General features: G+C 61.8%; 50 protein-coding genes (1 of these 50 cut by a window edge). 23 read left to right on the top strand and 27 right to left on the bottom strand.

What is annotated here, in order from left to right; all coding sequences use genetic code 11:
- From I8746_RS24625 to rpsU, 4 genes are all read right to left on the bottom strand, one after another.
- Nucleotides 1–3,239: the 5' portion of a bifunctional diguanylate cyclase/phosphodiesterase gene (locus I8746_RS24625; protein WP_011953300.1), read on the bottom strand. Its footprint begins 505 nt before the window's first position; the window shows 3,239 of its 3,744 coding nt (coding positions 1–3,239); it begins with the start codon at nt 3,237–3,239; its stop codon lies beyond the left edge, outside the window.
- Between the two features lie 127 nt (nt 3,240–3,366).
- Nucleotides 3,367–5,217, bottom strand: coding sequence for an RNA polymerase sigma factor RpoD (rpoD, locus tag I8746_RS24620; RefSeq protein ID WP_014755125.1), 1,851 nt, complete (start codon nt 5,215–5,217; stop codon nt 3,367–3,369).
- Nucleotides 5,218–5,284: 67 nt separating this feature from the next.
- Nucleotides 5,285–7,267, bottom strand: coding sequence for a DNA primase (gene dnaG / locus I8746_RS24615; RefSeq protein ID WP_014755126.1), 1,983 nt, complete (start codon nt 7,265–7,267; stop codon nt 5,285–5,287).
- A 303-nt stretch (nt 7,268–7,570) separates the two neighbouring features.
- Nucleotides 7,571–7,786, bottom strand: a complete 216-nt coding sequence (gene rpsU, locus I8746_RS24610; RefSeq protein WP_003255575.1) for a 30S ribosomal protein S21 — start codon at nt 7,784–7,786, stop codon at nt 7,571–7,573.
- A 204-nt stretch (nt 7,787–7,990) separates the two neighbouring features.
- Between rpsU and tsaD the strand changes: the two genes are divergently transcribed.
- On the top strand, nt 7,991–9,016 hold the full coding sequence (gene tsaD, locus I8746_RS24605; protein WP_011953302.1) for a tRNA (adenosine(37)-N6)-threonylcarbamoyltransferase complex transferase subunit TsaD: 1,026 nt from the start codon (nt 7,991–7,993) through the stop codon (nt 9,014–9,016).
- A 17-nt stretch (nt 9,017–9,033) separates the two neighbouring features.
- Here the strand turns inward: tsaD and plsY are convergent, their stop codons facing one another.
- On the bottom strand, nt 9,034–9,603 hold the full coding sequence (plsY, locus tag I8746_RS24600) for a glycerol-3-phosphate 1-O-acyltransferase PlsY (RefSeq protein ID WP_004576187.1): 570 nt from the start codon (nt 9,601–9,603) through the stop codon (nt 9,034–9,036).
- Nucleotides 9,604–9,677: 74 nt separating this feature from the next.
- On the opposite strand from plsY, the gene folB reads away from it, so the two are divergent.
- A complete protein-coding gene (folB, locus tag I8746_RS24595) occupies nt 9,678–10,034 on the top strand; it encodes a dihydroneopterin aldolase (RefSeq protein WP_004576188.1) in 357 nt (118 codons plus the stop codon).
- The gene (gene folK / locus I8746_RS24590) at nt 10,025–10,534 is read left to right on the top strand and encodes a 2-amino-4-hydroxy-6-hydroxymethyldihydropteridine diphosphokinase (protein ID WP_003255569.1); all 510 of its coding nucleotides are present in this window, start codon (nt 10,025–10,027) and stop codon (nt 10,532–10,534) included. Before folB ends, folK begins: the two co-directional genes overlap by 10 nt.
- A gap of 221 nt (nt 10,535–10,755) precedes the next feature.
- Here folK and I8746_RS24585 read toward each other — a convergent pair whose 3' ends face one another.
- The 11 genes from I8746_RS24585 to I8746_RS24535 form a co-directional block, all read right to left on the bottom strand.
- Entirely contained in the window at nt 10,756–11,862 is a 1,107-nt protein-coding gene (locus I8746_RS24585) for a multifunctional CCA addition/repair protein (RefSeq protein WP_014755127.1), read from the bottom strand.
- 55 nt (nt 11,863–11,917) lie between these two features.
- Nucleotides 11,918–13,486 carry a SpoVR family protein gene (locus I8746_RS24580; protein ID WP_003255566.1) on the bottom strand — a complete coding sequence of 523 codons (1,569 nt, stop codon included), beginning with the start codon at nt 13,484–13,486 and terminating at the stop codon, nt 11,918–11,920.
- Nucleotides 13,483–14,754, bottom strand: a complete 1,272-nt coding sequence (locus I8746_RS24575; protein ID WP_003255564.1) for a YeaH/YhbH family protein — start codon at nt 14,752–14,754, stop codon at nt 13,483–13,485. Before I8746_RS24575 ends, I8746_RS24580 begins: the two co-directional genes overlap by 4 nt.
- A gap of 155 nt (nt 14,755–14,909) precedes the next feature.
- Nucleotides 14,910–16,832: a PrkA family serine protein kinase gene (locus I8746_RS24570; RefSeq protein ID WP_003255563.1), complete on the bottom strand. Its 1,923-nt coding sequence runs from the start codon at nt 16,830–16,832 to the stop codon at nt 14,910–14,912.
- Nucleotides 16,833–17,114: 282 nt separating this feature from the next.
- The gene (gene glpE, locus I8746_RS24565) at nt 17,115–17,447 is read right to left on the bottom strand and encodes a thiosulfate sulfurtransferase GlpE (RefSeq protein ID WP_010951742.1); all 333 of its coding nucleotides are present in this window, start codon (nt 17,445–17,447) and stop codon (nt 17,115–17,117) included.
- 14 nt (nt 17,448–17,461) lie between these two features.
- Nucleotides 17,462–18,328 carry a symmetrical bis(5'-nucleosyl)-tetraphosphatase gene (locus tag I8746_RS24560; RefSeq protein WP_004576191.1) on the bottom strand — a complete coding sequence of 289 codons (867 nt, stop codon included), beginning with the start codon at nt 18,326–18,328 and terminating at the stop codon, nt 17,462–17,464.
- Nucleotides 18,328–18,708: a Co2+/Mg2+ efflux protein ApaG gene (apaG, locus tag I8746_RS24555; protein ID WP_003255559.1), complete on the bottom strand. Its 381-nt coding sequence runs from the start codon at nt 18,706–18,708 to the stop codon at nt 18,328–18,330. The genes I8746_RS24560 and apaG overlap by 1 nt, the downstream gene beginning before the upstream one ends.
- 198 nt (nt 18,709–18,906) lie before the next feature.
- On the bottom strand, nt 18,907–19,710 hold the full coding sequence (rsmA, locus tag I8746_RS24550; RefSeq protein WP_003255558.1) for a 16S rRNA (adenine(1518)-N(6)/adenine(1519)-N(6))-dimethyltransferase RsmA: 804 nt from the start codon (nt 19,708–19,710) through the stop codon (nt 18,907–18,909).
- Nucleotides 19,707–20,696, bottom strand: a complete 990-nt coding sequence (pdxA, locus tag I8746_RS24545; RefSeq protein ID WP_003255557.1) for a 4-hydroxythreonine-4-phosphate dehydrogenase PdxA — start codon at nt 20,694–20,696, stop codon at nt 19,707–19,709. The genes rsmA and pdxA overlap by 4 nt, the downstream gene beginning before the upstream one ends.
- Nucleotides 20,693–22,012, bottom strand: a complete 1,320-nt coding sequence (gene surA, locus I8746_RS24540; protein WP_011953306.1) for a peptidylprolyl isomerase SurA — start codon at nt 22,010–22,012, stop codon at nt 20,693–20,695. The genes pdxA and surA overlap by 4 nt, the downstream gene beginning before the upstream one ends.
- Nucleotides 21,993–24,800 carry an LPS-assembly protein LptD gene (locus I8746_RS24535; RefSeq protein ID WP_014755128.1) on the bottom strand — a complete coding sequence of 936 codons (2,808 nt, stop codon included), beginning with the start codon at nt 24,798–24,800 and terminating at the stop codon, nt 21,993–21,995. The genes surA and I8746_RS24535 overlap by 20 nt, the downstream gene beginning before the upstream one ends.
- Nucleotides 24,801–24,930: 130 nt before the next feature.
- Between I8746_RS24535 and I8746_RS24530 the strand changes: the two genes are divergently transcribed.
- The 3 genes from I8746_RS24530 to I8746_RS24520 are packed head-to-tail and all read left to right on the top strand — an operon-like array spanning nt 24,931 to nt 27,387.
- Nucleotides 24,931–25,950: an aminoglycoside phosphotransferase family protein gene (locus I8746_RS24530; protein WP_014755129.1), complete on the top strand. Its 1,020-nt coding sequence runs from the start codon at nt 24,931–24,933 to the stop codon at nt 25,948–25,950.
- Nucleotides 25,947–26,618, top strand: coding sequence for an N-acetylmuramate alpha-1-phosphate uridylyltransferase MurU (gene murU, locus I8746_RS24525; RefSeq protein WP_014755130.1), 672 nt, complete (start codon nt 25,947–25,949; stop codon nt 26,616–26,618). The genes I8746_RS24530 and murU overlap by 4 nt, the downstream gene beginning before the upstream one ends.
- Before the next feature lies 1 nt (nt 26,619).
- Nucleotides 26,620–27,387: a TerB family tellurite resistance protein gene (locus I8746_RS24520; protein WP_003255552.1), complete on the top strand. Its 768-nt coding sequence runs from the start codon at nt 26,620–26,622 to the stop codon at nt 27,385–27,387.
- Between the two features lie 27 nt (nt 27,388–27,414).
- Here the strand turns inward: I8746_RS24520 and I8746_RS24515 are convergent, their stop codons facing one another.
- Entirely contained in the window at nt 27,415–28,413 is a 999-nt protein-coding gene (locus I8746_RS24515; RefSeq protein WP_011953310.1) for an alpha/beta hydrolase family protein, read from the bottom strand.
- A 95-nt stretch (nt 28,414–28,508) separates the two neighbouring features.
- Here I8746_RS24515 and I8746_RS24510 point away from each other — a divergent pair, with 95 nt between their 5' ends.
- The 9 genes from I8746_RS24510 (at nt 28,509) to trpE (ending at nt 39,367) form a co-directional block, all read left to right on the top strand.
- Nucleotides 28,509–30,896 carry a PAS domain S-box protein gene (locus I8746_RS24510; protein WP_221101127.1) on the top strand — a complete coding sequence of 796 codons (2,388 nt, stop codon included), beginning with the start codon at nt 28,509–28,511 and terminating at the stop codon, nt 30,894–30,896.
- 7 nt (nt 30,897–30,903) lie between these two features.
- The gene (locus tag I8746_RS24505) at nt 30,904–31,536 is read left to right on the top strand and encodes a response regulator transcription factor (protein ID WP_173401663.1); all 633 of its coding nucleotides are present in this window, start codon (nt 30,904–30,906) and stop codon (nt 31,534–31,536) included.
- Between the two features lie 295 nt (nt 31,537–31,831).
- Nucleotides 31,832–32,956 carry an ABC transporter ATP-binding protein gene (locus tag I8746_RS24500; RefSeq protein ID WP_003255547.1) on the top strand — a complete coding sequence of 375 codons (1,125 nt, stop codon included), beginning with the start codon at nt 31,832–31,834 and terminating at the stop codon, nt 32,954–32,956.
- A gap of 40 nt (nt 32,957–32,996) precedes the next feature.
- Nucleotides 32,997–34,031 (top strand): ABC transporter substrate-binding protein, encoded by a 1,035-nt coding sequence (locus tag I8746_RS24495; protein WP_010951750.1) that lies wholly within the window; start codon nt 32,997–32,999, stop codon nt 34,029–34,031.
- A gap of 60 nt (nt 34,032–34,091) precedes the next feature.
- Nucleotides 34,092–35,339, top strand: a complete 1,248-nt coding sequence (locus I8746_RS24490) for an ABC transporter permease (RefSeq protein WP_011953311.1) — start codon at nt 34,092–34,094, stop codon at nt 35,337–35,339.
- A 10-nt stretch (nt 35,340–35,349) separates the two neighbouring features.
- Entirely contained in the window at nt 35,350–36,177 is an 828-nt protein-coding gene (locus I8746_RS24485) for an ABC transporter permease (protein ID WP_003255542.1), read from the top strand.
- Between the two features lie 149 nt (nt 36,178–36,326).
- On the top strand, nt 36,327–37,001 hold the full coding sequence (gene rpe, locus I8746_RS24480) for a ribulose-phosphate 3-epimerase (RefSeq protein WP_003255539.1): 675 nt from the start codon (nt 36,327–36,329) through the stop codon (nt 36,999–37,001).
- Nucleotides 36,998–37,816, top strand: coding sequence for a phosphoglycolate phosphatase (locus I8746_RS24475; protein ID WP_221101126.1), 819 nt, complete (start codon nt 36,998–37,000; stop codon nt 37,814–37,816). The genes rpe and I8746_RS24475 overlap by 4 nt, the downstream gene beginning before the upstream one ends.
- 69 nt (nt 37,817–37,885) lie before the next feature.
- On the top strand, nt 37,886–39,367 hold the full coding sequence (gene trpE / locus I8746_RS24470; RefSeq protein ID WP_221101125.1) for an anthranilate synthase component I: 1,482 nt from the start codon (nt 37,886–37,888) through the stop codon (nt 39,365–39,367).
- 246 nt (nt 39,368–39,613) lie between these two features.
- On the opposite strand, the gene estP is transcribed toward trpE, so the two are convergent.
- Nucleotides 39,614–41,503 carry an esterase EstP gene (estP, locus tag I8746_RS24465; RefSeq protein WP_011953313.1) on the bottom strand — a complete coding sequence of 630 codons (1,890 nt, stop codon included), beginning with the start codon at nt 41,501–41,503 and terminating at the stop codon, nt 39,614–39,616.
- A 367-nt stretch (nt 41,504–41,870) separates the two neighbouring features.
- Between estP and I8746_RS24460 the strand changes: the two genes are divergently transcribed.
- The 4 genes from I8746_RS24460 (at nt 41,871) to I8746_RS24445 (ending at nt 45,204) form a co-directional block, all read left to right on the top strand.
- Nucleotides 41,871–42,464 (top strand): aminodeoxychorismate/anthranilate synthase component II, encoded by a 594-nt coding sequence (locus tag I8746_RS24460; RefSeq protein WP_004574924.1) that lies wholly within the window; start codon nt 41,871–41,873, stop codon nt 42,462–42,464.
- Nucleotides 42,465–42,473: 9 nt separating this feature from the next.
- Complete coding sequence (trpD, locus tag I8746_RS24455; RefSeq protein WP_011953314.1) at nt 42,474–43,523, top strand: anthranilate phosphoribosyltransferase; 1,050 nt, start codon at nt 42,474–42,476, stop codon at nt 43,521–43,523.
- The gene (gene trpC / locus I8746_RS24450; RefSeq protein WP_003255528.1) at nt 43,520–44,353 is read left to right on the top strand and encodes an indole-3-glycerol phosphate synthase TrpC; all 834 of its coding nucleotides are present in this window, start codon (nt 43,520–43,522) and stop codon (nt 44,351–44,353) included. Before trpD ends, trpC begins: the two co-directional genes overlap by 4 nt.
- A gap of 146 nt (nt 44,354–44,499) precedes the next feature.
- Entirely contained in the window at nt 44,500–45,204 is a 705-nt protein-coding gene (locus I8746_RS24445; RefSeq protein WP_003255526.1) for a lipoyl protein ligase domain-containing protein, read from the top strand.
- Here I8746_RS24445 and crp read toward each other — a convergent pair.
- Nucleotides 45,201–45,845, bottom strand: coding sequence for a cAMP-activated global transcriptional regulator CRP (crp, locus tag I8746_RS24440; protein ID WP_017148058.1), 645 nt, complete (start codon nt 45,843–45,845; stop codon nt 45,201–45,203). The genes I8746_RS24445 and crp overlap by 4 nt on opposite strands.
- A 191-nt stretch (nt 45,846–46,036) precedes the next feature.
- Between crp and I8746_RS24435 the strand changes: the two genes are divergently transcribed.
- A complete protein-coding gene (locus I8746_RS24435) occupies nt 46,037–46,459 on the top strand; it encodes an OsmC family protein (RefSeq protein WP_004376171.1) in 423 nt (140 codons plus the stop codon).
- A gap of 76 nt (nt 46,460–46,535) precedes the next feature.
- Here I8746_RS24435 and I8746_RS24430 read toward each other — a convergent pair whose 3' ends face one another.
- The 6 genes from I8746_RS24430 to hemJ all read right to left on the bottom strand — a co-directional run bounded on the left by I8746_RS24430 (nt 46,536) and on the right by hemJ (nt 50,962).
- Nucleotides 46,536–47,576 (bottom strand): hypothetical protein, encoded by a 1,041-nt coding sequence (locus I8746_RS24430; RefSeq protein WP_014755140.1) that lies wholly within the window; start codon nt 47,574–47,576, stop codon nt 46,536–46,538.
- Nucleotides 47,577–47,586: 10 nt separating this feature from the next.
- On the bottom strand, nt 47,587–48,234 hold the full coding sequence (coq7, locus tag I8746_RS24425; protein ID WP_003255520.1) for a 2-polyprenyl-3-methyl-6-methoxy-1,4-benzoquinone monooxygenase: 648 nt from the start codon (nt 48,232–48,234) through the stop codon (nt 47,587–47,589).
- Between the two features lie 65 nt (nt 48,235–48,299).
- Nucleotides 48,300–48,638, bottom strand: a complete 339-nt coding sequence (locus tag I8746_RS24420; RefSeq protein WP_003255518.1) for a histidine triad nucleotide-binding protein — start codon at nt 48,636–48,638, stop codon at nt 48,300–48,302.
- 63 nt (nt 48,639–48,701) lie between these two features.
- Nucleotides 48,702–49,484, bottom strand: a complete 783-nt coding sequence (locus I8746_RS24415; RefSeq protein WP_003255516.1) for an SDR family oxidoreductase — start codon at nt 49,482–49,484, stop codon at nt 48,702–48,704.
- A 67-nt stretch (nt 49,485–49,551) separates the two neighbouring features.
- Nucleotides 49,552–50,508, bottom strand: a complete 957-nt coding sequence (locus I8746_RS24410) for a nitronate monooxygenase family protein (protein WP_011953318.1) — start codon at nt 50,506–50,508, stop codon at nt 49,552–49,554.
- 28 nt (nt 50,509–50,536) lie between these two features.
- A complete protein-coding gene (gene hemJ / locus I8746_RS24405) occupies nt 50,537–50,962 on the bottom strand; it encodes a protoporphyrinogen oxidase HemJ (RefSeq protein WP_003255513.1) in 426 nt (141 codons plus the stop codon).
- 142 nt (nt 50,963–51,104) lie between these two features.
- On the opposite strand from hemJ, the gene argC reads away from it, so the two are divergent.
- Together argC and erpA are read left to right on the top strand one after the other, a co-directional pair.
- Nucleotides 51,105–52,139, top strand: a complete 1,035-nt coding sequence (gene argC / locus I8746_RS24400) for an N-acetyl-gamma-glutamyl-phosphate reductase (protein ID WP_003255512.1) — start codon at nt 51,105–51,107, stop codon at nt 52,137–52,139.
- 147 nt (nt 52,140–52,286) lie between these two features.
- Nucleotides 52,287–52,637: an iron-sulfur cluster insertion protein ErpA gene (erpA, locus tag I8746_RS24395; protein WP_221101124.1), complete on the top strand. Its 351-nt coding sequence runs from the start codon at nt 52,287–52,289 to the stop codon at nt 52,635–52,637.
- A 59-nt stretch (nt 52,638–52,696) separates the two neighbouring features.
- On the opposite strand, the gene I8746_RS24390 is transcribed toward erpA, so the two are convergent.
- Together I8746_RS24390 and I8746_RS24385 are read right to left on the bottom strand one after the other, a co-directional pair.
- Nucleotides 52,697–53,788: an anhydro-N-acetylmuramic acid kinase gene (locus I8746_RS24390; protein WP_011953320.1), complete on the bottom strand. Its 1,092-nt coding sequence runs from the start codon at nt 53,786–53,788 to the stop codon at nt 52,697–52,699.
- A 3-nt stretch (nt 53,789–53,791) separates the two neighbouring features.
- On the bottom strand, nt 53,792–55,213 hold the full coding sequence (locus I8746_RS24385) for a peptidoglycan DD-metalloendopeptidase family protein (protein ID WP_003255509.1): 1,422 nt from the start codon (nt 55,211–55,213) through the stop codon (nt 53,792–53,794).
- A gap of 213 nt (nt 55,214–55,426) precedes the next feature.
- Between I8746_RS24385 and tyrS the strand changes: the two genes are divergently transcribed.
- Nucleotides 55,427–56,626 carry a tyrosine--tRNA ligase gene (tyrS, locus tag I8746_RS24380; RefSeq protein ID WP_004574941.1) on the top strand — a complete coding sequence of 400 codons (1,200 nt, stop codon included), beginning with the start codon at nt 55,427–55,429 and terminating at the stop codon, nt 56,624–56,626.
- Nucleotides 56,627–56,737 lie beyond the last annotated feature (111 nt).

The raw sequence follows: 56,737 nt of genomic DNA, 5'->3' as shown, positions 1-56,737 counted from the left end.
CGCAGCTGGGCGCCGGCAAGGTTGATCGACAGCGGGCCGAAGGGTTCGTAGTGCTGCTTCCAGGCCTGCATCTGCCGGCAGGCTTGCTCCAGTACCCAGTCGCCGAGCTGCAGGATAGTGCCGTTCTCTTCCGCCAAGTGGATGAAGTGTTCCGGCGGTACCTCACCAAAGGTCGGGTGGCTCCAGCGGATCAGCGCTTCGGCACCCACCAGGCTCTGGGTCTTCAGGCTGAGCTTGGGCTGGAAGCACAGGCTCATTTCGTTGCGTTCGACGGCCCGGCGCAGCTCATGCTCCAGGGCGATGCGCTCGCTGGCCTGGGCGGTGAGGTCGCGGGTGTAGGCTTCGACGCGGTTACGGCCTTTGGCCTTGGAGCGGTACATGGCGGCGTCGGCGTTGCGGATCAGTGTGGAGACGTCGGTGCCATCCTGTGGGTAGAGGCTGATGCCGATGCTGGCGCTGGTGAAAAACTCATGCTCGCCGGCCTGGAACGGTGCGTTGAAGCAGGCCAGTAGTTTGTTGGCGATAGTGCTGGCGTCACTGGGCTTGTGCAAGCCGGGCAGCAGAATGATGAATTCGTCGCCACCCAGGCGGGCTACGGTGTCAACGTCGCGTACCTGCTCTTTCAGGCGCTGGGCGATGCCCTTGAGCAGCAGGTCGCCGACCGGGTGGCCAAGGCTGTCGTTGATGTGCTTGAAGCGGTCGAGGTCCAGGAACAGCACTGCGCCCTGGCGGTTGGACACCTGCGCGCAGGTGAGTACGCCCTGCAGCCGGTTTTCGAACAAGGTGCGATTGGGCAAGCCGGTCAGCGGGTCGTGGTGGGCCTGATAGTCGAGTTTGGCCTGGGCGTGCTTGATGCTGGAGATGTCTGCAAAAACCGCCACGAAGTGCGTGATCTCGCGGTCGCTGTTGCGCACGGCGCTGATGGTCAGCCAGCTTGGGTAAAGTTCGCCGTTCTTGCGCTTGTTGTAGATTTCGCCCTGCCAGTGGCCCTCGGCGGTAAGCTGGTGCCACATGGCCAGATAGAAAGCGCTGTCGTGCTGGCCAGAGGCGAGCAGGCGCGGGGTCTGGCCGAGGGCCTCGATCTCGCTGTAGCCGGTGATTTCGCTGAAGGCGCGGTTGACGGCACTGATGCGCTGGTCAATGTCGGTAATCAGCACCCCTTCGGCAGTGTTCTCGAACACAGTGGCGGCCAGCTGCAGTTTTTCTTGCATCAGGTGACGCTCGGTGATGTCGCGAGCGATGGTCAGCATGCAGTCGACGCCGGTAATCGGCAGGGGCCGGGCGGACAGCTCGCACAGTCGGATCTGCCCGTCGCTGCGGCGGATATGGCAGGTGAAGTCGCGCACGAAGCCGTCACGGTTGAGCTGGTCGACCAGGCGTTTGCGCTCGTTGAGGTCGACCCAGATACCCAGGTCCAGCGAGGTCTGGTCGATGGTTGGGTTGAGGTCGTAGCCGGTGAGGCGGCAGAAGCCTTCGTTCACCTCCAGCAGCAAACCGTCGCTCTGGCGCGACAGCAGCAGGCCGTCGGGCGAAGCGTGGAAGGCCTTTGCGAACTTTTCTTCAGAAGTTTGAAGCTGCTGCTGGGTCTCCTTGAGCTGGCTGATGTCGCGTACCGCCACTACCAGCGCGGGTGTGCCGTCCAGTTCGAAGGTTTCAGCCGAAGTCAGGCCGGTGAACAGTTGGCCGTTGCTGCGGCGGAAGCTCATTTCCAGGTTACGGATACCCCCTTGGTGCAACCTTTGAAGCAGGAGCGGGCCACTGCCCTCTACGCCCCACAGGTCAAGGTCGGTGGCAGTGCGGCCTATGACCTGGTCTGGGGGCAGTCCGATCTGCTCTTCGAAAGCCTCGTTCACCTCCAGCAGGCAGCCATCGCTGTGGCGAGCGATCAGCAAGATATCGGGGCACTGCTGGAATACCGAGGCGAACTTCTGTTCGGACAGACGCAGGGCATCCTCCGTGCGCTTGGTTTCGCTGATGTCGATCATCAGCCCGCGCATCACTGGCTGGTGGCCGTGCTCGATCATACTGACGATGTTGCGTATCCAGAGGGGCTGACCGTCAGCCCGGATCACCCGGTAGTCCAGGCTGTGGTCGCGCCCCGCTGCGGTCTCGCTGTCGCAGTAGGCCTGGGCCCAGAGCGCGTCCTCCGGGTGCAGGATACTGCGCCAGAAACCGGGCCTGAGCCAGTCACTCAATGGGTAGCCGAGCAGATCTTCGGCATGGGGTGAAACGTAGCTGTAGGTGAAGTCGTTGGCATCGGCTTCCCAGGCGATGGCTGACAGGCTCTCGACCAGGCCGCGGTAGTGGTACTCGCTGCTGCGCAGTTCTTGCTCAAGGGCGATGCGCCGGGAAATTTCCGAGCTGAGCCGGCGGTTGATGCGAATGACCACTGCCAGCACAGCCATCAGCAATAGCACCGTTGGCAGGCCATACACCAGCAGGTCGGACCAGAACATCCGCTGGTCGACCACATTGCCCACCCAGTGCTGCTGGATCTGGCTGATTTCGCTGCTGCTCATGTCGGCCATCACTTTGTCGAGAATGCCGACCAGCACGCTCTTGTCGCGGGGAACGGCCATCGCCAACTGGTAGCGGTAGGGCGTTTCGCCGCTGACGTAGAGGCCGTCGAGCTTGAGTTGGCGCAGGCTCCAGATACTGGAAGCGAGGTCGCCGACCACGGCATCCACTTGGTCGGTGGCCAGGGCTTGCAGCGTGGAGCTGACGTTTGGCAGGGCAACCAGGTTGAGGTCCGGGTGGTGGGTACGCAGCAACTCGTGCGGGGCGTAGTTCTCGACCACGGCAACTTTCAGGCCGTACAGGTCAGCCAGCTTGCGCGGTTGTGCGCCGCCTTTGTGCGCGAGGATGACAATGGGGAAGTCGAGGTACGGGCGAGTGAAAGCCAGGAAGCCTTGGCGTTCGGGGGTGGACATGATGCCGGGCAGCAGGTCGATACGGCTTTCCCGCGCCTGCGCCAGCACCTCGGTCCAGCTGCTGGGTTCGACCGGTTTGAACGTTACGCCCAGGCGCTGCTGGATCATGGCGATGTAGTCGGCGGCCAATCCCTGGTACCGGCCCTCCTGGTCGCGAAACTCGAACGGTGGCCAAGAGGCGTCTACACCCAGTTTCAGCTGCGGGTGGGCAGCCAGCCAGGCGTTCTCCTCATCTGTCAGGGTCAGGGCGCCGGCCGTTGTGTTCCACAAAATCAGGATCAGCAACAGAATGGCCGGCTTCAAGGACATGGCAGCCTCGCACTCAGGTGGTCTGCAGTCGAGTGTAGACGGGCATTGCTGCAGGTGTGCAACGGAAGGCGGGCTTTATGTCTCGGGCCACTAAAGAAAAACCCCGGCCTGGGCCGGGGTTTTGTCATCACTCGTCGAGGAAGGAGCGCAGGTGCTCGCTGCGAGTCGGGTGGCGTAGCTTGCGCAACGCCTTCGCTTCGATCTGACGGATCCGCTCACGCGTTACGTCAAACTGCTTGCCCACCTCTTCGAGGGTGTGGTCGGTGTTCATGTCGATACCGAAACGCATGCGCAGCACCTTGGCTTCACGTGCGGTCAGGCCCGAGAGCACGTCACGGGTGGCTTCCTTGAGGCTTTCGACCGTGGCTACGTCGATCGGGGACTGCATGGTCGAGTCCTCGATGAAGTCGCCCAGGTGCGAATCTTCGTCGTCACCGATCGGGGTTTCCATGGAGATCGGCTCTTTGGCGATCTTCAGTACCTTGCGGATTTTGTCCTCAGGCATTTCCATGCGCTCGCCCAGCTCTTCCGGAGTCGGTTCGCGACCCATTTCCTGCAGCATCTGGCGGGAAATACGGTTGAGCTTGTTGATCGTCTCGATCATGTGCACCGGAATCCGGATGGTGCGTGCCTGGTCGGCGATCGAACGGGTGATCGCCTGACGGATCCACCAGGTGGCATAGGTCGAGAACTTGTAGCCGCGACGGTATTCGAACTTGTCCACCGCTTTCATCAGGCCGATGTTGCCTTCCTGGATCAGGTCGAGGAACTGCAGGCCACGGTTGGTGTACTTCTTGGCGATGGAAATCACCAGACGCAGGTTCGCCTCGACCATTTCTTTCTTGGCGCGGCGGGCCTTGGCTTCACCGATCGACATGCGACGGTTGATTTCCTTGATCTCGGCAACGGTCAGGCCGGTTTCGATCTCAAGGTCGATCAGCTTCTGTTGGCAAGCGACGATGGCAGCGTTCTTTTCACCCAGGGCGGCAGCCCACTTGGTGTTGCGCTTGGCCAGGTCACCGCTCCAGGTCTGGTCGGTTTCGTTGCTTGGGAACATGCGCAGGAAGTCGGCTCGCGGCATGCGGGCGTCACGTACGCAGAGCTGCATGATGGCGCGTTCTTGCTGCCGCAGACGGTTCAGGGCATCACGTACACGCTCGACCAGTACCTCGAACTGCTTCGGTACCAGCTTGATCGGCATGAACAGGTCAGCCAGGGCCTGCAGGGCCTCGATGCTTTCCTTGTGGTTACGACCATTTTTCTTCAGGACCTTGGAGGTCGCCTGAAGCTGATCGGATACCGCACCGAAGCGTTGGGCTGCGACTACCGGGTCCGGGCCGCTCTCGGCCTCTTCCTCGTCGTCACCGCTTTCGGATTCTTCTTCGTCGTCGTCGGACTCTTCCTTCGCCGCAGCGGCCTTGGCGCCTGGGATCGGCACTTCTTCGGTTGGCGCGGCAATGTTGTCGTCAGGGTCGATGTAACCGCTGAGAACGTCCGACAGGCGGCCACCCTCGGTGGTGACGCGATCATATTCGCCGAGAATGTAGTCGACAGTGCCCGGGAAGTGGGCGATAGCGCCCATGACTTCACGAATGCCTTCCTCGATACGCTTGGCGATTTCGATCTCGCCTTCGCGGGTCAGCAGCTCGACAGTACCCATTTCGCGCATATACATGCGCACCGGGTCGGTCGTGCGGCCGATATCGGTTTCAACTGCCGCCAATGCAGCAGCGGCTTCTTCGGCCGCGGCTTCATCGGTGTCGGCTTCCGCCAACAGAAGGGCATCCGCATCCGGAGCACTCTCGAATACGTTGATCCCCATGTCGTTGATCATGCGGATGATGTCTTCCACCTGTTCCGGATCTGAAATATCCTCAGGCAGGTGGTCGTTGACCTCCGCGTAAGTCAGGTAGCCCTGCTCACGACCGCGGGTGATCAACTCTTTGATACGAGACTGCTGTTGCGCTTTTCCGGACATAACACCCTATCCACTGAAGGTCTTGGCGGGCAAAAAACAAGCCGAGGATTATACCCGAGCATGGGCCTCACGCGCCAGATGAGGTCGGCGTTTGTGCGGGAACATTTCGGCTCAGCAGGGCGAGGAGCTGGGTTTTTTCCTCGCTGGTCAATTCGCTTTGACGTGATTTCCTGAGCAGTTGTTCCAGGCTGCGCTCGCGTTGGCGGGCGGACAAGCTAGTTATAGTGTCGAAAAACTGTTGTTCAAGGTTGTCGGCCACGATAAGCCATTCCTTTTCCGCCAGGGCTCGCAGCAGGCGGCCCTGTTCGGTGCCATGCCAACGTGCGATCAACTGCATTGAGCTTAGCCCAGGATTTTTCTGCGCGGCTTCGATCAGCGCCACCAGCAGCTGGCTGTACAGGTGTTCTTCGTCGGCGAAGTGGCTGGCATCCTCCACCTTGCCTGCCAGCAGTGGGTGGTGCAGCAGGGTGCGCAGCGCGGCCAGGGTGGGCGGCTCGACCGGTGCTGGCACGCGGGGAGGTGCTTCGTCGCGTTGCTGCCAGGGCTTGCCGCTCTTGCGGTTCTTGTCCCAGGGTTTGTCACTCCACGGCTTCTTGCTACCACCCTTGTTGGGCTTCCATGCCTGCTCCTGATGAACGGGGGCATAGTCGTGCTGTGGCATGTCGCCGTAGTCGGGGGTGTAGCTGGCCATGGCGTCGTAGTCGTAGCCAGGGTCGTAGTCCGGCATGCTGCTGGTCGCCGGCGCTTGTTGCGCCAGCTGCTCGACCTGCTGCGGGTCGAGGCCGGTGATTTCCTTCAGGCGGTTGCGCATCAGCTGACGCAGGTTGGCGCCGGGGATCTTTTCGATCAACGGTGCGGCCAAGGTCGCCATATGCGCCTTGCCTTCCAGTGAGCGCGGGTCGGCTTCGACGCCAAGTTGCTCGAAGAAGTAGTCGGCCAGCGGTTGGGCGTGCTGGTTGATACGGGCCATGAAGGCGTCGGTACCTTCGGCACGCACCAGGCTGTCCGGGTCTTCGCCTTCGGGCAGGAACAGGAAGCGCGCGCGACGGCCGTCCTGCAGGTTCGACAATGTCGATTCCAGTGCGCGCCAGGCCGCCTTGCGCCCAGCCTGGTCGCCGTCAAAACAGAACAGCACGCTGGGCACCACGCGGAACAGGCGCTTGAGGTGCTCTTCGCTGGTGGCGGTGCCAAGGGTGGCCACGGCATTGCGCAGACCTTGCTGGGCCAGGGCAATGACGTCCATGTAGCCCTCGACGACGATGATCTCTTCGAGGTTGCGGTTGTGCTTGCGCGCCTCGTACAGCCCGTACAGCTCCTGTCCCTTGTGGAACACCGGGGTTTCCGGGGAGTTCAGGTACTTGGGCTTGTCGTCGCCGAGCACCCGGCCACCGAAGGCGATGATGCGCCCGCGGCTGTCACGTATCGGGAACATCACCCGGTCGCGGAAGCGGTCGTAGCGCTTGCCGCTCTCGGCGTTCTCGATCAGCAGGCCGGCATCGATCATCACCTTCTGCTGCAGGGTGTCGGCACCCAGGTGCTTGAGCAGGTTGTCCCAGCCGGGCGGGGCAAAGCCCAGGCCGAAGTCGCGGGCAATTTCCCCGGACAGGCCGCGGCCCTTGAGGTAGTCCACCGCTGCCTTGCGTGACGGGTGGCTGCGCAGGGCCTGGCGGTAAAACTCCGAGGCGGCGTCCAGTAGCGGGTACAGTGGCGAGTCAGTGGGCTGGCGCGGCTTCTGGTCACGGCGGCCTTGCTCGCGGGGGACTTCCATGCCAGCGGCGCGTGCCAGTTCCTCGACGGCCTGGGGGAAGTCCAGGTTGTCGTGGTCCATGACAAAGCCCAAGGCGTTGCCTCCGGCGCCACAGCCGAAGCAGTAGTAGAACTGCTTGTCTGGGCTGACCGTGAAGGACGGGGTTTTTTCTTTGTGGAACGGGCAGCATGCCGAGTAGTTCTTGCCGGTTTTTTTCAGCTGGACGCGCGAACTCACCACGTCGACGATGTCGAGGCGGTTGATCAGGTCGTCAATGAAACTCTGGGGAATCAGCCCGGCCATGGCAGTCTCGTTATCTGGCAACTGGCAAGTCTAATCGCTCACGCGCCGAAGGGGCGAGTGCTGCTTGGGGAAGTGCGAGGGAATGTGTGCTCGTCGCCAGCCCCTAAGGGCTCGTCAGTCGGACGTGCACGCCTGGTCATACAGCAAGGAGGACCAGCTCTGACGTTTCAGGCAGGTTGCCCATGATGCAGTTCGCATGAAGCTTGTGCAGGGCCTTGAGCTAGCTGCTCAAGTTTGAAACGACCACTGCCATCGCCCGGGGGTTAGCCGGGCAGGGCAGAAGCTTTGCGTTGAACGTCTGTATTAGTACAGACGAACGGCGCGGCGCTGTTCGCGCTGAACTTTCTTGGCGTGACGCTTAACAGCAGCAGCTGCTTTGCGCTTACGCTCTGCGGTCGGCTTCTCGTAAAACTCGCGGCTACGAACTTCAGCCAGTACACCGGCTTTTTCGCAGGAGCGCTTGAAACGACGCAGAGCTACGTCGAAGGGTTCGTTCTCTTTAACTTTGACGGCTGGCATCCAGGGCTACCTTAATTCATTACCGGGGTAGACGTGCTCCTGGCAAAACAAAGGTGTGCTGGAGAACGTCGGTTTTCAAGGGTTGCGGATGTTAACCCTTAGCAAGCCGGAATGCAAAGCCTCTGATCGAAAACCGCTGGTCGGCACCCGACACGGGGACTATCATGCGCGGCTTCGAATTCAGCCCCCACAAGGGACGAGCCCATGCTAGTACTGGGATTGGAAACATCCTGCGACGAAACCGGCGTCGCATTATACGACAGTGAACGCGGTTTGTTGGCCGACGCACTGTTCAGCCAGATCGACCTGCACCGCGTCTTCGGCGGCGTGGTGCCCGAGCTTGCCTCGCGTGATCACGTCAAGCGAATGCTGCCGCTCATCCGCCAGGTGCTGGACGAGGCAGGCTGCGTTGCCACCGAAATCGACGCCATCGCCTACACCGCGGGCCCCGGCCTGGTCGGCGCCTTGCTGGTGGGCGCTTCCTGCGCCCAGGCGCTGGCCTTTGCCTGGGACATCCCGGCGATCGGTGTGCACCACATGGAGGGTCACCTGCTGGCGCCCATGCTGGAAGAAAACCCGCCAGCGTTTCCGTTCGTCGCTTTGTTGGTTTCCGGTGGCCATACCCAGCTGGTTCGGGTCGATGGCATCGGTCAGTACGAACTGTTGGGTGAGAGCCTGGACGATGCTGCCGGTGAAGCGTTCGACAAGACTGCCAAGCTGATCGGCCTCAATTACCCAGGCGGTCCGGAAATTGCGCGTCTGGCCGAACAAGGTGTGGCCGGGCGCTTCGTCTTCCCGCGGCCAATGACCGATCGGCCAGGCCTGGAATTCAGCTTCAGTGGCCTCAAGACCTTCGCCCTGAACACTTGGCAGCAATGCAAGAATGCTGGCGACGACAGTGAGCAAACCCGTTGCGACCTGTCCCTGGCATTCCAGCAGGCGGTGGTGGAGACTTTGACCATCAAGTGCAAGCGGGCGCTCAAGCAGACCGGCCTCAAGCGGCTGGTCATCGCGGGTGGCGTGAGTGCCAACAAGGCCCTGCGCGCGTCCCTGGAGGACATGCTCGGTAGCATCAAGGGCAACGTGTACTACGCGCGCCCGCAATTCTGTACCGACAATGGTGCGATGATCGCCTACGCCGGTTGCCAACGCCTGCTGGCCGGGCAGCAGCAAGACCTGGCGATCAGCGTGCAGGCACGCTGGCCGATGGAACAGTTGCCGCCGCTGTAAGGCAGCGCGTCGAAGGTTCAGAAGTGCCGTTCGCGCCCTGCAAACAAGTCGCGCAGGTTGTTGCGGTGGCGCCACACGATCATCACAGTCAGTACGCTGATCGGCAGCAGGGCTTCGGGCTCGCGCCAGGCCAGCAATGGCAAGGTGAGTGGCGTGGCAATCAGTGCGGCCAGTGAGCTGGTACGCGTGAGGTAGAAGGTCAGCAGCCAGGCGCCGATGGCCAGCAGCGCGGCCGGGAAATACAGGCCCATGAGCATGCCGGCAGCCGTCGCCACGCCCTTGCCGCCCTTGAAACGGAAGTACAGGGGGAACAGGTGGCCCAGCACCGCGCATATGCCCACCCAGGCCTGCGCGTGCAGGTCCAGCCCGGCAACGCGGGCGAGCAATACCGGCAAAAGGCCCTTGCACAGGTCGCCAAGCAGGGTCAGGATCGCCAGTTTACGGCCTGCCAGGCGTAGCATGTTGGTGGCGCCGGCATTGCCTGAGCCGCTGGAACGCGGGTCCGGGCTGCCCGAGAGGCGGCTGAGAACAATGGCGAAGGACAGCGAGCCGAGCAGGTAGGCGAGCAACGCCAGTAACCAAAACATGCTAACTATTCCGGGCGAGGACGCCCTGATTCTAACGGCGCCAGTCGCCCTTGTCGTGCTGTGGAGAGAAGTGCTTGGACAGAGTGTTCATCGAAGGCCTGGAAGTCGATACCGTTATCGGTGCCTATGACTGGGAGCGGGATATTCGCCAGTGCTTGCGCCTGGACCTGAGCTTTGCCTGGGACAACCGCCCGGCCGCCGCCGGAGACGACCTGAACCTGGCGCTGGATTACGCCAGTGTGTCGGCGCGCATCCAGGCGTTTGCCGAACAGGCCCGTTTCGAGCTGGTTGAAACATTTGCCGAGCGCCTGGTGGCCACCCTGATGGACGAGTTCCACATCCCTTGGGTGCGCTTGAAGCTGACCAAGCCGGGCGCGGTGCCGGCGGCCCGTGGTGGTGTAGGCGTGGAGATCGAGCGCGGATGTCTTTGAGCACGGTTTACCTGGGCCTGGGCAGCAATATCGACCGTGAGGCGCATTTGTGCGCCGGGCTCGATGCGTTGGCTGGCATCCTGACCGACATGCGCTGTTCGCCGGCATTCGAAAGCCAGGCGGTGGGCATCAAGAGCGGGCCGTTCATCAACTTCGTGGTGACCGGGCAAACCGCGTTGCCGTTGATCGAGCTGGACCGCCGGCTGAAGTTCATCGAGGCCGACAATGGCCGCTATGCCCCGGACCGCAAAGGGTTGCCGCTGGATATCGACGTGCTGATGTATGACGATTTGCACGGTACCTTCGATGGGCTGGTATTGCCCCGTGCCGAGATCCTGAAGAACGCTTTTGTGCTGTGGCCGCTGTCGTTGCTGGCACCCGACCTGGTGCATCCGGGGGTGGGCAAGCGCATGGCGCAGCTGTGGCAGGAAGCGCAGATCGATCAGGTGCTGGCCCCGGTCGCCTTTGAGTGGCGCGGGTTGCAGTTGACGCCCGCTTAAGCCTGTATCTACAACGGGCTGAGCCCAACCTCTGATGTGTGCCCCCTGTAGGAGCGGGTTTACCCGCGAATACGGTGGCGGCTGCGACGGTGAACCGCGGGTGGAAATTGGCCAGCAGGTCTGGCCCTTTCGCGGGTAAACCCGCTCCTACAACGGGCTGTGCCCAACCCTCGATGTGTGCCCCTGTAGGGGCGGGTTTACCCGCGAAGAGGCCGGCAGGTCTAACCGCGCTGGTAAGCTTCGAGCGCTTTGAGCCGTTCACCTTTGAGTGCTTCGCCCAGCGCCTGACCCGTCAGCCCGGCTTGCACCAACGGCTTCACATCCACCGCTCGCGCCGCCGCTGCTGCGCCTCGCAGGTAATCGGCCTGTGGGTAACCCTGCTCGCCATCGCCCCGCCCCGCCATCTCGCAAACGACCAAAAAATCCTCAAATCGCTGCGGCCGTCGGTAAACATCGAACTTCTGCAACAGCTCCAGCAGTGCCGTGGCAGGCAGTTCGAGCGCCTGATTGCCCTGCGCCAGGCATTCCCCTGTCAGCATGGCCAGTTCCTGGCACTCACGCGGTGCCTTCAGGCGCTGGTTGACGGCTTTGATCGATGTCGGTGCCAACCCCCGCAACAGGCAGGCCCAGCGCACGTGCAGCGGTTGTTCTTGCACCGCTGCCTGCTCTAGCGCCGCCAATGTCCGGGAGCTGTCATCGAGCTCTGGCAGCAGCTCCTGCAGGGCCCCGCACGCGCTCAGCACCTTGAAGAACACCTGCGGTTGCACTTCCATCAGCGCGCGCTCGATTTCCTTCCAGCTGCGCTCGGCAGTGAGTGCCTGCAGTTCGCCCGAGGCGCTGATCTGGCGCATCAGCGCCAAGGTTTCATCGGCAACCCGGAACCCCAGTGGTGCGTAACGGGCAGCAAAGCGTGCAACACGCAGCACGCGCAAAGGATCTTCGGCGAATGCCGGGGAAACATGGCGTAGCAGGCGTTGATCCAGATCGTTCCTGCCTTGGTAGGGGTCGTAGACCGTGCCCGCCTCATCCTCGGCCATCGCATTGATGGTGAGGTCGCGACGGATCAGGTCCTCTTCCAGGGTTACGTCGGGGCTGGCGTGAAAGGTGAACCCGCCGTAGCCTCGCCCACTCTTGCGCTCGGTGCGCGCCAGGGCGTATTCCTCGCCGGTTTTCGGGTGCAGGAACACCGGGAAATCGGCACCCACCGGCCGGTAGCCCTTGGCGAGCATTTCTTCGACGGTGGCGCCCACCACCAGCCAGTCGATATCGCTGACAGGGCGGCCGAGCAGGCGGTCGCGCACGGCGCCGCCAACTTTGTAGATGTGCATGTGCAGCTCTCCATAACTGCCGACAGGATAACCCGTCGGCGGTCATGGGGTTGCATCAGAGGTGGTGGATAACGGCCAGGTCCATGCGACCGTAATCGGCGCTTTCGCTATGCTCGCCGCGCGGCGGCATGTGGTGAGTACTCATCACTTGCTCGCCTTGCACGGTCTCCAGGTGGATATCGAAGCCCCACAGGCGATGCAGGTGCTTGAGCACTTCGTCGGTCGAGTCGCCCAGCGGTTTGCGATTGTGTTGCTGGTGTCGCAGGGTCAGCGAGCGGTCTCCGCGGCGGTCGACGCTCCAGATCTGTACGTTCGGTTCACGGTTGCCCAGGTTGTACTGCGCTGCCAGCTGCTCCCGAATCACCCGGTAGCCGGCCTCATCATGGATGGCGGGCACCAGCAGGTCGTCGCGCTGGTCGTCATCGAGGATGCTGAACAGCTTGAGGTCGCGCATCACCTTGGGCGACAGGTACTGCAGGATGAAGCTCTCGTCCTTGAAGCTGCTCATGGCGAACTTGATGGTAGAAAGCCAGTCACTGCCGGCAATGTCGGGGAACCAGTGGCGATCTTCCTCGGTGGGGTTTTCGCACATGCGGCGGATGTCGGTGTACATCGCAAAGCCCAGCGCATAGGGGTTGATGCCGCTGTAGTACGGGCTGTCGAAGCCGGGCTGGAACACCACGCTGGTGTGCGACTGCAAGAACTCCATCATGAAGCCTTCGGTAATCAGCCCCTCGTCGTACAGGTCGTTCATCAGGGTGTAGTGCCAGAAGGTTGCCCAGCCTTCGTTCATCACCTGGGTCTGGCGCTGCGGGTAGAAGTACTGGGCGATCTTGCGCACGATGCGCACTACTTCACGCTGCCAGGGTTCAAGCAGCGGGGCGTTCTTCTCGATGAAATACAGGATGTTTTCCTGCGGTTCGGCGGGGAAGCGCCCCTCATCGCGGTCGTTGCCCTTTTCGGCGTTTTTCGGAATTGTTCGCCAAAGGTCGTTGATCTGACGCTGAAGGTGCTCTTCGCGCTCCTGTTGCCGGCGCCGCTCTTCTTCGGCAGAAATAGGGTAAGGCCGCTTGTAGCGGTCGACACCGTAGTTCATCAGGGCATGGCAGGAGTCGATCAAGTCCTCCACAGCATCGATACCGTGGCGCTCTTCGCACTGGGCGATGTACTGCTTGGCGAACACCAGATAGTCGATGATCGAACTGGCGTCAGTCCAGGTACGGAACAGGTAATTGCCTTTGAAAAAACTGTTATGGCCGTAGCACGCGTGCGCAATCACCAGTGCCTGCATGCACATGGTGTTTTCTTCCATCAGGTAGGCGATACAAGGGTCGGAGTTGATCACGATCTCGTAGGCCAGGCCCATCTGGCCGCGGCTGTAGGACTTTTCCGTACTGAGGAACTGCTTGCCGTAGGACCAGTGGTGGTAGCCCAGCGGCATGCCGACCGAGGCGTAGGCGTCCATCATCTGTTCGGCAGTGATGACCTCGATCTGGTTGGGGTAGGTGTCCAGGGCGTAACGCTCGGCCAAGCGGCTGATTTCCCGGTCGTAGGTCTGGATCAGCTCGAACGTCCACTCGGACCCAGTGGAAATGGGTTGGCGTCTCTGTGCTCTGGCGGTCATGTGGCTAACCTGCGCTGGAAGAGTTCACGGAAGACCGGGTAGATATCGCCGGCCGATACCAACTGCTGCTGGGCGAACGTGTCGGGGAAAGCATCTCCGATACGCTCGTATTCATACCACAGCGCCTGGTGTTCACGGGGGGTGATCTCAACGTAAGTGTAGTACTGCACATGCGGCATGATCTGTTTGGAGAGGATGTCGCGGCAGATGGGCGAGTCGTCGTTCCAGTTGTCGCCATCAGAAGCCTGCGCGGCATAGATGTTCCAGTCGCTGGCCGGGTAACGCTCGGCCATGATCTCCTGCATCAGCTTGAGGGCACTGGAGACGATGGTGCCGCCGGTTTCCCGCGAGTAGAAGAACTCTTCTTCATCGACTTCCCGGGCACTGGTGTGGTGGCGAATGAACACGACTTCGATGCGCTCGTAGTTACGCTTGAGGAACAGGTACAGCAGGATGAAGAAGCGCTTTGCGATGTCCTTGGTGGCCTGGGTCATCGAGCCGGACACGTCCATCAGGCAGAACATCACTGCCTTCGAGCTGGGGTTGGGTTGCTTGACCAGCAGGTTGTACTTGAGGTCGAAGGTGTCGAGGAAGGGCAGGCGGTTGATACGTGCCTTCAGGCGCTCGATTTCCTGTTCGACTTCCTGGATATCGGTGAAATTGTCTGGCTCTTCGACCCGCAGGCGATCGAGTTCCTTTTGTGCTTCGCGCAGCAGGGCGCGGCTGCTGCCGGTCAGGGCGATACGCCGGGCATGGGCCGAGCGCAGGGTGCGCACGATGTTGATGCGTGACGGGTTGCCTTCGTTGGCGATGCCGGCGCGAACAGTCTTGAAGGTATCGGCGCCCGTCAGGTGACGTTTGACCAGGTTGGGTAGCTCAAGGTCTTCGAACATGAATTCGAGAAATTCTTCCTGGGTGATCTGGAAGACGAACTCGTCCATCCCCTCGCCGGAATTGCCGGCCTTGCCACGACCGCCACCGCCTCCACCGCCTTGCGGCCGTGGGATGTGTTCACCGGCAGTGAACTCTTTGTTGCCAGGATGCACGATGGTCTGTTTGCCCCCGCGACCATGATGCAAGACGGGTTCGTCGATGTCGCGCCCGGGAATACTGATCTGCTCGCCGTGTTCCATATCCATGATGGAACGGCGGCTCACCGCCTCTTCGACGGCCTTCTTGATGTGTTCGCGGTACCGCCGCAGGAAGCGCTGGCGGTTGACCGTGCTCTTGTTCTTGCCGTTCAGGCGTCGGTCTATAACGTAGCTCATGGTCCCTCCGGTGACTGGATGCAGCTGCAACCCACAAGCTGCAAGCCACAAGCTTCAAGCTGCAAGAAAGAGCAGCCACCGCCGCTGCAAGCTGTGACGCGGGCAGCAATGCCAACGCCAGGCAGCTTGCAGCTTGCGGCTCGTAGCTTGCCGCTTTATTGCGATTTCCTGACCCGCAGGTACCATTCCGACAGCAGGCGCACCTGTTTGTCGGTATAGCCACGCTCCACCATCCGGGTGACGAAGTCGTTGTGTTTCTTCTGGTCCTCTTTGCTGGCCTTGGCGTTGAAGCTGATGACCGGCAGCAGGTCTTCGGTGTTGGAGAACATTTTCTTCTCGATCACGACCCGCAGCTTTTCATAACTCAGCCAGCTTGGATTCTTGCCATTGTTGTTAGCGCGTGCGCGCAGTACGAAGTTGACGATCTCGTTGCGGAAGTCTTTCGGGTTACTGATGCCAGCCGGTTTCTCGATCTTTTCCAGTTCCTCGTTGAGCGCAATGCGGTTGAGAATTTCGCCGGTTTCCGGGTCGCGGTATTCCTGATCCTGGATCCAGAAGTCTGCATACAACACGTAGCGGTCGAAGATGTTCTGGCCGTATTCGCTGTAGGACTCCAGGTAGGCGGTCTGGATTTCCTTGCCGATAAACTCGATGTAGCGCGGTGCCAGGTATTCCTTCAGGTAGCGCAGATAGCGTTCGCGCACTTCAGCCGGGAACTGTTCCTGTTCGATCTGCTGTTCGAGGACATACAGCAGGTGCACCGGGTTGGCGGCAATTTCGTGTGGGTCGAAGTTGAACACCTTGGACAGGATCTTGAAGGCGAAGCGCGTCGACAGGCCGTTCATGCCTTCGTCGACACCCGCAGAGTCCCGGTATTCCTGGATCGACTTGGCCTTTGGATCGGTATCCTTGAGGTTTTCCCCGTCGTAAACGCGCATCTTGGAATAGATATTGGAGTTCTCTGGTTCCTTCAGGCGGGAAAGCACCGTGAACTGAGCCAGCATCTTGAGCGTATCGGGTGCACAGTGGGCCTTGGACAGCGAGCTGTTGACCAGCAGTTTGTCGTAGATCTTTATTTCATCGCTGACCCGCAGGCAGTACGGCACCTTGACGATATAGATCCTGTCGATGAACGCTTCGTTGTTCTTGTTGTTACGGAAGGTGTGCCACTCCGATTCGTTGGAGTGCGCCAGCAGAATCCCGGTATAGGGAATCGCCCCAAGGCCTTCAGTACTGTTGTAGTTGCCTTCCTGGGTGGCGGTGAGCAAGGGGTGCAGGACCTTGATCGGCGCCTTGAACATTTCGACGAATTCCATCAGGCCCTGGTTGGCCCGGCACAGCGCGCCCGAGTAGCTATAAGCATCGGCGTCGTTCTGTGGGTATTCCTCAAGTTTGCGGATATCGACCTTGCCGACCAGGGCCGAGATGTCCTGGTTGTTTTCATCGCCGGGTTCGGTCTTGGCAATGGCGATCTGGTTAAGAATCGACGGGTACAGCTTCACCACCTTGAACTTGGAGATGTCCCCGCCAAACTCCTGCAGGCGCTTGGTGGCCCAAGGCGACATGATGGTATTGAGGTAGCGCCGTGGGATGCCGAACTCTTCCTCGAGAATGGCCCCATCTTCGGTGGCATTGAACAAGCCCAAAGGTGACTCGAATACCGGCGAGCCCTTGATCGCGTAGAACGGCACCTTTTCCATCAGCTGCTTGAGTTTTTCCGCCAGCGAGGACTTGCCGCCGCCTACCGGGCCCAGCAGATAGAGGATCTGTTTCTTCTCTTCCAGGCCTTGGGCGGCGTGGCGGAAGTACGACACGATCTGGTCGATGCACTCTTCCATGCCATGGAAGTCGGCAAAGGCCGGATAGCGGCGAATAACCTTGTTGGAGAAGATGCGCGACAGCCTGGAGTTGGTAGAGGTGTCGATCAGCTCTGGCTCACCGATGGCCAGCAACAGCCGTTCGGCCGCCGATGCGTAGGCACTGCGATCCTCTTTGCACAGCTCGAGGTACTCCTGCAGCGAGAGTTCTTCCTGGCGCGTAGACTCGAAACGTTGTTGGAAGTGGCTAAAAATACTCATGACGTCACCTCGCTCGATACGTGGAGACGACGCCGGATCAGTCAGCTGATGCTGGCATGCAACCGGGTTGGCCGATTGCTGTATACCCCCCAGAACACCCTGTAACGCTACCGATGACCCGCACGCCGGTGTACCGGCTCTCCCCTTTTTGGATGGCCTGAGCTTAAGCGTAGTTGGTTATCTGCAAGGTAAAGGGGCGAGAAAGGCAGAAGTTGCGAACGACCGTTCGTCAGATAAGCCGCAAGCCCGCGCGGGGCACGGGCTGCAGGGGAAAATAAAAAATTATTCAGCGTTGCCCTGGGCGGTCTCGGCCGGGTAGGTCGCGCGCCACAGTTCGAAGCCGCCGTCCACGCTGTAAACGTCTGAGAAACCCTGGCCTACCAGGTAGGCGGCAGCACTTTGGCTGGAATTGCCGTGATAGCAGACCACCAGGGTTGGCGCGTCGAGGTCGGCGTTGCGTATGAAATCGGCGACCGAGTGGTTATCCAGGTGCCGGGCGCCGGTGATGTGGCCGGCGGCGAAGGCCTGTGGGTCGCGAATGTCGACGACGACCGCACCTTCTTTCTTGCGAAGCTCCAAGGCCTGCTCAGGAGGGATGCGCTTGAATTCGCTCATGGGTACTACTTCCTTCAGGTGTGATCGTTGAGTGTAGTGGGTTGTGCCGGCTGGCGCAGGGTGCCGTCGTCGGCGCAGTCGCAGCGGTGATATTCGCCGCTGTCGACGTTGTACAGGGTCATGGCGCCGCCCCATACGCAGCCAGTGTCCAGGGCGATGACGTCGGGCTCGGTGACCTCACCCTGCAGAGCGGCCCAATGGCCAAAGATGATCTTCACGTGGCGTGAGCGGCGGTCCTTGTGCGCGTACCAGGCTTTGTAGCCTTTGGGCGCGCTACCCAGGCCTTCCTTGCTCTTGAGGTCGAGTTTGCCATCGGCCGTGCAGAAGCGCATGCGGGTGAAGTAGTTGGTGATGACCCGCAGACGTTCGACGCCGGCGAGGTTCTTGCTCCACTTGTTCGGCTCGTTGCCATACATGCCGTCGAGGTACAGCTGCAGGCGGGTGTCGTCACGCAGCACTTCCTCGACCTCGGCAGCGAGCTCCAGGGCTTTGCCAAGGGTCCATTGTGGCGGTATGCCGGCATGAACCAGGGCGATGCCGCGAGGCTCGTCGTAATGCAGCAGCTTTTGCTGGCGCAGCCAGTCGAACAGCTGGTCGGCGTCCGGCGCTTCGATGATCTCGCGCAGTGTGTCGCTTTTCTTGAGGCGCTCGACGTTGTGCCAGGCGGCCAGCAGGTGCAGGTCATGGTTGCCCAGCACGCAGACCAGTGAATGACGGATCGAGTACAGGAAGCGCAGGGTTTCCAGTGACTCGGGGCCGCGGTTGACCAGGTCGCCGACCAGCCACAGGCGGTCGACGGCGGGGTTGAAACTGACGCGATCGAGCAGGCATTTGAGTGGCTGCAGGCAGCCCTGCAGGTCACCGACGGCGTAGGTGGCCATCAGTGCAGCGCTCCGGGCACTGCCAGCCGGAAGGGGGCAATCTCGGCGTCGAAGCGCTTACCGTCTTCGGCGAACATCTGGTAGCTGCCCTGCATGGTGCCAACGCGGGTGCTGATGACGGCACCACTGCTGTAAGTGTGGCTCTGACCAGGGTCGATGTTGGGTTGCTGGCCGACCACGCCGGCGCCGCGTACTTCCTCAACCTCGCCGTCACCGTTGGTGATCAGCCAGTGGCGCGACAGCAACTTGGCACTGAGCGAGCCGTTGTTCTGCACGGTAATGGTGTAGGCGAAAGCGAAGCGACTGTTTTCGGGGTCGGATTGTTCTTTCAGGTAGCGGGTCACGACGCTGACGTCGATTTGATAGCGGGGGTCGGACATGCAAGGGCCTTGGGCGAACTGACGCAATAATGCAGTCTAGGCCATTGGGAGGGGGGAGGGCCAGCGGTGATCGGGCTTGGGGGGGTGTGTTGTCTGTGCCGGCCGCTTCGCGGGTAAACCCGCTCCTACAAGGGGTCGCACAGGATTTGAGGGTTGTGCGATCCCTTGTGGCCCGCGAAGCGGCCGGTACAGGCTAAATCAGGCTTGTTGCTGATCCGCCAGCTGGTCTGCCAGGCGCACGAAGGCTGCCAGGTCGAGCTGTTCAGGGCGCAGGCTGCCATCAACGCCTGCAGCCTCGATGGCGGCGCTGTCCAGCAGGCCTTTCATGGTGTTGCGCAGCGTCTTGCGGCGCTGGTTGAACGCTTCGCGAACGACACGCTCCAGCAGCAGGTGGTCCTTGGCCGGGAACGGCAGCACTTCGTGCGGCACCAGGCGGACGATTGCCGAATCCACTTTCGGGGGTGGGTTGAAGGCTCCAGGGCCGACATTGAACAGGTGCTCCACGCGGCAGTGGTACTGCACCATGATCGACAAGCGCCCCCAGTCACCGCCGCCAGGGCCGGCGGCCATGCGCTCGACCACTTCCTTTTGCAGCATGAAATGCATGTCGCGGATCAGCCCGGCGTGGCTGAGCAGGTGGAAGATCAGCGGGGTGGAGATGTTGTAGGGCAGGTTGCCAACCACCTTGAGGCTGCGCGGCGGCACGCCCAGCTGGTTGAAGTCGAACTTCAGGGCGTCACCCTGGTGCAGGCGGAAGTTGCTGCGATCAGCGAACTTGTGCTGCAGGATCGGCACCAGGTCTTTGTCCAACTCCACCACGTCCAGCTGTGCGCCACTGCCCAGCAGGCCTTCGGTCAGGGCGCCCTGGCCCGGGCCGATTTCCAGCAGGTGTTCGCCGGCCTTGGCGTTGATGGCACGCAGGATGCGGTCGATGATACCGGCGTCGTGCAGGAAGTTCTGGCCGAAGCGCTTGCGCGCCCGGTGTTGGTATTGCTCGTTCATGGTCGGTTCTCGGCCATCTGGTAGGCGGTTTCCAGTGCGACGCGCAGGCTGCCGGTGTCGACTTTGCCAGTGCCGGCCAGGTCCAGGGCGGTGCCGTGGTCAACCGACGTGCGGATGATTGGCAGGCCCAGGGTCACGTTCACTGCTGCGCCGAAGCCTTTGTACTTGAGTACGGGAAGGCCCTGGTCGTGGTACATCGCCAGCACCGCATCGCAGTGCTCCAGATATTTGGGGGTAAACAGGGTATCGGCTGGCAGCGGCCCGCGCAGGTCCATGCCTTCGGTGCGCAGGCGGGCCAAGGTCGGCTCGATGATGTCGATTTCTTCGCGGCCCAGGTGGCCGCCCTCGCCCGCGTGCGGGTTGAGGCCGCACACGAGGATACGCGGGTTGGCAATGCCGAACTTGTCGCGCATGTCGGCATGCAGGATACGGGTTACACGTTCAACGCGCTCTGCAGTGATAGCGTCGGCAACATCACGCAGTGGCAGGTGCGTGGTCACCAGGGCCACGCGCAGGCCGCGGGTGGCCAGCATCATTACCACTTGTGCGGTGCGGGTCAGTTCGGCAAGGAATTCGGTATGCCCGGAAAAGGCGATACCGCTTTCGTTGATCACACCCTTGTGAACCGGGGCCGTGATCATCCCGGCGAAGTGGCCGTCCAGGCAACCTTGGCCAGCGCGGGTCAGGGTTTCCAGCACGAACGCTGCGTTGGCCTTGTCGAGCTGGCCTGGCACCACCGGAGCCGCCAAGGGGGTATCCCAGACGTACAGGCTACCTGCGGGTGCCGGGAGGTCAGGCCATTGGCCCGGGGCTACCGGCAGCAGGCTGACGGCCAGCCCCAGCTGCGTGGCCCGCTCGGCGAGCAGGTCACGGCTGGTGATGGCGATCAGGGGGTGGGGCTGGGCGTCTGCGGCGAGCAGCAGGCACAGGTCGGGGCCTATGCCGGCCGGCTCGCCGGGGGTGACGGCGAAGCGCAGGGGCTTCACTGGGCGGCCTGGTCAGCGCCAGGCAGCTTGATTTCAACGTAGGCTTCGTCGCGGATCTGGCGCAGCCAGGTTTGCAGCTCTTCGTCGTACTTACGGTTGCGCAGTACGCTCAGGGCCTGCTGTTCGCGAGCCTGCTCGGTGCTGTCGGTGGCGCGGCGGCCCAGCACTTCCAGAACGTGCCAGCCGTACTGGGTCTTGAACGGTTTGGTCACCACGCCTTGCTGGGCATTGGCCATCTGTTCACGGAACTCCGGTACCAGGCTGTTCGGATCGACCCAGTTGAGGTCGCCGCCGTTGAGTGCCGAACCCGGGTCTTCCGAGAAGCTCTTGGCCAGTTCGCCGAAGTCTTCGCCGTTCTTGATCCGATCGTACAGACGCTCGGCCAACTGCTGGGTGGCCGCCTCGCTGCGGATCTCGCTTGGCTTGATCAGGATGTGGCGCACATGCACTTCGTCACGCAGAACGTTCTCGCTGCCGCCGCGCTTCTCCTCGAGCTTGAGGATGATGAAGCCGTTGGGGATGCGAATAGGCTGGGTAATTTCGCCCACCGGCATGCTGCTGAGCATCTTGGCGAAGTCGGGTGGCAGCTGACCGGCTTTACGCCAGCCCATCTCGCCGCCTTCCAGGGCGTTTTCGCTGGCCGAGTTGGCAATCGCCATCTGGCCGAAGTCAGCACCCTGGCGCAGTTGCTGGTAAACGTCACCGACCTTGCGCGCAGCCTTCTGGATATCGTCCGAGTTGGCGGCTTCCGGGGTCGGGATGAGGATGTTGGCCAGGCGGTACTCTTCCGACATCTGCATCTTGCCCAGGTCCGAGGCCAGGAAGTTCTTCACTTCCTGCTCGGACACCTGAATGCGTTCGGCAACGCGGCGTTGGCGCACGCGGCTGATGATCATCTCGCGCTTGACCTGCTCGCGAGCGTCGTCGAACGACAGGCCGTCACGGGCCAGCGCCGCGCGGAACTGGTCCAGCGACATGCCATTGCGCTGGGCAATGGTGCCAATGGCCTGGTTCAGCTCTTCGTCGGTGATGCGGATGCCAGAGCGCTCGCCGATCTGCAGCTGCAGGTTCTCGACGATCAGGCGCTCCAGGACCTGCTGTTCCAGGGCGCTGGTCGGCGGCACGCCGCCGCCGCGCTTGGCGATGGTTTGCTGGACCTCATGGACACGCTGGTCCAGCTGGCTTTGCATGACCACGTCGTTGTCGACGATAGCCACCACGCGATCAAGAGGTTGCACCGCGGCATGCACCGCGCCACTCAGCAAAGCGACGCCCAGCAACACTGGGCGCAGACGATCAATAAGCTTGGTCTTCACGTTCACGGTAACCTTGAATGCCTTGGTCGAGGAAAGACTCGACCTTGTTGCCAACTACGCCGCCGAGGCCTTTCAGGACGATCTGAAGGAAGACACCGTGGTCGCCTTTTTCGTTCTGTGGAAGGGCCTGGCTGAAATCGTCGTAGTCGATCCAGTAACGGTTGATCAGGCGCAGCTTCCAGCAGCAGTTGTCGTATTCGAAACCACCCATGGCTTCCAGGGTGCGGTTGCGGTTGTAGTCATGCTGCCAGCGAGCGATAACGTTCCATTGCGGCACGATCGGCCAGATGACCGAGAAGTCGTGCTGCTGGATCTTGTAGTAATCCTTGATGTAGTTCGGATCGCCCGGGGTGCCATAGTCACCGCCGCCCACTTTCCAGGTACCCGTGGTCGAGTCGTAGGCAATGGTGTCGTTACGGTAGCGATAACCGAGGTTGACGATCTTGTTCGGGTTGTCTTCAGGCTGGTAGTGGAACATCGCGCTGCCCGAGCGGGTGCTGCGGCTGTCCGGGTCCCAGTTGAAGTCCGAATTGAAGCGCCAGTCGCGGTTGAAGTAGTAGTTGTACACCAGAGCGTATGGCGATACATCGGACTGCGCGTCCTTGCGGGTGCGGTAGTCGATGCCTGGCAGCTGGACCTTGCGGTCTTTGAAGTAGTAGGCCTGGCCGATGCTGAAGTTCTGGCGCTCGAAGCCGTTGTCTTCGATCCAGCGTGTGGTCACGCCCAGCGACAGTTTGTTTTCGTCGCCGATACGGTCAGTGCCGCTGAAGCGGTTGTCGCGGAACAGCGAATCGTAGCTGAACAGGGTTTCGCCGGTATCGAACAGCGGGATGTCCTTCTGGTCCTTGTACGGAACATAGAGGTAGAACATGCGCGGTTCGAGGGTTTGACGGTAATTGTTGCCAAACAGCGAGGTGTTGCGGTCGAAGTACAGGCCGCTGTCGACGCTGAAGATTGGCACGTCGCGGCTAACAGAGCTGTCGTAGCTTCCGTACGCGTCTGGATTGGCGGTTTGCAAGGCGATTGCATCGGCTTTGCCTTTGCTGTCCAGATCAAGATCGTACTGGGTGTAGGCATATTTCAGCTTGGGTGTGAGGAACCCATAGCTGGCTGTCATTGGATAGCTGATTGACGGCGCGACATTCAGGCGCGTGCCGTTGGCCCGCTCGATACCTTGAATATTTTCGTCAAGCCGACGACCATCGGGCCCCGCTGTGAGGTCCAGGTTGCCGTCCTTGTCGAACACGGTGTCGTTCTTCAAGTCACGTTCGAAGCGCGCGGCCTCGGTTTCGTAAGCGAAGTTCAACCCCCCTGGCTGATAAGGCAGTACGCCATTGAGGGTAATCTGCGGCAGTCGATCATAAGGCGTGATCTGCGAAATGGTCGCCGCCTCGTAGGCATGTACATTCAGCCGTGCGGTGTAGCTATCGCCCCGGTAGGTCAATGCACCCTGCTGATTCAGGAAGTCGCGGCTTTCCACGCCAATCTGGTCAGATTCCAGGTCCTGGAAGTAGAACGGGTCGCTGATGTCGGTGTAGTCCACCTCGGTCATCAGGCGTTCGTCCAGGCCACCCTTGTGCTGCCAGTTGACCATCCAGCGCTGATCTTCGTAATCCGTCTGATCTTTGCGGTCGTCGTTCTTGTCGTTCAGGTAGGCGCCGCCGAACTGGCCTTCGCTGGAAGGTGTCAGGTAGCGGAACTCGCCTTCCATCAGCAGGCCGCGCTTGGCCATGTAACGCGGGTACAACGTGGCGTCGTAGTTAGGCGCCAGGTTGAAGTAGTACGGCGTGACCAGCATGAAGCCGGTGTCGCTGCTGGTGCTGAACGACGGCGGCAGGAAACCGGACTGGCGACGGTCGTCAATCGGGAAGTAGATGTACGGTGTATAGAACACCGGGAAATCCTTGACCCGTAGCGTAACGTTGGTCGCAGTACCGAAACCGGTGGCCGGGTTCAGGGTGATGTTGTTGCCCTTCAGCTGCCAGGCGTTGCTGCCCGGTTCGCAGGTGGTGTACGTACCGTCTTTAAGGCGGATGATGGCGTTTTCGCCACGCTTGGCGTACAGGGCACTGCCGCGGATGTGCGACTTGTGCATCACGTATTCGGCGTTGTCGACCTGGGCTTCGCCAGTGTCGAGCTGGATCTGGGCCTCGTCACCGACCACCAGCGAACCGTTGTCACGGATCTTGACGTTGCCCTTGAGCTCGCCACGGTTTTCGGCCTGGTAGAGGTTGGCCTCGTCGGCTTCGGCCTGCATGCTGCCCTGGCGCATCACCACGTCACCGGCGAGGGTAGCGACCTGCTGCTCCTGCTGGTACTTGGATACCTTGGCATTGATGTAGGTTGGCGACTCGTCCTTCGGCGTGGTGTCGGCCATGCCCGGGCGGGTTGGCTCGATATACGCGCCACCGCAGTACGGGCCGGTTTCAGCCAGCTGCGCGGCGGTGAGCTTTTCACGCGGAACCCAGTCCAGGTGGCTGTAGTCTTCGCTGCGCGACTTCAGACCACGGCCCTTGGCCTCGGTAACCAGCACGGGCCGGTCCGCAGTTTCGGCTTCGCCCGCCGCTTCGGTACCGGAGCTGACGGCTGCACCTTCGTGCACCGGGCGCGGTGGCAAGTTGTTGACTGGGGTTTTGGGCTTGCAGTCCCAACCACCGGCGGCGGACACTTGGCAGTCGAACTGTTCGGCTGCCACTACGTATGAGGTGGCCAGAGGTTGCAGGGCCAGCAGACCGCCGGTTACCAGCAACGGAAACTTTCTACGAAACGCGGGGGATTTCAATGCCATCTTATTAGTCCGGGCTTCCTGCGTGCCATCTGCCCGCGTGTGGGGCCGCACGCCTCTCGATGGTCTGAAAAAGATGCTGGATAATAAAGCATGACCCGCTTGACGGCTAGGGCCGTCGGAGACCCTTGCAATGCCTGAACACGATGTACGCCTGCAACAACTGACGGTCTGGCTCGATGAACAGCTCAATGATCTTTTCCGTGACAACGCCTGGGGCGAGGTGCCTGCAGGCAGCTTGACCGCTGCCAGCAGCGACGCCAGCTTCCGCCGCTATTTCCGCTGGCAGGGCGCTGGCCACAGTTTCGTGATCATGGATGCGCCCCCCCCGCAGGAAAACTGCCGACCGTTCGTCGCCATCGACCACCTGCTGGCCAGCGCTGACGTCCATGTGCCGCTGATCCACGCCCAGGACCTGGAACGCGGCTTTTTGTTGCTTGGGGATCTGGGCACTCAGACATACCTTGACATCATCAATGCCGACAACGCCGATGGCCTGTTCGCCGACGCCATCGATGCCCTTCTGAAGTTCCAGCGTTTGCCGATGGACGCGCCGCTGCCCAGCTACGACGACGCCCTGCTGCGCCGTGAAGTGGAACTGTTCCCCGAATGGTACGTGGGGCGTGAGCTGGGCCTGACCTTCACCGATGCACAGAAGGCCACCTGGCAGCGCGTCAGCCAGTTGCTGATCGACAGCGCCCTGGCGCAACCCAAGGTGTTGGTACACCGTGACTACATGCCGCGCAACCTGATGCAGAGCACCCCCAACCCTGGTGTGCTGGACTTTCAGGATGCGGTATACGGCCCGGTCACCTACGACATTACCTGCCTGTTCAAGGACGCCTTTGTCAGCTGGCCGCAGGCGCGGGTCGAAGGCTGGCTGAGCGACTACTGGCAGCAGGCGCAGGCGGCTGGCATCCCGGTGCACGCCGAGTTCGAAGCCTTCCACCGCGCCAGTGACCTGATGGGCGTGCAGCGGCACCTGAAGGTGATCGGTATCTTCGCCCGTATCTGCCACCGCGACGGCAAGCCGCGTTACCTGGGCGACGTGCCGCGTTTCTTCGCCTATATAAATGAAGTGATCGGTCGCCGGCCCGAATTGGCGGAGCTGGGTGAGCTGATTGCCGAGTTGCAGGCCGGAGCGCGTGCATGAAGGCCATGATCCTGGCTGCGGGGAAGGGCGAGCGTATGCGCCCGCTGACCTTGCACACCCCAAAACCGTTGGTCCCGGTCGCCGGCCAGCCGCTGATCGAGTACCACCTGCGCGCCCTGGCGGCAGCGGGCGTGACCGAAGTGGTGATCAACCATGCCTGGCTTGGCCAGCAGATCGAGGACCATCTGGGCGACGGTAGCCGCTTCGGCCTGAGCATCCGCTATTCACCTGAAGGTGAACCGCTGGAAACCGGCGGCGGCATCTTCAAGGCCTTGCCTTTGTTGGGTGATGCGCCGTTCCTGCTGGTGAATGGCGATGTGTGGACCGACTACGACTTCGCGCGTCTGCAGGCTCCCCTGCAAGGCCTGGCTCACCTGGTGCTGGTCGACAACCCTGGCCATCACGGCCGCGGTGACTTCCGCCTGATGGGCGAGCAGGTCGTTGACGGCGATGACGCGCCAGGCACGCTGACCTTCAGCGGCATTTCGGTGCTGCACCCGGCGCTGTTCGAAGGTTGCCAGGCGGGTGCCTTCAAGCTGGCACCGTTGCTGCGCCAGGCGATGGCGGCCGGCAAGGTATCTGGCGAACACTACCGTGGGCACTGGGTGGATGTTGGCACGCTTGAACGCCTGGCCGAGGCTGAGTCTCTGATTGGCGAGCGCGCCTGACATGTGGTGGCCAGGCACGGTGATTGGTGTGAGTGCCGGTTTTGCCGTTGCGAGCATACCGGGCGCCTTGCTCGGTGCGTTGCTTGGGCAGGCCATTGACCGCCGGCTGCGCTTGCAAGGCTGGGAAGACATGCGCGAACGCCTGGGTGGGCGCCCTGCATTACGCGACGACGAGTTGTTGTTCGTGATGCTTGGGCGCTTGGCCAAGTGCGATGGCCGGGTAGCCGAGCAGCATATCCAGCAGGCGCGTCAGGAGATGGTGCGCCTGGACCTGGCCGAGGCAGCCCGGCTGCGCGCCATCAATGCGTTCAACCGTGGCAAGGCGGGCAAGGACCGGCTTGGCGGGCACCTGCGGCGCATCAGTCAGCAGCCCCACGCGGCGGAAGGTACCTTGCGGGCGTGTTGGCGCATGGTGTGGGCTGACGGCAAGATGGGCAACAAGGAGCGTGAGTTGCTGCTGGACTGGGGGCAGAAGCTGGGCATGAGCCGACGCCAGGTGCAGGCCATGTCGCTGGAGTACGAGCCGCGCAAGGCCACGGGCGCAGAAAGCGTGCCCATGACCTACGCGGCAGCGTTGCGCTTGCTGGCGGTGGACGCAGACACCGACACCGATAAGGTCAAGCAGGCGTATCGTCGGCTTGTCAGTCGGCATCACCCGGACAAGCTGGCAGGTACTGGTGCCAGCGAGGCGCAGGTACGTGAAGCGACCGCGCGCACCCGTGAGTTGCACCAGGCCTATGCCATGATCCGCAAGCGGCGCGGCCTTTGACGCCCCGCCACAAGGATCAAGCCGAACTCAGCCCTGAGGGCTCATCCACCCCCGCACCCGGCGGAACAATTGCTCTTGTTCCGCCGCTTTGTTTGCTGGCATGGCAATCAATGACAGTTGTCGGTACTGGCTATCCTTCTGCCGCTTGCTGGCCTGCAGCCGTTGCTGGGCTGCGTTGCGGTCAGCGCTGCGGGTGGCGTAGTAGATATCGGCCGTGGGTACCTTCAAGGTTGGGGCCAGGCTTTCCAGGTCCTGCTCCACCCGTGCAGGGGTCTGTGCAGCGACCATCACCAGTTTTTGTACCTGCGGTGGCTGTTTCTCGCTCAGGTAGCGCGCCGCCCAATATGCACCGCTACCATGGCCGATCAGTACGATGCTGCGGGCATTGTGTTGTTGGGCGAACGCCACGGCGGCATCCAGGCGGGCGAAGATGCGTTCGGCATCTGCCGGGTCGGCCTGCTCGCTGGCTTGTTCGGCATCGGTGCTTTCTGCTGTGTCGGCATCGGCCGCGGTGGCTTGGGCCACGTTGGCGTTGGCGTCGGCCGGCACGTCCTTGACCGGTGCGCTTTCGCCTTTTTCTGGCGCAGGCGCTGCCGGTGGTGTGGCTTCGACCCGTGCTTGCGGGCTGTCTGCGAGCAGGTCGGGCAGGCTGATGCTCAGGCTGTGCCAGCCGATATCAGGGAATTTTTGCCGCAGTGGGCCGACTGCATTTGGCCAGTCGGCCGTTTCGCCTGCACCGGGGACAATGATCACTGCCCCTTGCGGATCGTTGTCGTTGGCCGGCTTCCACAGGGCCAGGAAGCTGTCGGTACCGGCCTGCAGGGTCTGCTGCTCAGCCTTGGGCAGCAGCCGCTCCAGCGCCAGGGCATCCTCCTGGCTGCGTTCCAGCAAGGGTGGGCGTGGGGCCTCGGCAGCCGGTGCCATGGTATTTGCAGGTGGTTTTTCGGCATCGGCGGCCAAGGCGCCGAGTGGAAGGACCGAGGCCAGGCAGCACATTGCCAGCGTCGTGCGATAAAGTGTGGACATGAGTCAACCCAAGGCCAGAATGAAACCGGCAGCCTAATAGTATTTGCCCGTGACGGCCATGCTGCATGACCGTCTTTGCCAAGTCGAGCGTATAGATGAAGCGAGTGCGTCGCCTGTTGGTTATCGGCTGCTTGTGGCTGCCCTTGATTGCCTGGGCCAAGCCCGAGGCGCTGCCCTCTGTGGTGCTGGAGCCTGACCAGCAGCAGTGGCTGGACACCCACCGCAGCCTGCGTGTCGGCTTGGTGTTGCAGGCGCCCTACGCCCAGTTCGACCGGCGTCTGCAGCAACTGTACGGGGCCAATGTGGAGCTGGTGAACAGCCTGGCGCAGGCGCTGCGGCTGGACCTCACCTGGCGTAACTTCAGTGACCAAGCCAGTTTGGAACATGCCCTGCAAAGCGGCGAAATCGACTTCGCCCCTGGCCTTACCCAGACGCCGGCCAGCCTGCGCCTGTGGCTATTTAGCGACCCGTACATGCGCGTGCCACAGCTGGTGGTGGGGCCGCGCACCGGGGCCATGGCCGTGGAGCTGGAAAAGCTTGAAGCCGAGCAACGCGTGGCGGTGCGCATGCCCAGCCCGCTGGCGGATTACCTGCGCGGCAACTACGGCAACCTCAACCTGCAGGGGGTGCCCGACGATCGTGAGGCCTTGCAACTGGTGGTAGGCGGCCAGGCCAGTTTCGCCGTGCTGGATGAAGCGCAGCTCAGCCGCCTGTCGCGCGAGAGCGAGTTCGGTGAGCTGGCGGTGGTCGGCGATATTGGCCTGCCGCAGCTGTTGCGTATCGGTTCGCGGCGCGACTGGCCGCTGCTGGCCGATGTACTTGAACGTGGCTTGCAGGCCGTGCCGGCCAAGGAGCTGGAACAACTGCATCAACGCTGGTTGCAGCCGAAGTACCCGCGCCTGAGCGAGTCGCCGGGCTTCTGGCAGAACATGGCCTTGCTGTTCGGTCTGTTGCTGTTGTGTGCCTTGGCCACGCTGGTGTGGCAACGCCGTCAGCAGCGCCAGCTGGAGCGCAGCCTGTTGGCCGCGCGGGAAAGCCTTGTTGAGCGCCAGGTGCGCGAAGAGGCGTTGCGCCTGAGCCAGTTCGCCATCGATCAGAGCACCGTGGGTATCCTCTGGGTCAACTGGGATAGCCATGTGCGTTACGCCAACCATGCCGCCGAGCGCATGTTGGGCTACAGCGAAGGGGCGTTGCTGGAGCGGCCGCTGAGCGACTTCGAGCCGAGCCTGAACATGGACCGTTGGCTAGAGCTGTGGAAGGGGGCGCGGACAGGGGCGGGGGGTGTCGGTCAGTTTGAGACGCAATGCCGGCGGGCTGATCAAAGCTTGCTACCCGTGGAGCTGTCGCTGAGCTTTCTGCGCTTTCGTGATTCCGAATATCTGGTGGTCTACCTCGCCGATGTCACCGAACGCCACCGTGCCCTGGCGGCCCTTCGCGAAAGCGAGGCGCGGCTCAAGGGCATTGCTGGCAACGTACCAGGGTTGGTGTTTCGCCTGGAACGTGACCCGGCCGAGGGCGATCTGGAGTTCCCCTATATCAGTGAGGGTAGCGAGGCTTTGGTAGGTTATGCACCCAGCGAGATCCAGCACCCGCAGATGGGCCTGCGCAACCTGGTGCACCCCGAGGACCGTGCTGATTATCACCGGGTTCAGGACCTGGCCCTGGCCAGCGACCAGGACTGGTCCTGGCAGGGGCGCATCCTCACCCGGCAGGGCGAACAGCGCTGGGCCGATATCAAGGCCAGCGCCCGGCATCTGGGCAACGGCCAGGTGGTGTGGGACGGTGTAGTCTGGGACATCACACAGGGCAAGCGGGCCGAGCTGGCGCTGGCAAAGTCCCAGGAGCAGCTGCGCGAACTCTCGGCCCACCTGGAGAGCGTGCGTGAAGAGGAAAAAGCCCGTATCGCCCGGGAAGTGCATGATGAGCTGGGGCAGATGCTGACCGTGCTCAAGCTGGAAGTGTCGATGTGCGAGCTGGCCTATGCCGAGCTGGACCCTGGCCTGAATGATCGGCTGGCGAGCATGAAACGCCTGATTGCCCAGTTGTTCCAGTTGGTACGCGATGTCGCCACTGCCTTGCGTCCGCCGATCCTCGATGCCGGCATTGCCTCGGCCATCGAATGGCAGGCGCGGCGTTTCGAGGCACGCACGCAAATCCCCTGTCTGGTGCAAGTACCCGATAATCTGCCAGCATTGAGTGATGCCAAGGCCACCGGGCTGTTTCGTATCCTCCAGGAAGCGCTGACCAATGTGATGCGTCACGCCCAGGCGCACAGCGTAGAGATTGAGCTGGTACGTGAGGGCGGACAGTTGCGCATGACGGTCAGTGATGATGGCCAAGGCTTTTGCCGCGAGCAGACCCGGCCCTCCTCATTTGGCCTGGTGGGTGTGCGCGAGCGGGTGCTGATGCTGGGGGGGAGCATGACGCTGGAAAGCGAGCCGGGCGAAGGCACCAGCCTGAGCGTGGCCATTCCGTTGGAGTAGGAGAGCAATCGTGATTCGAGTACTGGTGGCCGAAGACCACACCATTGTCCGTGAAGGCATCAAGCAGTTGATTGGCCTGGCCAAGGACATGCAAGTGGCGGGGGAGGCCGGTAATGGCGAGCAGTTGCTCGAAACCCTGCGCCACACACCGTGCGAGGTGGTACTGCTGGATATCTCGATGCCGGGTGTGAACGGCCTGGAGGCGATCCCGCGTATCCGTGCGCTGCACGATGCTCCAGCGATCCTGATGTTGTCGATGCACGATGAGGCACAGATGGCGGCGCGGGCGCTGAAGGCCGGTGCGGCGGGCTATGCCACCAAAGACAGTGATCCGGCGTTGTTGTTGACAGCGATTCGTCGGGTGGCCGGTGGCGGGCGTTATATCGACCCGTCGCTGGCCGACCGCATGGTGTTCGAAGTAGGCCTCACCGAATCCCGGCCGTTGCACACACTGCTCTCGGAGCGCGAGTTTTCAGTGTTCGAGCGCCTGGCCCAAGGCGCCAACGTCAACGACATCGCCCAGCAGTTGGCGCTGTCGAGCAAGACCATCAGCACCCACAAGGCACGCCTGATGCAGAAGTTGAAAGTGAACTCGCTGGCGGAGCTGGTGAAGTACGCCATGGAGCACAAGCTGGTCTGATTGCGACATACGGGTGCCCGAAACTTCCCGAATCCTCTGTGGGAGCGGGCATGCCCGCGAACGGGCCTGGCCTGCTGATCTCTATGGCTGAGCCGGCCTCTTCGCGGGCATGCCCGCTCCCACAGGTTTCGTGGTTGGCTCGCAAGGGCATTCCAATCCCGCCATCCTTGTAGGGCGATCCCTACAACAAATCTTCCATCCGGATGATGGCATTCTCTCAGTACCCCCGATTTTCGGGCGCTTGCGTCTCTTCTACTCTTTTGCCTACGCAGTCATCCAACAAGAAGGTGCAGGCATGAGCGAGGCGAAGTCGAACGCTGCAACCGGCGAAACGCTGGTCAGCTTCCGTGGTGTGCAGAAGAGCTACGACGGCGAGTCGCTGATCGTCAAAGACCTCAACCTGGATATCCGCAAGGGCGAGTTCCTCACCCTGCTTGGCCCGTCCGGCTCGGGCAAGACCACCAGCCTGATGATGCTGGCGGGCTTCGAGACCCCCACCGCCGGTGAAATCCAGCTTGGCGGCCGCTCGATCAACAACGTGCCGCCGCACAAGCGTGATATCGGCATGGTGTTCCAGAACTACGCGCTGTTTCCGCACATGACCGTGGCTGAGAACCTGGCCTTTCCGCTGACCGTGCGCAACCTGAGCAAGACCGACATCAGCGAGCGGGTCAAACGTGTGCTGAACATGGTCCAGCTCGACGCTTTCGCCAAACGCTACCCCGGCCAGCTGTCTGGCGGCCAGCAGCAGCGTGTGGCGCTGGCCCGGGCATTGGTGTTCGAGCCGCAACTGGTGCTGATGGACGAGCCACTTGGCGCGCTCGACAAGCAGCTGCGCGAACACATGCAGATGGAGATCAAGCACATTCACCAGCGCCTGGGTGTGACCGTGGTGTACGTGACCCACGACCAGGGCGAAGCGCTGACCATGTCTGACCGCGTGGCGGTGTTCCACCAGGGCGAAATCCAGCAGATCGCCGACCCGCGCACGCTGTACGAAGAGCCTTGCAACACCTTCGTCGCCAACTTCATCGGCGAGAACAACCGCATTAGCGGCACCCTGCTGGCCAGCGATGGCAAACGTTGCCAGGTGCAGTTGCCTCGCGGTGAGCGGGTCGAGGCGCTGGCGGTGAATGTCGGCCAGGCCGGCGAGCCGGTGACCCTGTCGATACGCCCGGAGCGCGTGCGTCTGAACGGCCACAGTGAAAGCTGCGTGAACCGGTTCTCTGGCCGGGTGGCCGAATTCATTTACCTGGGCGACCACGTGCGGGTGCGTCTGGAGGTTTGCGGCAAAGGCGACTTCTTCGTGAAGCAGCCTATTGCCGAGCTCGACCCGGCGTTGGCCGTGGGCGATGTGGTACCGCTGGGCTGGGAGGTGGAGCACGCCCGCGCGCTCGATCCGATTGCCGAAGCCCATTGATGGATTGCTTCACCAACCCTGTACTGTGGAGAGAATAATAATGCGCAAGCAGTTGAAACTGACCGCCCTGGCTTTGGGGCTGTTCACCGCTGGCCAGGCCATGGCCGCAGACCTCACCGTGATCTCGTTCGGGGGCGCCAACAAGGCTGCCCAGGTCAAAGCGTTCTACGAACCCTGGGAAAAAGCGGGTAATGGCAAGATTGTCGCGGGTGAGTACAACGGCGAAATGGCCAAGGTCAAGGCGATGGTCGACACCAAGAGTGTGTCGTGGAACCTGGTAGAGGTTGAGTCGCCAGAGCTGGCGCGCGGCTGCGACGAGGGCATGTTCGAAGAGCTCGACCCAGCCCTGTTCGGCAATGAGGCCGACTACGTGCCTGGTGCCATTCAGCCTTGCGGCGTGGGCTTCTTCGTCTGGTCCACGGTCATGGCCTACAACGCCGACAAGCTCAAGACCGCCCCCACCAGCTGGGCCGATTTCTGGGACACCAAGCAGTTCCCGGGCAAGCGCGGCCTGCGCAAGGGCGCCAAGTACACAATGGAATTTGCACTGATGGCCGACGGCGTTGCGCCCAAGGACGTCTACAAAGTGCTCGCAACCAAGGAAGGCCAGGACCGCGCCTTCAAGAAACTCGACGAACTCAAGCCCAGCATCCAGTGGTGGGAAGCGGGTGCACAGCCACCGCAGTTCCTGGCCTCTGGCGACGTGGTCATGAGCTCTGCCTACAACGGCCGTATTGCCGCTGTGCAGAAAGAGAGCAACCTCAAGGTGGTGTGGAACGGCGGCATCTACGACTTCGATGCATGGGCAATTCCTAAAGGCGCCAAAAACGTCGAAGAGGCGAAGAAGTTCATCGCCTACAGCGTCAAGCCCGAGCAGCAGAAGATCTACTCCGAAAACATCGCCTATGGCCCGGCCAACTCCAAGGCCGTGAGCCTGCTGTCGGACGAAGTGAAGAAAGACATGCCGACCACGCCTGAGAACATTGCCAACCAGGTGCAGATCGACGTGGCGTTCTGGGCCGACAACAGCGAGCAGCTGGAGCAACGCTTCAACGCCTGGGCGGCGAAGAAGTAAACGTCCAGTGTGTGGGGCCGCAAAGCGGCCCCCAATTCAGCCTGTATTGCGGAGTTCGCCATGGCCATTGCAGTGCCCCTCAACGAAGGCGCGGGTTCAAGTCTCAAGCAGCGCCTCAAACACGCCGAGCGGGTCAACCGCTGGAAGGCGCAGGCGTTGATCGCGCCGCTGGCGCTGTTTCTTCTGCTGGTGTTCCTGGTGCCGATTGCGGCGCTGCTGTACAAGAGCGTCGGCAACCCTGAAGTGGTCGGCGGCCTGCCGCGCACGGTGGAAGTCATCAGCCAGTGGGATGGCAAAAGCCTGCCAGGCGAGGACGTTTACAAGGCGCTGAGCCAGGATTTGGCCGAGTCGCGCAAGAACCAGACCCTTGGTGACCTTTCCAAACGCTTGAACATGGAACTGGCCGGTTACCGCAGCTTGTTGACCAAGACTGCCCGTGCACTGCCCTTCAAGGCTGAGCCTGCCTCTTATAAGGATGCGTTGCAGGCTGTCGACGAGCGTTGGGGTGACCCGGCTTATTGGCAGGCGATCCGCCGCAATACCAGTTCGGTGACTTCTTTCTACCTGTTGGCCTCGGTGGACCATCGCATCGATGACCTTGGTGAGCTGGCCAAGGCCACCCCGGACCAGGCCATTTACCTGGACATTTTTGTCCGTACCCTGTGGATGGGGGTGGTGATTACCACTATCTGCCTGGTACTGGCCTACCCACTGGCCTACTTGTTGGCCAACCTGCCGACCCGGCAGAGCAACCTGCTGATGATTCTGGTGCTGTTGCCTTTCTGGACATCGATCCTGGTGCGGGTGGCGGCCTGGATCGTGCTGCTGCAGTCGGGCGGGCTGATCAACAGCGCGCTGATGGCCATGGGCATCATCGACCAGCCGCTGGAGCTGGTGTTCAACCGCACAGGCGTCTACATCTCGATGGTGCACATCCTGCTGCCGTTCATGATCCTGCCGCTGTACAGCGTGATGAAGGGTATTTCCCCGAGCTACATGCGTGCGGCGATCTCGCTGGGCTGCCACCCGTTCGCCAGTTTCTGGCGGGTGTACTTCCCGCAGACTTACGCCGGTGTTGGCGCCGGTTGCCTGCTGGTGTTCATCCTGGCCATCGGTTACTACATCACCCCGGCGCTGCTGGGTAGCCCCAACGACCAGATGGTCAGCTACTTCGTCGCCTTCTACACCAACACCAGCATCAACTGGGGCATGGCCACCGCACTGGGCGGGCTGTTGCTGCTGGCGACCGTGCTGTTGTACCTGATCTATAGCTGGCTGGTCGGCGCCAGCCGTCTGCGCCTGAGCTGAGGAGCCTGTCATGCTGAGCCCATACATGTCGCCCGTGGAGCGGGTCTGGTTCTACAGCCTGCGTATTCTCTGCGGCTTGATCCTGCTGTTTCTGATCTTGCCAGTGCTGGTGATCGTGCCGCTGTCGTTCAATAGTGGCAGCTTCCTGGTGTACCCGCTGCAGGGCTTCTCGCTGCAGTGGTATCAGGACTTCTTCGGCTCGGCCGAATGGATGCGGGCGTTGAAAAACAGCATCATCGTTGCCCCAGCGGCCACGGTGCTGGCCATGGTGTTCGGCACGTTGGCGGCCATCGGCCTGACCCGTGGCGATTTCCCCGGCAAGTCGCTGGTGATGGCGCTGGTGATCTCGCCCATGGTGGTGCCGGTAGTGATCATCGGGGTGGCCAGTTACCTGTTCTTCGCCCCTCTGGGCATGGGCAACAGTTTCACCTCGCTGATTCTGGTGCATGCGGTACTGGGTGTGCCGTTCGTCATCATTACCGTGTCGGCGACGCTACAGGGGTTCAACTACAATCTGGTGCGTGCGGCGGCCAGCCTGGGAGCCTCGCCTCTGCTGGCTTTCCGCCGGGTGACCCTGCCGCTGATCGCGCCCGGTGTCATCTCTGGCGCCCTGTTTGCCTTTGCCACCTCGTTTGACGAGGTGGTGGTGACGCTGTTCCTCGCCGGACCGGAACAGGCAACTCTGCCGCGGCAGATGTTCAGTGGTATTCGCGAGAACCTGAGCCCGACCATTGCCGCGGCGGCGACCTTGCTGATTGCGTTCTCGGTGTTGTTGCTGCTGACCCTGGAATGGTTGCGTGGGCGTAGTGAGAAGCTGAGGACTCAACAGCCGGCTTGATGATGGGTTGCCTGTACCGGCCTCTTCGCGGCTAAAGTCGCGGAGGCCGGCACAAGTTGCGCTGGTCGACACCAATTGATACCAATCAGCCTTCATCGCTTTCCCTGAGTTACAATGCGCGCCACCGTGACTCTGCCAACAGGTGCGCCATGCAGCCCTACGCTATTGCCCCCTCCATTCTCTCTGCCGATTTTGCCCGCCTGGGTGAGGACGTCGACAAGGTATTGGCTGCGGGTGCAGACATCGTCCACTTCGATGTCATGGACAATCACTATGTCCCCAACCTGACCATCGGTCCGATGGTTTGCACCGCTCTGCGCAAGTACGGCGTTACTGCGCCGATCGACGTGCACCTGATGGTCAGCCCGGTTGACCGCATCATTGGCGACTTTATCGAAGCGGGTGCCACCTACATCACCTTCCACCCTGAAGCCACGCAGCACATCGACCGTTCGCTTCAGCTGATCAAGGATGGTGGTTGCAAGGCCGGCCTGGTGTTCAACCCGGCCACCAGCCTGGACGCCCTGAAGTATGTGATGGACAAGATCGACATGGTGCTGCTGATGAGCGTCAACCCAGGCTTCGGCGGGCAGAAGTTCATCCCCGGCACCCTCGACAAGCTGCGCGAAGCGCGTGCGCTGATCGACGCCAGTGGCCGTGATATCCGTCTGGAGATCGATGGTGGCGTGAACGTCAACAACATCCGCGAGATCGCTGCCGCTGGCGCCGACACCTTCGTGGCCGGCTCGGCGATCTTCAACGCCCCGGACTACCAGGAAGTGATCGCCAAGATGCGCGCCGAACTGGCCCTGGCCCGCCCATGAGTGGCTTCGAGCAGCTGTTCCCGGGGACGCTGCCAAGGCTGGTAATGTTCGATCTGGACGGTACCCTGATCGATTCCGTGCCTGACCTGGCCGCCGCCGTGGACCGCATGCTGCTCGAACTGGGGCGCCCGCCTGCTGGCCTTGAGGCAGTGCGCCAATGGGTTGGCAACGGCGCCCAGGTACTGGTGCGCCGCGCGTTGGCGGGCGGCATCGAGCATGCCGACGTGGACGATGCGCTGGCAGAACAGGCGCTGGCGCTGTTCATGGACGCTTATGCCGAAAGCCATGAACTTACCGTGGTTTATCCTGGCGTGCGCGACACCCTGCGCTGGCTGCGCAAGCAGGGCGTGGAGATGGCGCTGATTACCAACAAGCCTGAGCGCTTTGTTGGCCCGCTGCTGGACCAGATGAAGATCGGTAATTTCTTCCGCTGGATCATTGGTGGCGACACCCTGCCGCAGAAAAAGCCCGACCCGGCGGCGTTGCTGTTCGTCATGCAGATGGCCGGTGTTACCCCGCAGCAGTCCCTGTTTGTCGGTGATTCGCGCAGTGACGTGCAGGCGGCGAAGGCGGCTGGCGTGCAATGCGTGGGCCTGACCTACGGCTATAACCATGGCCGGCCGATCGACGACGAATCCCCCAGCCTGGTAATCGACGACCTGCGCGCATTGCTGCCCGGTTGCGCAGACCCGGCCACTGGGATAACGTTGGCGGACCTTCAAGCCTCACAAGACAGAGAGTCCACCGTGGCGGTTACTGGCAAATTCTGGATGAAAGTCATCAAGGCCTTGGCCCGTTGGCGTTGGCGCGCCTGACTTCAGCCTGCCGGCGTGTGCCGGCCCGTCCGTTTGCCTGACCTATTGCTGCTTGCCACGAGACCACTCATGAACCGCGAAGAATTCCTGCGCCTGGCCGCTGCCGGCTACAACCGTATTCCCTTGGCCTGTGAAACCTTGGCCGACTTCGACACGCCGCTGTCGATCTACCTGAAACTGGCTGACCAGCCCAACTCGTACCTGCTCGAATCGGTGCAGGGCGGCGAGAAGTGGGGCCGTTACTCGATGATCGGCTTGCCATCGCGCACCGTGATGCGTGTGCATGGCTACCATGTCAGCATCCTGCACGATGGCGTCGAGGTGGAAAGCTGCGAGGTCGAAGACCCGCTGACATTCGTTGAAACCTTCAAGGACCGCTACAAAGTTGCCGATATCCCCGGCCTGCCGCGTTTCAATGGCGGCCTGGTTGGCTACTTTGGCTACGACTGCGTGCGTTATGTAGAAAAGCGTCTGGGCGCCAGCCCCAACCCGGACCCGCTGGGCGTACCGGATATCCTGCTGATGGTGTCCGACGCGGTGGTGGTGTTCGACAACCTGGCGGGCAAGATGCACGCCATCGTGTTGGTCGACCCCGCTGAAGATCAGGCCTTCGAACAGGGCCAGGCACGTCTGCAAGGTTTGCTGGAAACCTTGCGCCAGCCAATCACCCCACGCCGCGGCCTGGACCTGAGCGGCCCGCCGGCGGCCGAGCCGGCGTTCCGCTCCAGCTACACCCGCGAGGATTACGAAAACGCCGTCGGTCGTATCAAGGAATACATCCTGGCCGGGGACTGTATGCAGGTGGTGCCGTCGCAGCGCATGTCGATCGACTTCAAGGCTGCGCCTATCGACCTGTATCGCGCGCTACGCTGCTTCAACCCGACGCCATACATGTACTTCTTCAACTTCGGGGACTTCCATGTGGTCGGCAGCTCGCCCGAAGTGCTGGTACGTGTCGAGGACAACCTGGTCACCGTGCGCCCGATTGCCGGTACTCGCCCGCGTGGTGCGACCGAAGAGGCCGATCGTGCGCTGGAAGACGACCTGCTGTCGGACGACAAGGAAATTGCCGAGCACCTGATGCTGATCGATCTGGGCCGCAACGATGTCGGCCGTGTGTCTTCGACCGGCAGTGTGCGCCTGACCGAGAAGATGGTGATCGAGCGTTACTCCAACGTGATGCACATTGTTTCCAACGTTACCGGCCAGCTGCGTGAAGGCCTGACGGCGATGGATGCACTGCGGGCGATTCTGCCGGCTGGCACCTTGTCGGGTGCGCCCAAGATCCGCGCGATGGAGATCATCGACGAGCTGGAACCGGTCAAGCGTGGGGTTTACGGCGGTGCTGTCGGCTATTTTGCCTGGAACGGCAACATGGATACCGCAATTGCCATTCGTACTGCGGTGATCAAGGATGGCGAGCTGCATGTGCAGGCCGGTGGCGGCATCGTTGCCGACTCGGTGCCTGCGCTGGAATGGGAAGAAACCATCAACAAGCGCCGGGCGATGTTCCGTGCGGTGGCGTTGGCCGAGCAGACTTCCGCCAGATAAATTGATTGGGGCTGCTGCGCAGCCCATTCGCGGGTAAACCACGCTCCTACAAGGTTGTGTAGGAGCGGGTTCACCCGCGAAAGGGCCGGGCCTGCTGGCCAATTTTCACCCGCGGTTCACCGTTGCCGCCGCCACCGTATTCGCGGGTAAACCCGTTCCTACAAGTGTTGCGCAAGCCTAAGGCATACTAGGCCGTCGTAAAAGCGGGTTCACCCGCGAATGGGCCGCAAAGCGGCCCCCAGCAATTCAAAAGTCCACGCTAACCCCCACGCTAACGCCCTGCTGCGTCAACTCATCACTCTTGCGCCAATTGTAGTTCCCGCGCAAATGCACCCCTGCCACCAGTTCATGGCTCACACCCAGGCTCGCCCGGGTCAGGTCGCTGTGCGGCGTATACCCGGTCAGGGTGAAATCATTCGCTGGCAAGCTGGTCAGGTGCATTGTCACATCCTGCTGGTCGTCCTCGAACTCATGCTCCTGCGCCACCTCGGCAAAAAGCCGGGTATTTGGCTGTACCTGCACACTGCCCAACAGCCCCACGCCCAGGCGACGTGACGTGCGCTCCTGGTCATCGAAGCCAAGCGCCGTCGAGCGCCCGCTCTTCTCTTCGTAGCCATCCACCTTCACCCGCGCATAGTCGGCACTGATGAAAGGTGCCAACTGCCAGTTGCTGGTGTCGGCCGCCAGGTTGTAGCCCAGCCGCCCGGACATTGCCCAGGCCTCGCCGTCGGTGTCGCCTTTTTCACTGCGGTCATTCACGCCCAGGGCGAAGGTACGCTTGAGGTCGCTATAGTCCAGGTGCCCGGCGGTCAGCGCCGCGTCGGCCCACCAGCGGTCCTGACGGTATTGGGCAAAGGCGCTGGCCATATAGCTGTTCAGCTTGTAGTCCGAATCCTGTTCGCCGGCTTCCAGCTTCTGGCGGTACGCACCGCCGGCCAGGCCCAGGCGCCATGCGTCGTTCAGGCGATAGCTGCCGCCCACGGTCAGGTTGTAGCCGCGGCCGTCACCGCTGGCCGCGCTGCGCTGGCCGTCGAAGTCCAGGTCCTGAGCGCCACTGGCGACAAAGGCTTGCCATTGGCCAACGGCTTGCCAAGGCGTCTGCCACTGATTGCGCAACTCATCCTGATGAGCCCGCAGGCTGGCGTGGGCCATTTCCGGTAGCAGAGTCAGTTCCCAGGGGGCTGCGAGGATCGAGTAGGCGTAATCGGCAATCAGCTGCTGACCCGCGATAGTCGGGTGGACCGAGTCGTTGAACAGCAGTTTGGTCGGGTTTGGCGTTGTGCCGTTGATCCCGTACACCGGGTTTTCCACGCAGCTATCGCCGCTGTAGCAGGTGCCGACCAGGTTCTGGTCGCTGGCCAGGCCGAACTGACTGGGGCTGGACAGCGCCTCGCTCAACAGCACAGGGATGTTCAGTGGGATGATCTGGGCATCGATCTGCCCTAGCTGGCTGATCAGTGACTGGTTGAACGCAGCGGAGAGCAGTGACAGTGGGTTTTGCTGTGGCGTGCCGCTGAAATTGGGCGTTTGGCCGAGGTCAGGTAGCAGCCAGACCATGATGTAGCGCGCGCCTCCTTGCTGAAGGGCTTGGGCACTGGCAGCCAGGCGGGCGCCGGCGGCTACGGCGTCGGCCGGGCTATTCACCAGGCCCTGCAGGAAGTCGTTACCGCCACCTGTCAGGTAATACAAGGCATTTGGGTCGGCGCGCAGGCCGTTGGCCAGGTAGCCGGGGCGCTCGCGCAGCACCAACCCGGCATTGGGGTTTCCTGGTGGGATGACGGTCTCGGACGTTGTCGTGATCGAGTCCAGGATCTGTTGGGTGGTGTACCCGCCAACTGCCCAGTTATTACCATCGGGCTGGATGCCTATGGATGTCGACGGGTTCAGGTCGCCAGGCGCGACGCCCAGGCGGCCACCGAGGATCATCGGTGACACCGGAGCGAAGTTGCCGTCGGCATCGCGGTTGGTGAAACGCGCGCCTGGGGTACCGCCGCTCAGGTCGGGAAACTGCCCTGCATCGGCGAGGCTGTCGCCAAACACGATGAGGGTTGAATAGGGCGAAGGGCCGGCCAACGCCTGGCTACAGGCCAAGGCCAGTGAAGCGAGGGTAAAGCGCAATAACGGGGCTTTTCGCATCAGGGAACATCCTTTTCTTTGTTTTTATCAGGACAACCCCATCGACCTTAGCAAATCGTAGTGCTTCGCTCCCAAGTCCATTCGTTTCCCCGTGTTTACAGGCGTATTGCGCCCGTCGCCCCGGTAGGCTACTGTGCCGGGACGTATGAGCGAGACCTATCCTGTGTTGATCGTCAGCAAACTCTTGATGCGCGTAATCAAGGCCCACGCCCGTTGGCGTTGGCGCGCCTGACTTTATCCCCTGCCGGCCCGCCCGGCCCGCCCCCGTTTGCCTTCTCGTTTACCGCCCGTTGTGGCAAAGCCGCGCCTGTGGCTGGTGCAGGAAGGTTCGAATCATGAAGTCAGTAGATTCAAGAGGTTTAACACCATGTTACTGATGATCGACAATTACGACTCATTCACTTACAACGTCGTTCAGTACCTTGGCGAGCTGGGTGCCGAGGTCAAGGTCATTCGCAATGACGAATTGACCATCGCCCAGATCGAGGCCCTCAACCCTGAGCGCATCGTCGTATCCCCGGGCCCGTGCACCCCAAGCGAGGCGGGCGTGTCTATCGAGGCCATCCTGCATTTCGCCGGGAAGTTGCCAATCCTCGGTGTATGCCTGGGCCACCAGTCAATCGGGCAGGCCTTTGGCGGCGACGTTGTACGTGCACGCCAGGTCATGCACGGGAAGACCAGCCCGGTATATCACCGCGACCTGGGCGTGTTCGCCAGCCTTAACAACCCGCTGACCGTGACCCGTTACCACTCGCTGGTGGTAAAGCGTGAAACCTTGCCCGACTGCCTGGAAGTGACCGCCTGGACCTCCCATGCTGACGGTTCGGTCGATGAGATCATGGGCCTGCGCCACAAGACGCTGAATATCGAAGGGGTGCAATTCCACCCTGAGTCGATCCTGACCGAGCAGGGCCACGAACTGTTCGCCAACTTCCTCAAGCAGACCGGCGGCCGCCGTTAAGGATCGAACATGGACATCAAGAATGCGTTGAGCCGTATCGTCGGCCAGTTGGACCTTACTACCGAAGAAATGCGCGAGGTCATGCGCCAGATCATGACCGGTCAGTGCAGCGAGGCGCAGATAGGCGCGTTCCTGATGGGCATGCGCATGAAAAGCGAAAGCATCGACGAAATCGTCGGTGCGGTGTCGGTGATGCGTGAGCTGGCCGAAAAGGTCGAGCTGCAAAGCCTCGATGGTGTCGTCGATATTGTCGGGACCGGCGGTGATGGCGCCAACATCTTCAACGTGTCCACCGCTTCGTCCTTCGTCCTGGCGGCGGCGGGTTGTCCGGTGGCCAAACATGGTAACCGCGCAGTATCGGGCAAGAGCGGCAGTGCCGACCTGCTGGAAGCTGCCGGCATCTACCTGAACCTGACGCCGACTCAAGTGGCACGCTGCATCGACAGCCTGGGCATCGGCTTCATGTTCGCGCAAAGTCACCACTCGGCCATGAAACATGCCGCTGGCCCACGTCGAGAACTGGGGTTGCGCACCCTGTTCAATATGCTCGGCCCGCTTACGAATCCGGCCGGAGTGAAGCACCAGGTGGTCGGTGTGTTCGCGCAAACCCTTTGCCGCCCGCTGGCTGAGGTGCTGCAGCGCCTGGGGAGCAAGCATGTGCTGGTCGTACACTCGAAGGATGGTCTGGACGAGTTCAGCCTGGCTGCACCCACCTTCGTTGCCGAACTGAAAAACGGCGAAATCACTGAATATTGGGTAGAGCCGGAAGACCTCGGCATGAAGAGCCAGAGCCTTCATGGCCTGGCTGTCGAGAGCCCTCAGGCTTCGCTGGAGTTGATCCGCGATGCGCTGGGCCGGCGCAAGACCGAGAACGGTCAGAAGGCCGCCGAGATGATCGTGCTTAATGCTGGCGCGGCGCTGTATGCCGCTGACCATGCTATGAGCCTGAAAGCCGGTGTAGAACTGGCCCATGATGTACTGCACACCGGCTTGGCCTGGGAAAAGCTGCAGGAATTGGGTGCCTTTACTGCAGTATTCAAGGTGGAGAACGAAGCATGAGTGTGCCGACGGTGCTGGAAAGGATCATTGCCCGCAAGTTCCAGGAAGTGGCTGAGCGCAGTGCGCGCGTCAGCCTCGCCGAACTGGAGGGCCTGGCCAAGGCCGCTGACGCCCCGCGAGGCTTCGCCAATGCGCTGATCGAGCAGGCCAAGCGCAAGCAGCCAGCGGTGATTGCCGAAATCAAGAAAGCGTCGCCAAGCAAGGGCGTGATCCGCGAGCACTTCGTGCCAGCGGAAATCGCGGTCAGCTACGAGAAGGGCGGGGCCACCTGCCTGTCGGTGTTGACCGATGTCGATTATTTCCAGGGTGCCGATGAGTACTTGCAGCAGGCCCGCGCGGCGGTTTCGCTGCCGGTGATCCGCAAGGACTTCATGGTCGACCCTTACCAGATCGTCGAAGCCCGGGCCCTGGGCGCAGATTGCGTACTGCTGATCGTGTCGGCGCTGGATGACGTGAAGATGGCTGAACTGGCGGCCACCGCCAAGGACGTCGGCCTCGACGTGCTGGTAGAAGTGCACGATGGCGATGAACTGGAGCGCGCGCTTAAAACCCTGGATACACCGCTGGTTGGGGTGAACAACCGCAACCTGCACACCTTCGAGGTCAGCCTGGAAACCACCCTTGACCTGCTGCCGCGCATTCCGCGCGACCGTCTGGCGATTACCGAAAGCGGTATTCTTAACCGGGCCGATGTGGAGCTGATGGCAATCAACGAGGTTTACTCGTTCCTGGTGGGAGAGGCGTTCATGCGCGCCGAGCAGCCTGGCCTGGAATTACAGCGGCTGTTCTTCCCCGAGCAGGTGAAGAAGACTGTTCAGCAACTGGACTGATCAAATGAAGCCGGCGTTTTTGCCGGCTTTTTTGTACCTGTAATGGCCGCGTCGCGGGCAAGCCCGCCCCTACACGGGGACGCGCCCTGTTGTAGGCGCGGGTTTACCGCGAAGAGGCCCTTGAAATCAACATCATAGGTGGATCAATGACCGATCAACCCCTGGCCCTGAGCGTCGAACAAGGCCTGCACGCCGAGCAGGAACTGCTGGCCGCCGTCTGCCGCGGCGAACGCGAGAATGGTGTGCTGTTCTGGCGCCCCACCGACCACGCGCTGGTCATGCCTCGGCGCATGAGCCGGCTGGGCAACTTCGAGGTCGCCTGCGCGGAACTGGCTATTGCTGGCTGGCCGGTGCTGCTGCGAGAAACCGGCGGCGAGCCAGTGCCTCAGTCGCATTCGACAGTGAACGTTGCACTGGTCTACGCCGCACCGCGCAGCGAAGGCGACCACGGCCGTATCGAAAATGCCTACGAGCGCCTGTGTCTGCCGCTGTGCGATGTGCTGCGCGAGTGGGGCGGTGTAGCGTCAGTCGGGGAAATCGACGGGGCCTTCTGCGATGGCCGCTACAACGTCAACCTCAATGGCCGCAAACTGGTGGGTACCGCCCAGCGCTGGCGTCAGGGCCTGGGTGGCAAGCGTCCGGTGGTGTTGGTGCACGGTGCGCTGCTGCTGGACAACGAGCGTGAGTCGATGGTGGCGGCGGTCAACCGCTTCAACGAGTGCTGTGAGCTGGAGCAACGCTGTCGCGCCGATGCGCACATCGCCTTGCACGAAGTGGCGCCGGCAGCGCCCTGGTTCGAGCGCCTTTCGCAGGCCTACGCCAAGGTGCTGGCCGAGTTGCCCAAGGACTAGCGGGTACCGTAGACCACCATGGTCTTGCCCTTGACCTGCACCAGGCTGCGTTCCTCGAGGTCCTTGAGAACGCGGCCGACCATTTCCCGAGAGCAACCGACGATTCGGCCGATTTCCTGACGGGTAATCTTGATTTGCATGCCATCGGGGTGGGTCATGGCGTCGGGCTGCTTGCACAGTTCCAGCAGGCAACGGGCAACTCGCCCGGTTACGTCGAAAAATGCCAAATCGCCAACCTTGCGCGTAGTGTTGCGCAGGCGCTGGGCCATTTGACTGCCCAGGGCGTAGAGGATTTCAGGGTCCTGGCGCGCCAGTTCGCGAAACTTTTCGTAGCTGATTTCGGCCACTTCGCATTCGGTCTTGGCGCGTACCCAGGCACTGCGCTGCTGCTCGCCATCAACGGGCTCGAACAGGCCTAACTCGCCAAAGAAATCGCCATGGTTGAGGTAGGCGATGATCATTTCATGGCCGTCGTCGTCCTCGATGATGATGGTTACCGAACCCTTGATGATGAACGACAGTGTTTCGGCCCGGTCGCCGGCGCAGATGATGTTGCTTTTGGCGGTGTAGCGGCGGCGCTGGCAATGCACCAGCAGTTTGTCGATGTTCTTGATCTTGGCGGGTAGGGCAGAGGCGACCATCACGAAATCCTGTTCGATACGAGGCATAGGCTTTTTATAGAGGCTGGCTGGCGGAAAGCGCCAGTCATTTGGCGCCAGCTTATCAGACACTACGGTATGTTTCGGTAGTAAACCGACACGTCACGTACTTTTCCCACAGCCGCACAAGGTCTAAGCTGACACCCTTTTCCGAAAATCAGGAGTCCAGGTAGATGAAGGCACGTATCCAGTGGGCCGGTGAGGCGATGTTCCTCGGCGAATCGGGGAGCGGCCATGTCGTCGTGATGGATGGCCCGCCCGAGGCCGGTGGCCGCAACCTGGGTGTGCGCCCGATGGAAATGCTGCTGTTGGGCCTGGGTGGCTGCAGCAGCTTTGACGTGGTCAGCATCCTGAAGAAGTCGCGCCAGGCGGTGGAAAGCTGCGAGGCATTTCTGGAGGCAGAGCGCGCCAGCGAAGACCCGAAGGTGTTCACCAAGATTCACATGAACTTCGTGGTGAAGGGGCGTGGGCTGAAAGAAGCGCAGGTCAAGCGGGCGGTGGAGCTGTCGGCGGAAAAGTATTGCTCGGCTTCGATCATGCTCGAGCGTGCCGGGGTTGAGATTACCCATGGGTATGAAATCGTAGAGCTGGGTTAAGGCTGAGATTCCGGGGCCGCTTTGCAGCCCTTGTGGAAGCGGGTGAGCCCGCTCCCACCTGCGGCCCGGGCGAGCTTCAGTCGCGCAGGGCCGGAAGGGCCATCCGCAACCATTGCGGAAGACTGCTTCTTAGCGCCTGGCTCAACCGCTCCCGGCGCTTTTGGTAAACCAGGCCAAGCCAGATAACCCCCAGCCCGATCATGGTTAGCACCACCGGGAACAGCAACGACTGGGCAAACACCTCGTACGACAGATATCCCAGATAAGCCGCCACCCCCAGCGCACCAAACACCATGAACACCGGCCGACGCAGCAGCACCGCCATGCCCATCAGCGCAATGTTGATCAGGCAGTACATGGCCTTGCCCAACTCACTGCCGCTGTCCAGCAGCGTCAACCCGCCCCAGAATGCTGCCAGCCCGGCGAGGTAACCCCAACGGGCGTAGTCCTCACGCGTGCGGCCGTCTATCACGAGGATAACCACCAGCAAGCCCAGCCCAAACCACAGGGAGACGTGGCGACGCTGCTCCCAACTGAACGGTGAGCCGAAGAACCACTCGCTAAGGTCCATCGACATGAACCACAAGGCCACGGACATTGGCATGACGACGAACGGGTAGGGGATCAGCCGAAGCATTAGCAGCCCGGCAAGCACCGTGGCTGCTTCCATCGCCAGCCAGCCGCCTTGCACGTAGGTGTAGTACTGGTGGTAGTCAGCCTGCGCATCGTCCTGTGGCCACCAGCCGAGCATGCGTTCGATAGCGAATACCGCCAGCGGCACGATGCTGACGGCTACTGCTGCCAGCACGCCAGCGGCGACGGGCTGGGCGCGGCGTTGCAGATTGAGGGCGAACAAGGTGATCAGCAGGATATAGAGGCTGGCGATGATCAACAGCGCGCCGTCACCGAGGCTCATCCAGGCCTCGGTGAGCAACCAGCCCATTGCCGCCATGATCAGCATGGCGCCAAAGTAGAAGGCAACATGGGCCAGCTGAAAGCTGCCACGTGGTGCGGGTTGCTGGCGCAGGAATGCCAACAGGCTTTGGTCCTGGCCTGGTTGGAGAATGCCTGCTTGCACGGCGCGCGCCAGGTCCTTGGCGTCGAATCGATCCGTCATGGTGATGCCTTCAGATGCGGTATGTGCTCTTGGTCATGACCTTGGCCAGCAAGCTCATGCCAAAGCGGACGGGGGCCGGGAAGCGATAACCACCGGCTTCCAGTGCAGACTCGGCGTGCTGCTCTTCGTCGATGCGCATCTGCTCGAGAATGGCCCGGGATTTTTCATCTTCGTGCGGGAGTTGCTCCAGGTGCTCGTCGAGGTGCTTGCACACCTGATGTTCGGTAGCGGCGACGAAGCCCAGGCTGACCTTGTCGCTGACCAGCCCGGCCAGTGCGCCAATGCCGAACGACATGCCGTAGAACAGAGGGTTGAGCACGCTCGGGTGGCTGTTCAGCTGGCGAATGCGCTGCTCGCACCAGGCCAGGTGGTCGATTTCTTCCTCAGCGGCGTGCTCCATGGCCTTGCGCACTTCGGGCAGCTTGGCGGTCAGGGCCTGGCCTTGGTACAACGCCTGGGCGCAGACTTCACCGGTATGGTTGATGCGCATCAGCCCGGCAATATGGCGGGCCTGTTGCTCGTCCAGGTCAACGTCTGGCTGGACGATGGCCGGCGATGGCCGGGCGGGTTGGCCGCTGAAAGGCAGCAAGGTGCGCATGGCGGTATCGGCCTGCAGCAACAAGCGGTCGAGCGGCGAGTAGTGACGTTCGGTAGCCATCGGGCACCTCCGCAAGAATGTGCCCGACAGTTTACCGCAATAGCGGCGGGGTCGCTTGCCGTGGGTCAGCCCGGTGGCCAGTTCATCTGGCGCTGGCCAAGCACGTGCATATGGATGTGGTAGACAGTCTGGCCGCCTTTGGGGTTGCAGTTCATGACCACGCGGAAACCTTCCTCGCAGCCTTGTTCGACAGCCAGGCGCTGGGCGGTGAACAGGATGTGGCCAGCCAGGGCCTTGTCTTCTTCGGTCAGGTCATTGAGGGTGCGAATGTGCTTTTTCGGGATGACCAGAAAATGTACCGGTGCCGCGGGTGCAATGTCCTTGAAGGCCAGGATCTGGTCGTCTTCATAGATGATATCTGCCGGGATTTCCCGGTTGATGATTTTGAGGAATAGATCGTCCACAGCACTTGCTCCATGGTGAGGGTCGGGCCGAGTGTACTCAGCCGGGCGCCGCTCGCCCAGTGGCTATTCCATGCCTAAGGGGCAATAGCGGCGGTGGATGGCCCCGGCCAGCTTGCGCACCAGCCAGCGCGGCAACAGCCGCGGTGCGAACGCCAGCCAGCGGTTGCGCCGGCCAGGCATGATCAGTGCGCGGTTCTTGTCCAGTGCCCGCACGGTGTACAGCGCCACTTCCTCGGGGCTGAGACAGCGCGGCTTGCCATCGAGCCGCGCAATGCGCCGGCGTGCGGAACGTACCGGGCCAGGGCACAGTACAGAGACCTTGATGCCGGTGCGCTTGAGTTCTTCGCGCAGGGCCTGGGAAAAGCTCAGCACATAGGCCTTGCTGGCGGCATAGGCGGCCATCCATGGGCCAGGCGCCACCCCGGCCAGGCCGGCGACGTTGAGAATCTGCCCGCCACCCTGCACAGCCATCAGGTTACCGATGGCGTGACACAGGCGGCTCAGGGCCAGCACGTTGACTTCCAGCAGATCTTGTTCGTCGGCCCATTCATGGGCCAGGAACGGCCCATAGGTGCGCAAGCCCGCGCAGTTGACCAGCAAATCGATACGCCGCTCACCTTCTTCCAGCTCTAGCACGAAGCCTGAAAGGCGCAACGGCTGACTGAGGTCGCAGGCGCGGAACAGCACCTCGACACCGAAACGCTGGGTCAGCTCGATGGCGACAGGCTCCAGCGTTTCTCGTTGGCGTGCCACCAGGATCAGGTTGCGCCCGCGCCGTGCCAGCGCTTCCGCCAAGGCCAGGCCCAGGCCGCTGGAAGCACCAGTGATCATGGCGTAACGGGTCATGCAAGGCTCCTGGGGGCGGAAGAGGGCGCCTAGTGTACAACTTGCCCGTGCAAGGTGTTGCCTTTTGCTACAAGGCGCGGGCGCGCAAAACCTGGCAGCGTTCCAGGGCTTGTCGGTACTCGCCATGCAGGCGCTCGATCAATGCGCTGGCGCTGGGCAGGTCATGGATTGCACCGACGCCCTGGCCCGCTGACCATACGGTCTTCCAGGCCTTGGCTTCGTCATCGATCGGCTTGAGCTTGCCTTGCACCTGCCCGCCTTTGAGGGCGTTCATGTCGTAGCCGGCCTGCTCCAGGCTCTGGCGCAGGAAGCTGGCGGGGATGCCGGACACCACGGGTGTGTGGATGATGTCGGCGGCATGGGCATCCAGCAGCATCTGTTTGTAGGCGCCCTGAGCCTGGCTTTCTGTGGTGGCGATGAAGCGCGTGCCCATGTACGCCAAGTCCGCCCCCAGCAGTTGTGCGGCCAGGATTTCGTGGCCGTGGTTAATGCAACCAGCCAGCAGCAGGGTCTTGTCGAAGAACTGGCGAATTTCTGCGGCCAGGGCGAACGGGCTCCAGGTGCCGGCATGGCCGCCTGCGCCTGCGGCGACGGCGATAAGGCCATCGACACCCGCTTCGGCGGCTTTTTCGGCATGCCGGCGGGTGGTGACATCGTGGAGCACCAGGCCGCCGTAGCCGTGTACGGCATCGACCACTTCCTTTACTGCCCCCAGGCTGGTGATAACGATTGGTACACGGTGTGCGACGCACAAGGCCAAGTCGGCCTGCAGGCGCGGGTTGGTCGGGTGGACGATCAGGTTGACGGCGTAGGGCGCTGGCGCCTGCAGTTGAGCCAGGCCTGCCTCGATCTCTTCCAGCCAAGCCTTGAAGCCAGCGCTGTCGCGTTGGTTCAGTGCCGGGAAACTGCCAACCACGCCGCTGGCGCAGCAGGCCAGCACCAATTGGGGGTTGGAGATGAGGAACATCGGCGCGGCAACCACGGGCAGCCGCAGGCGTTGTTCGAGCGAGGCAGGTAGCGACATGGCAAGGCTCCTTGAGCGGGTGGCTATGTCAGAACGGTTTCACCACCACCAGAATGACGATACCCAGCAGGATCAGCACGGGCACTTCGTTGAACCAGCGATAGTAGACGTGGCTGCGGGTGTTGGTGCCATTGGCGAAGCGTTTGCGCTGGGCACCGCACACGTGATGGTAGCCGGTCAGTAGGATCACCAGGGTGAGCTTGGCATGCAGCCACCCCTGGCTCAGCCAGCCGGGGGTGAGGTACAGCATCCAGGCGCCAAAAACGTAGGTGGCGATCATCGCCGGATTCATGATGCCGCGGTACAGCTTGCGCTCCATGGTCGCAAAGCGTTCCTGGCTGATGCTGTCCTGGCTCTGGGCGTGGTAGACGAACAGCCTGGGCAGGTAGAACAGGCCGGCGAACCAGCAGACCACGCTGACGATATGCAGCGCTTTGATCCATAGGTAAAGCATGGAGGGAGTTCCTTCAGGTAATCACGGTCGTCAGATAGTAGTGGTCAAGCGCCCGAAGGGTCACCCGAAGAGTTGTTACAGGCGCCCTGCGCCCCTATTATCGTGCGCTTTCCAGACGGCTCGTTGATAAGGGGCAAGCGTTATGATCAAGGTCGGTATCGTCGGCGGCACGGGTTACACCGGCGTCGAACTGTTGCGTCTGCTGGCACAGCATCCACAGGCCGAAGTGGCGGTCATTACTTCGCGCTCCGAGGCGGGCGTGGCGGTGGCGGACATGTACCCGAACCTGCGCGGCCACTATGACGGGTTGGCGTTCAGCGTGCCGGACAGCAAGGCTCTGGGGGCCTGTGATGTGGTGTTCTTCGCCACCCCGCATGGTGTTGCCCACGCCCTGGCCGGTGAGCTGCTGGCGGCCGGCACCAAGGTGATCGACCTGTCTGCCGACTTCCGCCTGCAGGATGCCGCCGAGTGGGGCAAGTGGTACGGTCAGCCCCATGGCGCGCCTGAGCTGCTCAAGGACGCGGTATACGGCCTGCCAGAAGTGAACCGCGAGAAGATCCGCCAGGCGCGTCTGATCGCTGTGCCGGGTTGCTACCCGACTGCCACCCAGCTGGGCTTCCTGCCGCTGCTGGAAGCGGGCCTGGCCGATGCGTCGCGCCTGATCGCCGACTGCAAGTCGGGTGTCAGCGGTGCTGGCCGTGGCGCCGCGGTCGGTTCGCTGTTCTGCGAAGCCGGCGAGAGCATGAAGGCCTATGCAGTCAAGGGGCATCGTCACTTGCCAGAAATCAGCCAGGGCTTGCGCCTGGCCGCAGGCAAGGATATCGGCCTGACGTTCGTGCCGCACCTGACGCCGATGATCCGTGGTATCCACGCCACCCTGTACGCAAACGTGGTCGATACCTCGGTCGACCTGCAGGCGCTGTTCGAGAAACGCTATGCCGATGAACCGTTCGTCGACGTGATGCCAGCAGGCAGCCATCCGGAAACCCGTAGCGTGCGTGGTGCCAACGTCTGCCGCATTGCCGTTCATCGCCCGCAGGGTGGTGACCTGGTGGTGGTGCTGTCGGTGATCGACAACCTGGTCAAGGGCGCCTCCGGCCAGGCGGTGCAGAACCTCAACATCCTGTTCGGGCTGGATGAACGCATGGGCCTGTCCCATGCCGGCTTGCTGCCGTAAGGCCACCAGCATTGGAAAAGGCCCGCGTCGTGCGGGCCTTTTTGCAGGTCGCGACTAAAGCCGCACAATTCTTGACCGATTTTCTCGGGAAAGCGGATAATGCGCGTCATCGAGTTTTATGGCGGCTACCGCGCCGGGAGAATCAACATGAGCGTCGAAACCTTCACCTCTACCGGTCTGGAATTTACCCACGGGGCAGCCCAGAAGGTGAAGAACCTGGTCAATGAGGAAGGCAATGAGCGTCTGAAGCTGCGAGTGTTCGTTACCGGTGGCGGTTGCTCCGGCTTCCAGTACGGCTTCACCTTCGATGAAGACGTGGCCGAAGATGACACCATTGTCGAGCGCGAGGGCGTTTCCCTGGTGGTCGACCCGATGAGCTTCCAGTACCTGGCGGGTGCCGAAGTGGACTACCAGGAAGGCCTGGAAGGTTCGCGGTTCGTGATCAAGAACCCGAATGCCGCGACCACCTGCGGTTGCGGGTCTTCGTTCTCGATCTAAGGGCTGGGCATACGAAAACGCCGCGCAATCGCGCGGCGTTTTGCTTTCTGGCGTAGCGGCTATGCCGGGTAGATTGCACCCAGTACGCGCAGGCCCTTGGCGGCAGTGACGCTGGGGCGGTTGGCGGCGATACCCTCCAGGCAGCAGTGAGCCAGCCAGGCGAAGGCCATGGCTTCGACCCAGTCCGGGTCTACGCCATAGGCGCCAGTGCTTGCGACACGGGCCGCCGGTAGCAGCTGGCCAAGACGGGCCATCAGCGCGCCGTTGCGGGCGCCCCCACCACAGACCAACAGCGCCTCGGTGCCTTGCTGGGCTTTGCCAAGCGAATCGATGATGCTGCGTGCGGTCAGCTCCAGCAGTGTCGCCTGCACGTCCTGGGCCCGGTATGCCGGCAGGTTGGCCAGGTGGCGATCCAGCCAAGGCAGGTTGAACACCTCGCGGCCGGTACTCTTGGGGCCGCTGCCGGCAAAGAACGGGTCAGCCATCAGTGCGCTGAGCAACCCGGGCTGAACCACACCTGAGGCAGCCCAGGCGCCATCTGCATCGTAGGCGTGGCCGTGCTCGCGCTCGATCCAGGCATCCAGCAGCACGTTCCCCGGGCCGCAATCGAACCCATGAACTGGCTTGTCCTGCTCGATCAGGCTGAGGTTGCTGAAACCGCCTACGTTGAGGATTGCCAGGCGTCGGCCAAGCTGGCTGAACAGGGTTTCGTGGAAGGCCGGTACCAGTGGCGCGCCCTGGCCACCGGCAGCCACATCGCGACGGCGGAAGTCGGCGACCACGCTGATGCCGGTCAGCTCGGCGAGCAGTGCGGGGTTACCGATCTGCACAGTAAAGCCGCGGGACGGTTCATGGCGAATGGTCTGACCGTGGCTGCCAATGGCGCGAATGGCTTCGGGCTTCAGTCCCTGGCGAGCCAGCAGTTGGCGGATACCTTCGCCGGCCAGGCTGGCCCAGCGGTTTTCCGCCAGTGCGGCACGGGCAATCTCGTCAGTGCCGCTGCTGCACAGGGCCAGCAGGTCCTTGCGCAGGTCCGGGGGCATGGGCAGGTAGTGGGTGGCGAGCAGTTCAAGCTGCTCGCCTTGTTCGATCAGGGCGATATCCAGGCCATCGAGGCTGGTACCGGACATCACCCCCAGGTAGAGCGCCATGGGTTAGCGCTTGTTCGCTGCGAGCAGGGTGGCCTTTTCCTGATCCATGCGGGCAATCAGCGGCTGGCTCTGCTGCAGGAAGCGCTGACGCTCGTTCTTGGCAATCGGGTCAGCCATTGGCACCTTCTGGCTCAGCGGGTCGACGTGCACGCCGTTGACCTGGAACTCGTAGTGCAGGTGTGGTCCGGTGGACAGGCCGGTAGTGCCGATGTAGCCAATGATCTGGCCCTGTTTGACCGTACTGCCGGTCTTGATGCCTTTGGCAAAGCCCTGCATGTGGCCATACAGCGTTTTGTAGCGGTTGCCATGCTGAATGATCACGGTATTGCCGTAGCCACCACGGCGCCCGGCCAGTTCGATGCGACCGTCACCGGCTGCCTTGATCGGCGTACCTCGTGGGGCCGCGTAGTCGACGCCTTTGTGGGCGCGGATCTTGTTCAGGATGGGGTGCTTGCGACCGGCGGAAAAGCGCGAGCTGATGCGGGCGAAGTCCACCGGGGTACGGATGAAGGCCTTGCGCAGGCTGTTGCCGTCGGCGGTGTAGTAGGTAGTGTTGCCCTGCTTGTTGGTGTAGCGCACGGCAGTGTAGGTTTTGCCGCGGTTGGTGAAGCGCGCAGAGAGGATGTTACCGGTGCCGACGACCTTGCCGTCCATCACCTTCTGTTCGTAGACCACGTCGAACTCGTCCCCTGGGCGAATATCCTGGGCGAAGTCGATGTCGTAACCCAGCACGCGGGCCATGTCCATGGTCATGCTGTGGGACAGGCCGGCGCGCTGGGCGGAAGCAGACAGCGAGCTCTTGATCACGCCGTGGGCATAGGCGGTGCGTATCACCGGCTTGCTGATTTCACGGTTGAATGTGTAGCCCTTGGCGGTTTTGGTCAGGCGAATGGTTTCGAGGTTGCTGACTTTGCTGTGCAGACTGGCCAGCTGGCCATCCTTGTCGAGCTCGAATTGCAAGACCTGGCCGTGCTTGAGCTGGCTGAACTGCTTGGCCTGCTTGTTGCTGGCCAGCAAGTCATGCACAGCATTGGCGGGCAGGCCGACCTTGGCGAACAGGGTGGACAGGGTATCGCCGCGGGCCACGGTGACTTCGCGGTGGCCAGGCTCCTTGGCGGCCTCGGCAACCGGTTCGGCGGCCGGGGCCTGCTGATCGGCCTTCTGGGTTTCGGGGGTAGCCTCTTCGATCTGGGCGAAAGGCGAGCCTTGCTCACCTTCGCTTTGCACCAGGGGCGCGGCGCGGGATTCGTCTTTCAGCTGCTCGGCAGGGCTTTCGAGCTCGAGGTTGAGGGTAGTTTTCTTGGCTTCCACTTCGCTGGAAGGAAATACCAGCAAAGCCAGGCTGAGCAGGGCGGCGATGCCGCTGGCGGCCAACAGATGGCTCTTCGGATAAAGCGGGGGCGCTTTAGGCGGTTCGTTGGTCATGGGCAAGGTGACTTTGAAAAAGGTGAAATGGAAAAGATGAATGACATGATGAAGATGAAATAACTGTATAAAATATAACCAAATCCATTTTCACGCAAGGGCGCGTAGACGCCGCAAGCCTGTGTTCGGGTCACATTCCTTTGCGAAACTTGTATTTGACGGCCGATCTTGTATGGTTGGCTCCCCCTGAATCTGAGCCTTGCGGGTTTGTCTATGAAGTCGGTTGAAGAGCAGCTGGCGCTTATCAAGCGCGGTGCGGAAGAAGTACTGGTCGAGTCGGAACTGGTGGAGAAGCTCAAGCGCGGCCAACCTCTGCGCATCAAGGCCGGCTTCGACCCGACCGCTCCGGACCTGCACCTGGGTCACACGGTGCTGATCAACAAGCTGCGCCAGTTCCAGGATCTGGGCCACCAGGTCATCTTCCTGATCGGTGACTTCACCGGCATGATCGGTGACCCGAGTGGCAAGAGCGCCACGCGCCCGCCGCTGACCCGCGAACAGGTGCTGGAGAACGCCGAGACGTACAAGCAGCAGGTGTTCAAGATTCTTGACCCGGCCAAGACTGAAGTCGCGTTCAACTCCACGTGGATGGACAAGCTGACCCCTGCCGACTTCATTCGCCTGGCTTCGCAGTACACCGTCGCGCGCATGCTGGAGCGTGATGACTTCGACAAGCGTTACACCACCAATCAGCCGATTGCCATCCACGAGTTCCTCTACCCGCTGGTGCAAGGCTATGACTCGGTGGCGCTGAAGGCGGATGTTGAGCTGGGTGGTACCGACCAGAAGTTCAACCTGCTGATGGGGCGTGAACTGCAGCGGTCTTATGGGCAGGAAGCGCAGAACATCGTGACCATGCCACTGCTCGAAGGGCTCGACGGTGTGAAGAAGATGTCGAAGTCGCTGGGCAACTATGTCGGCATCCAGGAAGCGCCAGGGGTGATGTACAGCAAGCTGGTGTCGATCCCGGATACCCTGATGTGGCGTTACTTCGAGCTGCTGAGCTTCCGTTCGATGGAAGAAATCGAGCAGTTCCGGGCCGATGTTGCCAATGGCGCCAACCCACGTGACATCAAGATCAAGCTGGCGGAAGAAATTGTGGCGCGCTTCCACGGTGAGGAGGCTGCAGCCAATGCTCACCGTGCTGCCGGTAACCGTATGAAGGAAGGCGAGCTGCCGGAAGACTTGCCGGAGATCGAAGTGGCTGCGGCGGAAGACCTGCCAATTGCTGCGGTGTTGAATCGGGCTGGTCTGGTCAAGAACTCGGCTCAGGCGCGAGATTTGCTGAGTGGCGGCGCGGTGAAGGTTGATGGTGCAGTGGTCGACAAGGACTTCATGTTTGTCCTTGGTGCTACGCATGTGTGCCAGGCGGGCAAGAAGTCGTTTGGCCGGGTCACCCTCAAGGCAGAGTAATTGCCTGGATGGTTTAGCTATATAGAAGCGGGGGGGGGGAGATGGCGCCCCCCCGACGTTTAAGAAAAAAAAAAATTTTTTTTTATATAAAATTTTAAAACAAAAGCAAAA

It is taken from the genome of Pseudomonas sp. USTB-Z, assembly GCF_019691255.1.
GTDB lineage: Bacteria > Pseudomonadota > Gammaproteobacteria > Pseudomonadales > Pseudomonadaceae > Aquipseudomonas > Aquipseudomonas alloputida.
Note: the sequence above shows the minus strand (reverse complement) of the source record. Positions and strands in the feature narration are given on the sequence as shown.

Excerpts from the sequence above, each read along its gene's own strand:
- apaG (WP_003255559.1), bottom strand. The coding sequence starts at position 18,708 with ATGTCCGACCCCCGCTATCAAATCGACGTCAGCGTCGTGACCCGCTAC.
- I8746_RS24510 (WP_221101127.1), top strand. The coding sequence starts at position 28,509 with ATGAAGCGAGTGCGTCGCCTGTTGGTTATCGGCTGCTTGTGGCTGCCC.
- erpA (WP_221101124.1), top strand. The coding sequence starts at position 52,287 with ATGAGCGTCGAAACCTTCACCTCTACCGGTCTGGAATTTACCCACGGG.
- I8746_RS24575 (WP_003255564.1), bottom strand. The coding sequence starts at position 14,754 with ATGAGCTACGTTATAGACCGACGCCTGAACGGCAAGAACAAGAGCACG.
- crp (WP_017148058.1), bottom strand. The coding sequence starts at position 45,845 with ATGGTCGCCTCTGCCCTACCCGCCAAGATCAAGAACATCGACAAACTG.
- rpe (WP_003255539.1), top strand. The coding sequence starts at position 36,327 with ATGCAGCCCTACGCTATTGCCCCCTCCATTCTCTCTGCCGATTTTGCC.
- I8746_RS24410 (WP_011953318.1), bottom strand. The coding sequence starts at position 50,508 with ATGTCGCTACCTGCCTCGCTCGAACAACGCCTGCGGCTGCCCGTGGTT.
- estP (WP_011953313.1), bottom strand. The coding sequence starts at position 41,503 with ATGCGAAAAGCCCCGTTATTGCGCTTTACCCTCGCTTCACTGGCCTTG.
- I8746_RS24485 (WP_003255542.1), top strand. The coding sequence starts at position 35,350 with ATGCTGAGCCCATACATGTCGCCCGTGGAGCGGGTCTGGTTCTACAGC.
- I8746_RS24415 (WP_003255516.1), bottom strand. The coding sequence starts at position 49,484 with ATGACCCGTTACGCCATGATCACTGGTGCTTCCAGCGGCCTGGGCCTG.
- I8746_RS24520 (WP_003255552.1), top strand. The coding sequence starts at position 26,620 with ATGTGGTGGCCAGGCACGGTGATTGGTGTGAGTGCCGGTTTTGCCGTT.
- I8746_RS24495 (WP_010951750.1), top strand. The coding sequence starts at position 32,997 with ATGCGCAAGCAGTTGAAACTGACCGCCCTGGCTTTGGGGCTGTTCACC.
- dnaG (WP_014755126.1), bottom strand. The coding sequence starts at position 7,267 with ATGGCCGGGCTGATTCCCCAGAGTTTCATTGACGACCTGATCAACCGC.
- coq7 (WP_003255520.1), bottom strand. The coding sequence starts at position 48,234 with ATGGCTACCGAACGTCACTACTCGCCGCTCGACCGCTTGTTGCTGCAG.
- I8746_RS24390 (WP_011953320.1), bottom strand. The coding sequence starts at position 53,788 with ATGGCGCTCTACCTGGGGGTGATGTCCGGTACCAGCCTCGATGGCCTG.
- plsY (WP_004576187.1), bottom strand. The coding sequence starts at position 9,603 with ATGTTTTGGTTACTGGCGTTGCTCGCCTACCTGCTCGGCTCGCTGTCC.
- I8746_RS24430 (WP_014755140.1), bottom strand. The coding sequence starts at position 47,576 with ATGACGGATCGATTCGACGCCAAGGACCTGGCGCGCGCCGTGCAAGCA.
- murU (WP_014755130.1), top strand. The coding sequence starts at position 25,947 with ATGAAGGCCATGATCCTGGCTGCGGGGAAGGGCGAGCGTATGCGCCCG.
- rsmA (WP_003255558.1), bottom strand. The coding sequence starts at position 19,710 with ATGAACGAGCAATACCAACACCGGGCGCGCAAGCGCTTCGGCCAGAAC.
- I8746_RS24535 (WP_014755128.1), bottom strand. The coding sequence starts at position 24,800 with ATGGCATTGAAATCCCCCGCGTTTCGTAGAAAGTTTCCGTTGCTGGTA.
- tsaD (WP_011953302.1), top strand. The coding sequence starts at position 7,991 with ATGCTAGTACTGGGATTGGAAACATCCTGCGACGAAACCGGCGTCGCA.
- tyrS (WP_004574941.1), top strand. The coding sequence starts at position 55,427 with ATGAAGTCGGTTGAAGAGCAGCTGGCGCTTATCAAGCGCGGTGCGGAA.
- trpD (WP_011953314.1), top strand. The coding sequence starts at position 42,474 with ATGGACATCAAGAATGCGTTGAGCCGTATCGTCGGCCAGTTGGACCTT.
- I8746_RS24560 (WP_004576191.1), bottom strand. The coding sequence starts at position 18,328 with ATGGCCACCTACGCCGTCGGTGACCTGCAGGGCTGCCTGCAGCCACTC.
- I8746_RS24460 (WP_004574924.1), top strand. The coding sequence starts at position 41,871 with ATGTTACTGATGATCGACAATTACGACTCATTCACTTACAACGTCGTT.
- I8746_RS24530 (WP_014755129.1), top strand. The coding sequence starts at position 24,931 with ATGCCTGAACACGATGTACGCCTGCAACAACTGACGGTCTGGCTCGAT.
- I8746_RS24580 (WP_003255566.1), bottom strand. The coding sequence starts at position 13,486 with ATGACCGCCAGAGCACAGAGACGCCAACCCATTTCCACTGGGTCCGAG.
- I8746_RS24500 (WP_003255547.1), top strand. The coding sequence starts at position 31,832 with ATGAGCGAGGCGAAGTCGAACGCTGCAACCGGCGAAACGCTGGTCAGC.
- rpoD (WP_014755125.1), bottom strand. The coding sequence starts at position 5,217 with ATGTCCGGAAAAGCGCAACAGCAGTCTCGTATCAAAGAGTTGATCACC.
- trpC (WP_003255528.1), top strand. The coding sequence starts at position 43,520 with ATGAGTGTGCCGACGGTGCTGGAAAGGATCATTGCCCGCAAGTTCCAG.
- hemJ (WP_003255513.1), bottom strand. The coding sequence starts at position 50,962 with ATGCTTTACCTATGGATCAAAGCGCTGCATATCGTCAGCGTGGTCTGC.
- trpE (WP_221101125.1), top strand. The coding sequence starts at position 37,886 with ATGAACCGCGAAGAATTCCTGCGCCTGGCCGCTGCCGGCTACAACCGT.
- I8746_RS24570 (WP_003255563.1), bottom strand. The coding sequence starts at position 16,832 with ATGAGTATTTTTAGCCACTTCCAACAACGTTTCGAGTCTACGCGCCAG.
- I8746_RS24445 (WP_003255526.1), top strand. The coding sequence starts at position 44,500 with ATGACCGATCAACCCCTGGCCCTGAGCGTCGAACAAGGCCTGCACGCC.
- I8746_RS24435 (WP_004376171.1), top strand. The coding sequence starts at position 46,037 with ATGAAGGCACGTATCCAGTGGGCCGGTGAGGCGATGTTCCTCGGCGAA.
- I8746_RS24475 (WP_221101126.1), top strand. The coding sequence starts at position 36,998 with ATGAGTGGCTTCGAGCAGCTGTTCCCGGGGACGCTGCCAAGGCTGGTA.
- I8746_RS24385 (WP_003255509.1), bottom strand. The coding sequence starts at position 55,213 with ATGACCAACGAACCGCCTAAAGCGCCCCCGCTTTATCCGAAGAGCCAT.
- folK (WP_003255569.1), top strand. The coding sequence starts at position 10,025 with ATGTCTTTGAGCACGGTTTACCTGGGCCTGGGCAGCAATATCGACCGT.
- glpE (WP_010951742.1), bottom strand. The coding sequence starts at position 17,447 with ATGAGCGAATTCAAGCGCATCCCTCCTGAGCAGGCCTTGGAGCTTCGC.
- I8746_RS24585 (WP_014755127.1), bottom strand. The coding sequence starts at position 11,862 with ATGCACATCTACAAAGTTGGCGGCGCCGTGCGCGACCGCCTGCTCGGC.
- I8746_RS24515 (WP_011953310.1), bottom strand. The coding sequence starts at position 28,413 with ATGTCCACACTTTATCGCACGACGCTGGCAATGTGCTGCCTGGCCTCG.
- argC (WP_003255512.1), top strand. The coding sequence starts at position 51,105 with ATGATCAAGGTCGGTATCGTCGGCGGCACGGGTTACACCGGCGTCGAA.
- I8746_RS24490 (WP_011953311.1), top strand. The coding sequence starts at position 34,092 with ATGGCCATTGCAGTGCCCCTCAACGAAGGCGCGGGTTCAAGTCTCAAG.
- rpsU (WP_003255575.1), bottom strand. The coding sequence starts at position 7,786 with ATGCCAGCCGTCAAAGTTAAAGAGAACGAACCCTTCGACGTAGCTCTG.